Genomic DNA, 43,346 nt, shown 5'->3' with positions numbered 1-43,346 from the left:
GGCACGATCACCCCGCACACCGATTTCGAGGCCGAAGTCTATGTGCTGTCGAAGGACGAGGGTGGCCGTCATACGCCGTTCTTCAAGGGTTACCGTCCGCAGTTCTACTTCCGCACGACCGACGTGACCGGCGCTTGCCAGTTGCCGGACGGCGTGGAGATGGTGATGCCGGGCGACAACGTGAAGATGGTGGTGAGCCTGATTCACCCGATCGCGATGGACGAAGGCCTGCGTTTCGCCATTCGCGAAGGTGGCCGCACTGTCGGTGCCGGTGTGGTGGCCAAGGTCATCAAGTAAGACGCTGTACTTGCACGGGGCCGCCCATGGCGACCCCGTGCTGCCAAGTTTCATGTCCGCCTGCGTGTGAGTTGTCCATTGCTTGATTTTTCATGGGACCACTTCACTAAGCTGGCTTTTGCAGGTATACTTGGCAGCTTGCTTGTCGACCGAGACTTGTTCTGGGTCGACCTACCGCGAAATGAGGCACAGGAAGTGCTTCGAGTTCGCTGGCCCGGATGGCCCTCGCAATTCAATGTAATCACGGGGTGCGCCCTGTCGGTCATGTTATTTGCGCGACTGCAGTTTCTGTCCAGGCGAGCCGCTTAGTGCTCGCCTGGACTTTTAGAATTCGGGCTGTGCGGTTCGTGCGCGGCTATCGATGTGGTGCTAAAGGGTTGTGCGAGGCGGTGAGAAGCCGTTTCGTTTCACATTACGTTCTTTCGACAACAGGACACGGTTATGGCGAACCAGAAGATTCGGATTCGGCTGAAGGCATACGATCATCGTTTGATCGACCGCTCGGCCAGTGAGATCGTCGAGACGGCCAAGCGCACTGGCGCAACGGTACTCGGCCCGATCCCGCTCCCGACGAAAATCGAGCGTTACACCATCCTGACGTCGCCGCACGTCGACAAGGATGCACGCGACCAGTACGAGACCCGTACGCACAAGCGTGTGCTCGACATCATCGACCCGAACGACAAAACCGTGGACGCGCTCATGAAGCTTGATCTCGCCGCTGGCGTCGATGTTCAGATCAAGCTCGGTTGAGCGACAGACAGGATACGAAGATGAGTATCGGATTGGTTGGCCGCAAATGCGGTATGAGCCGACTCTTCACTGAAGATGGCCGCTCGATTCCGGTGACGCTGATTGAAGCGACACCGAATCGTGTGACCCAGTTGAAGACGGACGATAACGATGGTTACAGCGCTGTCCAGGTTTCGGCGGGCACCAAGCGCGCGAACCTGCTGACGCAGCCGCTGAAAGGTCATTACGCGAAGGCCAAGGTTGAGCCGGGCCGTGGCCTGTGGGAGTTCCGCGTGTCTGCCGACGATCTCGGCAAGTACACCGTGGGTAGCGAGATCAAGGCAGACGACGTGTTCACCGTCGGCCAGATCGTCGACGTTGCCGGCGTGTCGAAAGGCAAGGGCTTCCAGGGCACGATCAAGCGCTGGAACTTCAAGATGGGTGACGCTACCCACGGTAACTCGCTGTCGCATCGTGCGCCGGGTTCCATTGGTCAGCGCCAGACCCCGGGTCGCGTGTTTCCGGGCAAGAAGATGTCCGGTCACATGGGTGCCGTGCGCCGTTCGGCGCAGGGACTGGAAGTGGTCAAGGTCGACGCCGAGCGTCATCTGATCGCGGTGAAGGGCGCGGTACCGGGTGCAACCGGTGGCGACGTCATCATCCGTCCGACGACCAAGGGTTGAGGAGAGTCGCCATGGAATTGAATGTCATTGGCGCCAAGCCGCTCAGCGTATCGGACGAAGTGTTCGGCGGTGAGTACAAGAAGGCCCTGGTCCATCAGGTTGTTGTCGCCTACCAGGCGGCCGGTCGTGCCGGAACCCAGTCGCAGCTGTCGCGCGGCGAGATGTCCGGTACTACCAAGAAATTCAAGAAGCAGAAGGGCGGTGGTGCCCGTCACGGTGATTACCGTGCACCGATCTTTGTCGGTGGTGGCCGCACCTTCGCGGCGAAGCCGCGCAGCTACGAGCAGAAGGTCAACCGCAAGGCTTATCGCGTTGCGATTCGCTCGATCTTCTCCGAACTGATTCGTCAGGATCGCCTGAAGGTTGTCGAGAGTTTCGACATCGAGACGCCGAAGACCTCCGCGATGGTGGCCAAGCTGGCCGAGCTGGAAGTATCCGGTCGCGTGCTGCTGGTGTCGGAAGACGCCAACGAGTCCGTGTTCCTGGCCGCACGCAACATTCCTTATATCCACGTACTGGATGTAATGGGCCTGAACCCGGTCAGCCTGGTCGGTTCCGACCATGTGGTGGTCACGGTTGACGCGGTGAAGAAGATCGAGGAGTGGCTGGCATGAACAACGAACGCATTCTCGATACGCTGCGCGCGCCGCACATCTCCGAGAAATCGGCGCGTCTGGCCGAACACAACCAGTATGTATTCGTCGTCGCCCCCGCGGCGACCAAGGCCGATGTCCGTGCTGCCGTGGAAAAGCTGTTTGACGTGAAAGTCGAACAGGTCAACCTCGTCAACACCAAGGGCAAGGTCAAAGCCTTCCGTCAACGCGCTGGCAGCCGCCAGGGCAAGCGTAAGGCCTACGTGCGTCTTGCCGATGGCCAGACCATCGACGTTTCCGCCAAGGCCTGAGCCAGGAGTTCTGTGAGATGGCATTAATCAACCACAAGCCGACCTCGCCGGGTCGTCGTGACGCAGTCAGCGTCAAGACGGAAGGTCTGTACAAGGGCGCGCCGTACGCGGCGTTGACCGAGTCGCAGTCCCGTACAGGCGGTCGCAATCATCATGGCCGTATCACCGTGCGTCATCGCGGCGGCGGTCACAAGCAGCATTACCGCATCATCGATTTCAAGCGTGACAAGGAAGGCATCGCTGCCCGCGTCGAGCGCATCGAATACGATCCGAACCGCACCGCACATATCGCGTTGCTGTGCTATGCCGATGGCGAGCGTCGTTACATCATCGCGCCGAAGGGTGTACAGGTGGACGATCGCCTGGTGTCCGGCCGTGATGCGCCGATCAAGGCCGGCAACTGCCTGCAGCTGCGCAACATTCCGATGGGCAGCACGATCCATTGCATCGAGCTGCGTCCGGGCAAGGGTGCGCAGATCGCCCGCAGCGCCGGTGCCTCGGTGCAGCTGGTGGCGCGCGAGTCCGGTTACGCCACGCTGCGTCTGCGCTCCGGCGAGATGCGTCGCGTCTCGGTTGACTGCCGCGCCACAATCGGTGAAGTCGGCAACGGCGAGCACAGCTTGAAGAAGCTGGGCAAGGCCGGCGCCAAGCGCTGGCTGGGTATCCGCCCGACCGTTCGCGGTGTGGTGATGAATCCGGTCGACCATCCGCACGGTGGTGGTGAAGGCAAGACTTCAGGTGGTCGTCATCCGGTCAGCCCGTGGGGCACGCCGGCCAAGGGCTACAAGACCCGTAACAACAAGCGCACGCAGCAGTTCATCGTGCGTCGTCGTACCAAGTAACAGGAAGCCGACATGCCGCGTTCTCTGAAGAAAGGTCCGTTCGTTGACCTTCACCTCGTAAAGAAGGTGGAAGCTGCGGTTTCCGCCAACAACAAGCGCCCGATCAAAACTTGGTCGCGTCGCTCGATGATCCTGCCGGAAATGGTCGGCTTGACCATCGCCATCCATAACGGCCGTCAGCACGTGCCCGTTCTGATCAACGAGAACATGGTCGGGCACAAGCTCGGCGAGTTCGCGGTGACCCGTACGTTCAAGGGCCATGTCGGCGACAAGAAGGGCAAGTGATGAGCACTGAAGCCAAAGCGATCCTGCGTGGCGCCCGCATTTCGGCGCAAAAGGCACGCCTGGTGGCTGACCTCGTCCGCGGGCTTCCCGTCGGACGGGCCAGCGACGTGCTCACCTTCACCAACAAGAAAGCCGCGCTCCTTGTCCGCAAGGTGCTGCTGTCGGCCGTCGCCAATGCCGAGAACAATCTCGGTGCCGACGTCGATGAGCTGAAGGTGGCCAGCATTTTCGTCGACGAAGGTCCGGCGATGAAGCGCATGCACGCCCGTGCCAAAGGCCGCGGTTCGCGCATCCTGAAACGCACCAGCCACATCACTGTGGTCGTCGGCAACTGACTGAGGATATAGACGATGGGTCATAAAGTTCATCCCACCGGTATCCGCCTCGGCATTGCCAAGGACTGGAACTCGAAGTGGTTCGCCAACAAGCGTGATTACGCCACGTACCTCGTGGCTGACATCAAAGTTCGCGACATGCTGAAGAAGAAGCTGGCTGCCGCCGGTATCTCCCGCATCCAGATCGAGCGTCCGGCGAAAACCGCACGCGTGACGATCCACACCGCCCGTCCGGGCGTGGTGATCGGCAAGAAGGGCGAGGATATCGAGAAGCTGCGCAAGGAAGTCAGCGACATGATGGGCGTTCCCACGCACATCAACGTCAGCGAAGTGCGCAAGCCCGAGCTCGACGCTCAGTTGGTGGCCGAGTCGATCGCGCAGCAGCTGGAACGTCGCATCATGTTCCGTCGCGCGATGAAACGTTCGGTTGGCAACGCAATGCGCCTCGGCGCACTGGGTATCAAGATCAACGTGTCCGGTCGTCTGAACGGTGCCGAGATCGCCCGCTCCGAGTGGAGTCGCGAAGGTCGCGTGCCGCTGCATACGCTGCGTGCCGACATCGATTACGGCTTTGCCGAGGCGAAAACCACCTACGGCATCATCGGCATCAAGGTCTGGGTTTACAAGGGCGAGATCTTCGATCTGGCTGCAGCCAGCCAGGAGTCGAAGGACGAGCCGTCGCAGCCGCGCCGCGAAGGTGGCGAAGGTCGTCGTAATGATTCGCGTCGCGAGGCCGGTGACGGCCGTCGCGAGCGGTCTGCGAAGTAAGGAGAGTTGCCATGTTGCAACCTAAGCGAACCAAATACCGCAAGCAGTTCAAAGGCCGCAACGACGGCTTGGCCCAGTGTTCCAACCTCGTCAGCTTTGGCGAGTTCGGGCTGAAGGCCATCACGCATGGCTCGCTCACCGCGCGCCAGATCGAGGCAGCTCGTCGTTGCATTACGCGTTACGTCAAACGCGGCGGCAAGTTGTGGATCCGCGTGTTCCCGGACAAGCCGATCACCAAGAAGCCGATCGAAGTCCGCATGGGTGCCGGCAAGGGCAGTGTGGAGTTCTGGGTTGCCCAGATCCAGCCCGGCCGCATGCTTTACGAGATCGAAGGCCTTGATGAGGTCACGGCACGTGAGGCGTTCCGTCTGGCGGCAGCGAAGCTGTCGGTGCAGACCCAGTTCGTGACCAGGGCGGTGATGTGATGGCCAGTAAAGATATCAATAACCAGTCGGCCGACGAGTTGAAGCAGCATCTGCTGGATCTGCGCAAGGAGCAGTTCAATCTGCGCATGCAGAAAGGCTCAGGCCAGCTCACTCAGCCGCACCAGCTTCGCCGCGTTCGGCGTGACATCGCCCGCACGAAGTTTGTGCTCGGCGGCAAGAAGTAAGGGACGGCCGACATGAGCGATCAAGCAGAAAAGAAACAGACGCGTACCCTCGAAGGTCGCGTTACCAGCAACAAGATGGACAAGACGGTCACCGTACTGGTCGAGCGTCAGGTTCAGCATTGGCTGCTCGGCAAGATCATCCGCCGTTCGACCAAGCTGCATGCGCAGGACGACCTGGGCGCGAACGAGGGTGACCTCGTGCGTATCGCCGAATGCCGTCCGTTGTCCAAGACCAAACATCACCGCGTGGTTGAAATCATCACGCGCGCCAACGTCTAAGGGAGGGTGCAGCCATGATCCAGATGCAGAGCACGCTTTCCGCAGCGGACAACAGCGGCGCGAAGGAACTGATGTGCATCAAGGTGCTCGGCGGCTCCAAGCGCCGTTACGCCGCGATCGGTGACGTGATCAAGGTCACCGTGAAGGATGCGATCCCCCGCGGCAAGGTAAAGAAGGGTGAGGTGTACAACGCCGTGGTAGTTCGTACCGCCAAGGGTGTGCGCCGTCCCGATGGTTCGCTGATCCGTTTCGACGGCAATGCAGCGGTCCTCCTCAACAATAAGCTCGAGCCGATCGGCACCCGTATTTTCGGGCCGGTTACCCGCGAGCTGCGCAGCGAGAAGTTCATGAAGATCGTCTCGCTTGCGCCCGAAGTGCTCTGAGCGGAGATCACAATATGAACCGTATCCGTAAGGGTGATCAGGTCCTCGTGATCACCGGCAAGAACAAGGGTCAGCGCGGCGATGTGCTGCGTGTTGCAGACGATCGTGTGTTCGTCTCCAACGTGAATCTGATCAAGCGTCACACCAAGCCGAACCCGCAGGCCAATCAGGCTGGCGGTATCGTCGAGCGTGAAGCCTCGATCCATCTCTCCAATGTACAGCTGTTCAACCCCGCCACGAACAAGGGTGAACGCGTCGGCACCAAAACGCTCGAAGATGGGCGCAAGGTCCGCGTGTTCCGTTCGACTGGCGAGGTCGTGGACGCGTAAGGAACACGATCATGACGCGCCTTGAAAATTTTTATAAAGAGCAGGTAGTTGCCAAGCTCACTGAGCAATTCGGCTACCAGAACGTGATGCAGGTTCCCCGCATCACCAAGATCACGCTGAATATGGGCGTGGGCGAAGCTGCGGGCAACAAGAAAGTGCTCGAGAACGCCGTGGCCGATATGGCCAAGATCGCGGGCCAGAAGCCGATCACGACCAAGGCGCGCGTTTCCGTAGCCTCGTTCAAGATCCGCGATGGCTGGCCGATCGGCTGCAAGGTCACCTTGCGCCGGGCGCAGATGTTCGAGTTCCTCGATCGCCTGATCAACATCTCGCTGCCGCGCGTGCGCGACTTCCGCGGTGTGTCGGCGAAGGCGTTCGATGGTCGTGGCAACTACAACTTCGGCATCAAGGAACAGATCATCTTTCCGGAGATCGATTTCGACCAGGTCGATGCGCTGCGTGGCATGGATATCTCCATCACCACCACCGCCAAGACCGATGAAGAAGCGAAAGCCCTGCTGGCAGCGTTCAGCTTCCCGTTCCGCAACTGATAGGCGCGTAATCCATGGCCAAGACATCAATGGTGAACCGCGATATCAAGCGGACCAAACTCGTCAAGAAGTACGCCGCCAAGCGCGGTGAACTGAAAGCGATCGTGCTGAGCTCCACCGCCTCCTACGAGGAGAAGATGGAAGCGCAGACCAAGCTGCAGAAGCTGCCGCGCGATGCCAGCCCGGTGCGTCAGCGCACCCGTTGTGCATTGACCGGTCGCCCACGTGCCGTCTACGCAAAGTTCGGCCTTGGCCGCAACAAGCTGCGTGAAGCGACCATGCGCGGTGACGTGCCGGGTCTGCGCAAGGCCAGCTGGTAATACAAGAACCGGAGTCGTTTGCGGCGCGCAAGCGCCACGAACGGTTCACAAGGCTGTTCAACAACAGCCGCTGATGCGACTACCGCATCGACATTCGCTAAAACCTGAAAATGCTGATATAGTCGGCGGTCTGCGCAAGGCAGGCCGGCATATATGTCGGCTCACAATCTGATTGATTTCCGGTTTTATCGGATATCGGTGCACTCTGAAGGATGTTTTCATGAGCATGACTGATCCCATCGCCGATCTGTTCACGCGCGTCCGCAATGCCCAGGCCATGGGCAAGCCGACCGTGCGTATGCCGTCGTCGAAACTGAAGTTGGCGATCGCCAATCTTCTCAAGAACGAGGGCTACATCCTCGACGCCAAGACTTCCGCCGAGGAAGGCAAGCCGGTGCTCGAGCTCAAGCTCAAGTATTTCGAGGGCCAGCCGGCCATCGAGACCATCTCCCGTGTCAGCCGCTCCGGCCTGCGTGTATATCGCGGCAAGGACGAGTTGCCGAAGGTTCTCGGCGGACTGGGTATCTCGATCATCTCGACTTCCGCTGGTCTGCTGACCGATGCGCAGGCCCGTGCCAAGGGTCTGGGCGGCGAAGTCATCGGCCAAGTGGCATAAGGAGTCTTTCGATGTCACGTGTTGCCAAACAACCAATTTCCCTGCCGAAGGGTGTCGAGCTGACTGTCGGTAGCGACAACATCTCTGTCAAAGGCCCCAAGGGTACGCTGACCGTGCATCATCTGCCGGGCGTCACCGTCGCCGTCGACAATGGCGTAGCGAGCATCAGCCTTGCCGAGGGCACCGACGACAAGTTCGGCGGTACCGCTCGTGCGCTGCTGGCCAACATGGTCACGGGTGTTTCCCAGGGTTATGAGCGCAAGCTTGAGCTGGTCGGCGTGGGTTACCGCGTTGCCATGCAGGGCAAATCGCTGAACCTGAGCCTGGGCTTTTCCCACCCCGTGGTTTTCGAGGCGCCGGAAGGAATCAGCATCGAAACCCCGACGCAGACCGAGGTCCTGATCAAGGGCACGGACAAGCAGGTTGTGGGTCAGGTAGCGGCCAAGATTCGCGGCTTCCGTCCGCCGGAGCCCTACAAGGGCAAGGGTGTGCGCTATGCCGGTGAGAAGATCACGCTGAAGGAAGCCAAGAAGGCGTAATGCGGGTCCTTTCGCGAAAGTCTGGCCTTTCATGGCCAGGCTTTCCACAAGAACCCAAACACAAGCCGATCCGCTTTCGAGGAACTAATGATGAACAAGAACGAAAATCGCCTGCGTCGCGCCAAGTCCACGCGTTGCCATATCCGCAAGCTGGCTGTGGCGCGCCTGTCGGTGCATCGCACGGGGCAGCATCTGTATGCGCAAGTGTTCGATGCTTCCGGGCTGAACGTGGTGGCCTCGGCCTCCACTGTGCAGAAGTCGGTCGCAGAAGGCCTCAAGGGCACCAAGAACTTGGCCGCTGCCGCGGCTGTGGGCAAGGCAGTTGCCGAGCGCGCGATGGCTGCGGGTATCGAGTCCGTGGCGTTTGACCGCTCCGGCTTCCGTTACCACGGTCGTATCAAGGCATTGGCCGATGCGGCTCGCGAAGCGGGTCTGAAGTTCTAAGTATTTGCTCTACCCGGATCAAGGCATGCTTTCGGGCTGTCTTGATTTCCACAGCGTCACCTACAACTCCAAGCGGCTCAGCCGCAAGCAAAGTCCCGGATTGCCGGGCACATGGAAAAGAACATGTCTTCTAACGATCGCGAAAATTCGGACGGCTTGCTCGAAAAGCTTATTGCCGTCAACCGCGTGGCCAAGACCGTGAAGGGTGGCCGCCAGATGAGCTTCACCGCGCTGACCGTGGTCGGCGATGGCGAGGGCAAGGTCGGCTTCGGTTATGGCAAGGCGCGTGAAGTGCCGGTCGCCATCTCCAAGGCGATGGAGCGTGCTCGCCGCCAGATGGTGAGCATCGAACTGAACAACGGAACCTTGTGGTATGCCATCAAGGCCAACCACGGTGCGGCGCGCGTCTATATGCAGCCGGCTTCCGAAGGTACTGGCGTTATCGCCGGTGGCGCCATGCGTGCTGTGCTGGAAGTGGTCGGCGTCAAGAACGTGCTGGCCAAGGCCGTCGGTTCGCGCAACCCGATCAACCTCGTGCGCGCCACCATCAAGGGTCTGCAGGCTGTTGCCTCGCCCAAGAAGATCGCCGCCAAGCGTGGCAAGACCCTGGATGAGGTGCTCGGCAATGGCTAAGTCTCAACAAACCGCCGACAAGACCGTGCGCGTGCGCCTGGTCAAGGGCCTGCGTGGCGTGCAGGCGCGTCATCGCCTCAGCGTCAAGGCGCTGGGTCTGGGCAAGATCAACGATGTCCGCGACCTGAAGGACAGCCCGCAGGTTCGCGGTCTGATCAACACGGTCTATTACCTGGTCCGGGTCGAGGAGTAAGCATCATGCGTCTGAATACACTTAAGCCGAACGATGGCTCGCACAAGACGCGTCTGCGCGTTGGTCGCGGTATCGGTTCGGGCATGGGCAAGACGGCGGGCCGCGGACACAAGGGCCAGCACGCTCGCGCCGGTGGTACCCACAAGTTCGGCTTCGAGGGCGGCCAGATGCCGCTGAATCGTCGGATGCCGAAAGTCGGTTTCCGTTCGAAGAAGAAGGTCGAGAGCCAGGAAGTGTTCCTGTATCAGCTGGCCAACCTCAAGGTTGACGTGATCGACGTCGTCGCGCTGCATCAGGCTGGCCTGATCAACAGCCGCGCGAAGAAGGTCAAGGTGGTTCTGAAGGGTGAAATCGGTCGTGCGGTGAAGTTGTCGGGTCTGCTGGCTACCGCCGGCGCCAAGGCAGCCATCGAGGCGGCCGGCGGCAGCGTGGAGTAATCAGGTGGCAGCAGCCAAGGGCAATGCACTCGGCAAACTCGGCAAGTTGACCGAGCTTCGGCAGCGCATCTTCTTCGTGATCGGCGCGTTGGTGGTGTTCCGGCTTGGTTCGTTCATTCCGGTACCTGGTGTCAATCCGGAGGCGATGACCAGCCTGGTCAACGGCAACGGCCTGATGGACATGTTCAACATGTTCTCGGGTGGCGCACTGGCGCGGTTCTCGGTGTTCGCGCTTGGCGTGATCCCGTATATCTCGGCGTCGATCGTGTTCCAGATGATGGGCTCGGTGATACCGAGTCTGCAGGGCCTGCGCAAGGAAGGTGAGGCCGGCAAGCGCAAGATGACGATGTATACGCGCTACGCCACGGTGGCCTTGGCTGCGTTCCAGTCGTTCGGTATTGCGGTGGCATTGCAGGGACAGGTTGCAGCTGGTGGTGCGCCGGTGGTCTATACGCCAGGTTTTGGTTTTGTCATGTCATCCGTGGTCGGGCTTACTGCCGGCACGATGTTCCTGATGTGGCTGGGCGAGCAGATGACCGAGCGCGGTATCGGCAACGGTATTTCACTGCTGATCTTCGCTGGCATCGTGGCTGGTTTGCCGGGTGCGGTGGTACACACCCTGGGCATGGCCAGCAACGGTGAGTTGACGTTGATCATGCTGCTGATGGTGTTTGGTCTTGCACTCGCAGTGACCGCGTTCGTGGTGTTCATGGAGCGCGCCCAGCGGCGCATCACCGTGAACTACGCAAGGCGGTCCGGCGGGCAGAAGGCCTACATGAACCAAAGCTCGAATCTGCCGTTGAAGATCAATATGGCGGGTGTGATCCCACCGATCTTCGCGTCGAGCTTGCTGATGTTCCCGGCCACCGCGATCAGCTGGTTCAGCACCGGACAACAGTCCCGCTGGCTGCAGGATCTGACGCAGTCGCTGAGTCCCGGCAACCCGTTATATGAAATTGTGTTTTCGGTACTGGTAATCGGTTTCGCGTTCTTCTACACAGCGATCGTGTTCAACGCCGACGAAACTGCCGACAACCTCAAGCGGTCGGGTGCGTTGATTCCGGGCATCCGTCCGGGCAAGGCCACGTCCAGCTACATTGATGCGGTGATGACTCGTCTGACCGGTGTCGGTGCGTTGTATCTGGTGCTGGTGTGTCTGGTGCCATCGTTCATGCAGCAGGCTTGGCATGTGCCGTTTTATTTCGGTGGCACGTCGCTGCTGATCGTGGTGGTGGTGGTGATGGATTTTACGGCTCAGGTGCAAGCGCATCTGGTCAGTCACCAGTACGAAAGTCTGCTCAAGAAGGCCAATCTTCGCCGGAGCTGATGCTGCGGAGGAGTGGTCAAAGTCGGAGAGTGGCGGCATCGCGGTGTCGCAGGGCTTTCCAGTTAGGGTAATTCAGGTTAAAATTGCGCGTTTACCGCGCACGAAACGCATCGGAGAAAGTACATCATGGCGCGCATCGCGGGTGTCAATTTGCCGGTCCAGAAGCATGTCTGGGTTGGTCTGCAGAGCATTTATGGTATCGGCCGCAGCCGAGCCAGGAAGGTCTGCGTGGATGCGGGTGTGGTTTCGACCACCCCGATCAAGTCCCTCAGTGAAGGCGAGGTGGAGAAGATCCGCCACGAAATCGGCAAGTACATCGTCGAAGGCGATCTGCGCCGTGAGGTGGGTATGGCCATCAAGCGTTTGATGGATCTGGGTTGCTACCGTGGTCTGCGCCACCGTCGTGGCCTGCCGGTGCGCGGCCAGCGCACGCGTACCAACGCACGTACCCGCAAGGGTCCCCGTCGCGCGATCAAGAAGTAACGGATTCCGAATATGGCTAAGCCGGTCAAGACCAAGAAGAAGATCAAGCGCGTTGTCACGGATGCCGTGGCGCACGTGCAGGCCTCCTTCAACAACACCATCGTCACCATCACCGATCGCCAGGGCAATGCCTTGTCGTGGGCTACTGCCGGCGGCGCCGGTTTCCGTGGCTCACGCAAGTCGACCCCGTTCGCTGCCCAGGTCGCCGCCGAAAAGGCTGGCCGCGCTGCAGGCGACTACGGCGTGAAGACTGTCGAAGTGCGCATCAAGGGTCCAGGCCCGGGTCGCGAGTCGGCGGTGCGTTCGCTGAACGCGTTGGGCTACAAGGTACTCAACATCATCGATGTCACGCCGATTCCGCACAACGGCTGCCGTCCCCCCAAGAAGCGTCGAGTCTAAGGAGCATACCCATGGCCCGTTATCGTGGAGCTACCTGCAAACTCGCCCGTCGTGAGGGTGCAGATCTCAGCCTGAAGAGCCCGGCGCGTGCGCTGGACTCCAAGTGCAAACTGGAAAACAAACCCGGCCAGCACGGCGCGAACAAGCGCATGCGCATGTCCGACTATGCCGTGCAGCTGCGTGAGAAACAGAAGGTCAAGCGCATCTATGGTGTGCTCGAGCGTCAGTTTGCCAACTATTACTCCAAGGCGGCGACCTCCAAGGGCAACACCGGTGAAAACCTGTTGCGCCTGCTTGAGAGCCGCCTGGACAACGTCGTCTATCGCATGGGCTTCGCGGTTACCCGCGCCCAGGCCCGCCAGCTGGTTGCCCACAAGGCGATCCTGGTCAATGGCAAGAAGGTCAACATTCCTTCCTACCAAGTCCGTCCGGGCGACGCGATCGCGCTGACCGAAAAGGCACGCACGCAGTTGCGCGTGCAGGAAGCTGCGACCGTGTTCGACACCATGGACCTGCGTCCGATCTGGGTCGAAGTCGACGCCAAGAAATTCGAAGGTACGTTCAAGTCGGTGCCGGATCGCGGTGATCTGCCGTCCGACATCAATGAAGCACTGATCGTCGAGCTTTACTCGAAGTAATCACCGGAGCTCTGCATGGCAGTTTCGTCAACTAGTGTGCTGCGGCCTCGGGGCCTCAGCGTCGAACAGCTCGGAGCCAACCGCGCCAAAGTGGTGGTCGAGCCGCTCGAGCGTGGCTTCGGCCATACCCTGGGCAACGCGCTGCGTCGCGTACTGCTCTCCTCGATTCCTGGCAGTGCCATCGTCGAGGTCGAAATCGATGGCGTGCTGCATGAATACACCACCCTGGAAGGCCTGCAGGAGGACGTCATTGAAGTCCTGCTCAACCTCAAGGACGTGGCGATCCGTCAGCATACGGGTGATGAAGTCACCCTGACCTTGTCCAAGAAGGGCAAGGGCGTGGTTACGGCCGGCGACATCGTCGTCGACCACTCGGTGGAAATCATCAACCCCGAGCATGTGATCTGCCATCTGACCAAGGACATCGCGCTCAACATGCGTTTGAAGGTGCGTCGCGGCGTCGGCTACCAGCCGGCCAGCACGCGTCAGCATCCGGATGACGAGGCACGTCCGATCGGTCGTCTGCAGCTGGATGCGTCGTTCGCGCCGGTATTGCGCGTGGCTTACGAAGTGGACGCCGCTCGTGTCGAGCAGCGCACCAACCTCGACAAGCTGGTGCTGGATATCGAGACCAACGGCACGATCGGTGCGGAAGACGCGGTTCGCAAGGCCGCCGAGATCATCAACGACCAGCTGTCGGTGTTCGGTGACTTCTCGCGTCGCGAGAGCGCCACCGACAAGGCGGAGAAGAGCGGTTTCGATCCGCTGCTGCTGCGCCCAATCGACGATCTCGAGCTCACCGTGCGTTCGGCGAACTGCCTGAAGGCCGAGAGCATCTACTACATCGGCGATCTGGTACAGAAGACCGAAGTCGAGCTGCTGAAGACGCCGAACCTGGGCAAGAAGTCGCTGACCGAAATCAAGGATGTGCTGGGCGGCCGTGGTCTCGCACTCGGCATGAAACTTGAGAACTGGCCGCCGCCGGGTCTGTCCCACGGCATGCAGTTGGGCTGATGGGTTAATTTTGCGATCGCCAGTGATCGCAGTGCTACCGGTGAACTGGCGAGTTTGAGCTTAGCTCTCTCGCCAGGCACCAGAAGCGGCCATTCATGGCCGCACTTCTCATAGGAGCTCGTTCCTAGAGAGCTCATAATAGCGGGTAACCGCGGGAAGCCGGACCTGAGTGCCGGCTTTTCATAACAACAGATAGAGACAACGCCATGCGCCACCAAAAATCCGGACGCAAACTCAACCGTACCAGCTCGCACCGCGAAGCCATGTTCAAGAACATGGCGTCTTCGCTGATCAAGCATGAGCTGATCCGTACCACCTTGCCCAAGGCGAAGGAACTTCGCCGCGTGGCCGAGCCGCTGATCACGCTTGCCAAGGTCGACGGTGTTGCCAACCGCCGCCTTGCCTTTGCGCGTATGCGCGACAAGGAAGCGGTCGGCAAGCTGTTTGTCGAGCTGGGTCCGCGTTACAAGGAGCGTCCCGGCGGCTACCTGCGTATCCTCAAGTGCGGCTTCCGTCCGGGCGACAATGCGCCGATGGCGTATGTCGAACTGGTCGGTCGCCCGCAGGTCGAGGCGGTCGACGCCGAATAGGCTGCTCGGACACGCCCGATTGGACGAGCGTTCAGACGTCCATATACAGAAACCCGGCCGGGCAACCTGCCGGGTTTCTGTTTTGTGCGTACGGGCAGGGTGGAAAGTTGCCGCGGAATGTCGCTGCCCTGCTGACAGCACGCCGGCGAAGAGGTAATGTCGTCGTTCCGCAACGCAGCATTTCGCCATGAATCCTTTTCGCTGGTCGTATCGTGTCAGTTTTCTCGCCGGTTTCCTGGTCTGCGCCGGGCTGCTCGGCTTCGCGCTGTTTGCGGAGAAGTACTGGCACTTGTTTCCCTGTCCGCTGTGCATCTTCCAGCGGATCGGCTTCATCCTGATGGGCGTGTTCTTCCTGCTGGGCGCGCTGCACGCACCGCGCGGCGGTATACGCTGGGTGTATACCGGCGGCGCGCTGCTGAGCGCGCTGTTTGGCATCGCGGTGGCAGGTCGGCATTTGTGGATCCAGTCCCTGCCGGCGGACCAGATTCCCTCCTGCGGCCCACCGCTGGACTACATGTTCAGTGCGTTTCCGTTTTCCCGTGTGCTGCAACTGGTGTTCACCGGGTCCGGTGAATGCGCCAAGGTGGAACCGATCCTTGGCCTGCCGATGCCGGCCTGGACACTGCTGTGGTTCATTGCACTGGCCGCGCTGGCGGTCGTGGCCACGCGCCGCCGGTCACTGCAGGAATGAGTGCTCCCACCATGATCAAGGCCGTACCGATGAATGCCGGATTGTCCGACGCCTCCGCCCCCAGTCGTTGGGCCCCAGACTCCTGGCAGCAGCGTGTGGCGCTGCAGCAGCCGCGGTACGACGATGCCGCCGAACTGGCCGAGGCCAGCGCGCATCTCGCACAATTGCCGCCGCTGGTGACCTCGTGGGAAGTGCTGGCACTCAAGCAATCGCTGGCCGAGGCACAGGAAGGCCAGCGGTTCCTGTTGCAGGGTGGCGATTGCGCGGAGAGTTTTGCCGATTGCACCAGCCCGGTGATTTCCAATCGCCTCAAGGTGTTGCTGCAGATGAGCCTGGTGTTGGTGCACGGCTTGAAGAAGCCGGTGCTGCGCGTAGGCCGTTTCGCCGGCCAGTACGCGAAGCCGCGCTCGACCGATACCGAGACGCGCGATGGCGTGACGCTGCCCAGCTTCCGTGGCGACGTGGTCAACAGCCCGGCGTTCACCGCCGAGGCGCGCCGTCCCGATCCGCAACGGTTGATCCAGGCGCATGCACATTCGGCGCTGACCATGAACTTCGTGCGCGCGCTGATTGATGGCGGCTTCGCCGATTTGCATCATCCGGAATACTGGGATCTGGCCTGGGTCGAGCATTCGCCGCTGGCCGCCGAATACCGGCAGATGGTCGCGGGCATCGGCGACTCGCTGCGTTTCATTGAAACGCTGGCCGGCCCGATCGCGGGTTTCTCCAAGGTGGACTTCTTCACTTCGCATGAAGCGCTGCTGCTGCATTACGAGCAATCGCTGACCCGCCAGGTGCCGCGTCATCCGGGCTGGTTCAATCTGTCCACCCACTTCCCATGGATCGGCATGCGCACAGCCGCGCTGGACGGTGCGCACGTGGAGTACTTCCGTGGCATCCGCAATCCGGTGGCGGTCAAGGTAGGACCCTCGGTGACGCCAGAGCAGCTGCTGCCGCTGATCGATGCGCTGAACCCGCACGACGAGCCGGGCCGATTGACGTTGATCCATCGCATGGGCAACGCGAAGATCGCCGCCGCGCTGCCGCCGCTACTGGAGGCGGTGAAGCGGCAGGGCCGTCGCGTGTTGTGGGTGGCCGATCCGATGCACGGCAATACCGAGAGCACCTCGAACGGCTACAAGACCCGCCGCTTCGACAACATCCGTGGTGAGCTCGACCAGGCTTTCGACATCCACGCGGCGGCCGGCACCCGGCTGGGTGGCGTGCATCTGGAGCTGACCGGCGAGGACGTTACCGAATGCATGGGCGGTGCGCGCGACCTGTCCGAAACCGACCTTGATCGCGCCTACAAGTCGATGGTCGATCCGCGCCTCAACTACGAACAGTCGCTGGAGCTGGCGATGCTGATCGTGCGCAAGTCGGTCGGGGGCAGCGCCGGCATCTGAGTGGGCGGCCATGACAGATGTCATGGCCGCGGACTGGCACGGTGCACTGGAGTGCGTGTGCGGGATGCGTGACGATGGGTCCCTCTGACGGGGAGCATCGAACGGTGACCGAAAGGAATTTTGCGACGCCGCGCGTCGATCTTTGGACCCTGATAGGGCTGGCGCTGCTGCTGTTGCCCTTGCTGACCATGGCGCATGAGCTGATGGGGCATGCGCTTACCTGCGTCGCCAGTGGCCACCGGCCCAGCGAGCTCGGCGCGTATTACGTCGAATGCCCCGCTACGGGGAGCTGGAGCAGGCGCATCGTCGCGATGGCCGGTACGGGCGTGGACGTGATCCTGGCAATGCTGGCCTATCTCGCCTGGGGCCGGGTGAAACGGCCGCTGCCGCGGCTGGTGCTGTGGATCGTGTTCACCGTGAAAGGCATGGTGGCCGCGGGTTACTGGATGTTTTCCGGTGTCTCCAATCTCGGCGACTGGGGGCCGGATGTGGGTGGTGGCATCGGGCCGTTGCCGTGGCCATGGTTGTGGCGCGGCGCTATGTTCGCTGTGGGCTTGTACGTCTATATCGCGGTGGTTCGTCAGGCCATTGGCATGATGATCGTGATGCTCGGCGGTGGCGAGCAGGCCCGCTGCACCCAGCGGAAGATCGCTATGACGATCTACCTGGTCGGTGGTGTGTCCGCCTTGCTGGTCAGCCTGTTCAATCCGTTGGGTATCGCCATCACCCTGATGTCGGCAATCGCTTCATCATTTGGCGGTACGGCGGGACTGTTCAACGTGGCCTATTTCCGCCGCTGCGATCAGCCGCCGCGTGATTTCGCGATCGACCGCCACTACACCATCGTTGTCGCCGGGATGTTGATGACGCTGGCGTTTGCGCTGGTGCTGGGGCCGACGGTCTACCTGCACTAGCGTTGCTGCATGACTGCCACGGGCTTGCCGCCGACCGTGTCAAGAAACTGCGGCGGCTGCCATGCCTTGGCATGTTGCTCGAAGCCATAGGCGATCGAGATCAGCGTCGGCTCGCTCCACTTCGCGCCGAACAGCACGATGCCCACCGGCAGGCCGTGTGCGAAGCCGGCGGGCACGGTGATCGACGGATAGCCTGCCACGGCCGCCGGCTGCGAGGCGCCGCCGACGGTGGGATCGCCGCTGACGATGTGGTCGCCGAGCACCGGATCGGTGACAAAGGCCGGCCCCCACGACGGCGCCAGCAGGGCATCGAGATGCTGCGCCTTCAAGGCCGCGTCGATGCCCTGCGGGCCGGACAGCTGCTTCGCTTTGGCGAGCGCGTCGATATAGGCCTTGTCGCTGAGCGGCCCCTTCTTCTGTGCCTGCTCGAACAATTCCTGGCCGAACCAGGCCATCTCGGTATCGGCGTGCGTATGGTTGAACGCGATCAAGTCGGCCAGCGTCTTGACCGCGAGGTCCGTGCGGCTGGCCAGGTAGGTGTTGATGTCGTGCTTGAAGTCATACAACAGCACGGTCAGTTCCGGTCCGCCGAGTTCGGTCAGATGCGGCACGGTGACCGGGTCGACGATGATCGCGCCCTGCGCCTTCATCAGGGCGATTGACTGCTCGAGCACACGATCGGCGTTCGGTTCGGCGCCGGCCAGCTGACGCACCACGCCGATGCGCTTGCCTTTCAGTCCGTTCGGATCGAGGAAACGACTGTAGTCGGTGGCGTGATGGTCGGCTTCGGCTGTGGCCGGATCACGCGGATCGCCGCCGGCGATCACCGTGAGCAACGCGGCAGCGTCGGCGACGTCGCGCGCCATCGGGCCGGCGGTGTCCTGGCTGTGGCTGATCGGCACGATGCCGCTGCGGCTGACCAGTCCCAGCGTGGGCTTGATCCCGACGATGCCGTTCATTGCGGCGGGGCAGATGATCGAGCCATCGGTCTCGCTGCCGATTGCCACGCTGGTCAGTCCCGCCGCCACGGCTGCCGCGGAGCCGGCACTGGAACCGCAGGGATTGCGATCGAGCACATAGGGATTTCGGGTCTGCCCGCCACGCCCGCTCCAGCCGCTGCTGGCGTGGTTCGAGCGGAAGTTGGCCCATTCGCTGAGGTTGGTCTTGCCGAGGATCAACGCACCGGCCTTGCGCAACCGCTCGACCAGGCCGGCATCGCGCGACGCCGGCGCTTCGGCCAGCGCCAGCGAGCCGGCGGTGGTGAGCATGCGGTCGCCGGTGTCGATATTGTCCTTGAGCAATACCGGGATACCGTACAGCGGGCTGCGCGCCTTTGTGCCATTGCGTGCGTCGTCGAGCGCGCCGGCCAGCTTCAGCGCATCGGGGTTCGTCTCGATCACCGCACGCAATGCAGGGCCGGACCGATCGATCCGCTGGATGCGTTCGAGGAGTTGCTGGGTCAGCTGTCGGCTGTCGAGCGTGCCGGCGTCCATGCGTTGCTGCAGCTGCGCGATCGATGCATAGGCGGGCGGTGGCGATACATCGGCGGCGAGGGCCGGAGCCGCAAGCAGCGCGGTAACGAGTGCGGCGAGACAGACGGTTGAACGGCTCACGGTGACCCCCGGTTCGATGAATGCGGCATGTTGTCGCGATGCGCCAGCTTAGCGCCATGTCTGGCCAATCGCCGCTGTTGCGCGCGCGTACAATTGTGCGATGACCACGAACGCCAGCCTGTGTCCCGCCAAGCCGTTCGCTGCGGCCCTGTTTGTCGTCGCCATGCTGTTCGGCGCCACCAGCCGCGCCGCCGATGCACCGCCGATTCCCGACACCCTGCAACAGCGCATCGCCGCCTGCACCACTTGCCACGGCGTGCATGGCGAGGGCACGCCGGGCAGTGGCTATTTTCCGCGCCTGGCCGGCAAGCCGGCGGCCTATCTGGCCCGGCAGATGCAGGATTTCCGGAACGGCCTGCGCAAGTACGCACCGATGGAATATACGGTGCGCCAGCTGAGCCCCGTGTACATGCGGGAGATCGCCGAATACTTCGCTGCACAACAGGTGCCTTACAGCCGTTCGCCGTTGCCACCGGTTTCCGCGGCCACGCTGCAGCGTGGCGAGCAACTGGTCAGCAAGGGTGATCCGGCACGCGAGATTCCCGCCTGTGCCAGCTGCCATGGCAGCCAGCTCACCGGGGTGGAGCCGTCGACGCCCGGCCTGATCGGCCTGCCGTACGACTACATCAGCGCCCAGCTGGGCTCGTGGCGCACGCATACCCGCGGCACGGTGGCGCCCGATTGCATGGCAGTGGTGGCCAATCGGCTGAGTGACTCGGACATCTCCGCGGTGGCGGCCTCGCTGGCCAGTCGCCAGTTGCCGGCCGACACGCATGCGCAGGCGGCCGGTTCGGTGACGCCGCCGCTGCGCTGTGGCGTACTGGGCGCCACCGGAGACACGCCATGAGAACGTTGCGCTGGTGGTTGCTGCTGATCGTCGTCTTGGTCGCGTTGCTGGTGGGCTGGATAGTGCTGGGCGGCCGCGGCAGTGCGCCGACATCCCCCGCCGACAGCAAGGTCACGGTCACGACGCTGCGGGACCCGGGCCTGATCGCCAAGGGCGAGTACCTGACCCTCGTCGGCGACTGCGCCGGTTGCCATACCAGCCAGGGTGGCGCGCGCTTCGCTGGCGGGCGCTCGTTGACCACGCCGTTCGGCAACATCCCCGTACCCAACATCACCCCTGATCGCGAAACCGGCCTGGGCGACTGGAGCTTCGAGGACTTCTGGCAGGCACTGCATGCCGGCAAGGGGCGGCATGGCGAGCTGCTGTATCCGGCGTTCTCGTATACCTCCTATACCAAGGTGAATCACGACGACGCGCTGGCCATCTTTGCCTACCTGCAATCGTTGCCGCCGATCCATCAACCCGCCACCGCGCCGTCGCTGGAGTTTCCGTACAGCGTGCGCAAGAGCCTGGCGGCGTGGCGCGCGCTGTATTTCAGGGAGGGAGAGTTCAAGCCCGAGCCGGCGCAGTCGCCGCAGTGGAACCGCGGTGCCTATCTGGTGCAGGGCCTCGGCCACTGCAATGAATGCCACGCGGCGCGCGATTCGCTCGGCGGCACGGCGGGTGACCAGCATCTGACCGGCGGCCAGATTCCGATGCAGAACTGGTATGCGCCGGACCTGAGCACGCAGCAGAACGGCGGGCTGCAAGGCTGGAGCCAGCAGGACATCGTCGACCTGCTGAAAACCGGCCAGTCGGCCAAGGGTGTGGCGTTCGGCCCGATGGCGGGCGTTATTTCGACCAGCACCCAGTACATGACGGACGATGACCTGCATGCAGTCGCCACCTATCTGCACTCACTGCCGCCGCGTGCGCCGACGGTGCTGGACACGCAGCTGTTCAATGCGAAAGCCATCGCGCAGCAGGGCGAGAAGGTCTACACCCGGCATTGCGCGGACTGTCATGGCAAGAACGGTGACGGTGTCGCCGGGGTGTATCCGCCACTGGACGGCAACTCTTCAGTGACCGAGCCCAGCGGCATCAACGCCACCCGCATGATCCTGCTCGGTGGGTTCGCCCCGGTCACCGCGGCGAACCCGCGACCATATTCGATGCCGCCGTTTGCCCAGCAGCTGAGCGACAGCGAGGTGTCGGCGGTGGCCAGCTACATCCGCCGCGCATGGACCAACCACGCGTCGGTGGTGCGGCCGGAAGACGTGAGCCGGTATCGGCATACGCCGATCGACTGAGTCGCAGTCAAGAAGCTGCCGAAGTCTCGCTGACGGAGTGGTACAGCTGGCCCAGCGCCAGCCATGGCCCGGCGGTCCAATGGCCGCGCGCCTGCCCCGACGGCGAAGGCAGCACGAACAGCCGCGTGCCGCCGATGGTTTCATCCTGCAGGCCGTAGACGGTCGCATGACCGAGCGCAGCGCGTGCTGCATTTTTGCTGGTGAACGCGAGCAGGCGTGGTTGGTGGCGTTCGATCTTGGCGATCAGGGCCGGCACGTCGAACGCATCGCGCGGCAGCTCGTTGTCGTTGCCGCTGTGGCGTTTGGCCAGGTCGGTGAGGCCGATGCCGTAGTCGGGCAGTTGCGGGAATTCCGCCGGTGCCAGTTGACGCGGAGTCAGTCCGGCTTCGAACAGTGCACGCCAGAACAGATTGCCGGGATGGGCGTAGTAGGCGCGTTCGGCGGCCGAGCGTTTGCCGGCGGCGGTGCCGCAGAATACCAGCGCGAGTCCGGGCTGCAGCACATCGGGCAGGATGTGGCGGTCAACTTTTCGCGGCATGTTCGTCCAGCAGGAAATCGGTGAACTGGAAACGCCCGTCGCGCAGCACCGATTCGCCGCGCCGCAGCTTGAGCGGTTGGCGAAACAGCGGGCCAGCAAAACTCAGCGTGTGGAATTCGCCGCGCTCGCCGCAGGGATCGACGCCGGCCGGCAGCGTGTCGAGCAGCGCGGCATCGTAGGCGCGGCCACAATACTCGGCGTCGAGCTGCTGGGTGTCGACGCAGCACAGCATCGCGCGATGGCCTTCGCCGACAAAGCGTCGCGATAGCTCGGCCGTGTCCTCGCCCCACAACGGAAACACCGCGCGCCAGTTCTCGCGGCCGAGCTGGCGCACGCGGTAGTCGCGCACGTCTTCCAGAAACAGGTCGCCGAACGCGCAATGGCGAATGCCCGGCCAGCGCATCCGCGCCTCGACCAGTGCCTGCGCATGGGCTTGCTCATACGCCTCGTTGCTGCCGGGCCAGTCCAGCATCACCTCGACCAGCGGCAGCCCGAGCGCGGCGGTCTGCGCCAGCAGCACGTCGCGCTGCACGCCGTGCATGGCTATGCGCTGGTAATTGCGGTTGACCGTGGTGAGCAGGCCGACCACCTGCCATTGCGGGTCGGCCTGCAGGCGCTGCAGCGCCATCAGGCAGTCCTTGCCGCCGCTCCAGGCCAATAGAATCTCGGTGGTCATGCTCCGGCTCCTGTGTCGTCCGCGGCGTTCAAGATACCGCGGGGCGCCATCGAACTGGGCGCGTCCGGGGCTGCAGGGTGCGGGACTTTGTGATCCGGGGCAGGGATTGCGGGTTTTCCAAAATGGTTCATCGACAGGTTGCGCCCGCAGCCGCTATAAAGATGGTCAATCTGGGGAGTATGCGGTGAGTGAAGAAATCCTGATCAACGTGACCCCGCGTGAAACGCGGGTCGGGGTGGTCGAGAACGGCATGTTGCAGGAGGTGCACGTCGAGCGGGCCTCCCGGCGGGGCTATGTCGGCAATGTCTACAAGGGCCGGGTGCAGCGGGTGATGCCGGGCATGCAGGCGGTGTTCGTGGAGATCGGTCTGGAGCGTGCGGCGTTCCTGCACGCCTCCGACATCGTGCGTCCGCCGGCCGTCGAAGGTGCCGAGTCGAACGGCAACGGCCACATCCCCTCGATCAGCGAACTGGTGCACGAAGGCCAGGAGATCGTGGTGCAGGTGGTGAAGGACCCGATCAGCACCAAGGGCGCGCGCCTGTCCGCGCACCTGTCGATCCCTTCGCGCTACCTGGTGCTGCTGCCGTATGCCCGTACGCTGGGCATTTCCGCGCGGATCGAGGACGAAGCCGAACGCCAGCGCCTGAAAGACGTGCTGAACCCACTGATCGGCGACACCCCGCTGGGCTACATCGTGCGCACCAATGCCGAGGGCCAGAGCGCCGAATCGCTGGCGTTCGACGTGGCCTATCTCACCAAGGTATGGCGGGTGGTGCAGGAGAACATCGCCAAGGCGAAGATGGGCGAGCGCGTCTACGAGGAATTGTCGCTGCCACTGCGCAGCCTGCGCGACATGCTCAATGACGACATCGAGAAAGTGCGGGTCGACTCGCGCGACACGTTCGAGAAAGTGACCAAGTTCGTGCACAAGTTCATGCCGCAGCTGGACGACCGTATCGAGCACTACGACGGCGAGCGGCCGATCTTCGACCTGTACGGCGTCGAGGACGAAATGCAGCGTGCACTGAAAAAGGAAGTGCCGCTGAAGTCCGGCGGCTACCTGATAGTCGACCAGACCGAGGCGATGACCACGATCGACGTCAACACCGGCGCCTATCTCGGCTCGCGCAATCTGGAGGAAACCGTCTACCGCACCAACCTGGAGGCGGCGCAGGCGGCGGCGCGTCAGCTGCGGCTGCGCAACCTGGGCGGCATCATCATCATCGACTTCATCGACATGAACGATGAGGAACACAAGCGCCAGGTGCTGCGCATGCTGAACAAGGGGCTGGCGCGCGACCACGCCAAGACCACGGTGTATCCGATGTCGGCGCTGGGGCTGGTCGAGATGACCCGCAAGCGCACCACCGAAAGCCTGGCCCGCCAGCTGTGCGAACCCTGCGCCACCTGCAATGGCCGCGGCGTGCTGAAGACGGCCGAAACGGTGACCTACGAGATCTTTCGCGAGATCACCCGCGCGGTGCGCCAGTTCAACGCGCAGAAGCTGCTGGTGATGGCGAACCCCGCCGTGGTCAACCGGATCCTGGAAGAAGAGTCCAGCGCGGTGGCCGAACTGGAAGAGTTCATCTCCAAAAGCATACGCTTTCAGGCTGAAGAGCATTATTCGCAGGAACAGTTTGATGTCGTGTTGCTGTAAATCCGGTTGCGGTAAATTCGACTGGGACCGCCGCGCGTGAACGCGTTGTGGCAGCGACGGCTGCATCGTTGCGCCCGCGCTTCGGGCTGGATCGCCGGGGTCACGTTGATCCTGCTCGCCGTGCTGGCGGCGTTGTCCCAGTTGCTGTTGCCGCTGCTGGCGCAGCATCCGGCTTGGGTGGCGGCGCAGCTCAGCCAGCGGTTGCAGCGGCCGGTAAGCCTCGCCTCGATCGAGGGGCGCCGCACGGCATCCGGTCCCTTGTTCGTGATGCACGGGGTGACGATCGGCGCGGCGGTCGGCACGAGTGGCACCCCGCTGCGCATTCCCGAGGCCCAGCTGAAGCTCGACTTCGGCGGCTGGCTGCTGCCATCGCGACACCTGCTCAACCTGCACATGCGCGGCCTGCAACTGGATCTGCTGCACGACGCCGGTGGCTGGCACGTCAACGGCATCGGCGTGGCTGGCGGCGCGGGCCGGCAGCCGCTATCGCTGGGGCCGGTATCGCTGGGCCTGTGGCTGGAAGACCTGCGCGTGGTGGTCGTCGATGCCACGCTGGGCAAGCACTACACCTTGTTGTCCAGGCAATTGCGGCTGAGCCGCCAGGGTGACCAGATCCGCTTTGGCGGACTGCTGCAGCGTGAGGGTGTGACCACGGCCGTGCGCACCGCCGGACGTTTCAATCAGGACGGCAGCGCCGGCCAGGTATGGATCGGCATCGACGGCGCCGAGCTGAAGCCGTTGCTCGACGGCATCGATATGGACGGCTATACGGCTGATCACGGCAGCGGCAAGCTGAACGCCTGGCTCGACTGGCGCCACGGCAAGCTGAGTCGCAGCCTGATCCGGCTGGACCTGGACACGCTGGCGGTGACCGCGCCCACCGGCGGCACCGCCAGCGTGGCCGCGCTGCATGGACTGGCCGGCGTGCGCCAGGCCGGCGACGGCTACGACATACGCTGGGCCGGCGACGATGGCAGCGCGCTGGCGCTGATCCTGCACCGGCCCGACAGCCCGCAGGCCAGCATGAATGTAGCAGCGCGCCAGCTGCAACTGGCGCCGCTGCTGCCATGGCTGGCGCTGAAGCCGGCGCTGGCACCGGCGCTGGCGCAGTGGCTGGGCAGTGGGCATCCGCACGGTGAGCTGAGCCGGGTCGCGCTGCGCTGGGATCGTGCCGCCGGGCTGCAGACGGTGGATGTGGCTTTTGCCGACCTGGGCATCGACCCGGTCGGCAAACTGCCGGGTGTGAGCGGCGTGAGTGGCGAGCTGCGCGGCGACGCCGAGGCATTGTCGCTGGAGCTGCCGGCACAGGCCCTCACGCTGCAGTTTCCGCACGCGTTTCGCCAGCCCTTTGTGCTGTCGAAGCTGACCGGCTCGCTGGCGTTCTGGCCCGAGGACGGCGACTGGCACATCGGCGTCGATACGCTGGATTTCGTCGGCACCGGCTACGCCGGCCAGGCGCGCGGCGAAGTGATCCTGCCAGCGCAGGGCGGTGCTCCGTTCATGGACATGTATGCCACGCTGGACCACGCCGACGTGCCCGCAGCCAAGTTGTTCTGGCCGCTCGGCTCGATGTCGCCCGGCACCATCGCGTGGCTGGATCGGGCACTGGTGACGGGCAATCTCGACCAGGCCCAGGTGCTGGTGCGCGGCGACATGGCCGACTGGCCATTCCGCCACAACGAAGGGCGCTTCGAGGCGCGTGCCGTGCTCAGCGGCCTGACCCTCGACTATGGCAAGGACTGGCCGCGTGCCGTGGATATCAACGCGGTGGCCAGCTTCGTCAACAACGGCATGCTGGTCGAAGCCAGCGGTGGCCAGTCGCTCGGTGTGACGGTGGGCAAGGCGGTGGCACTGATTCCGGATTTCGGCGACGGCCTGCTCGACCTCAACGTGCAAGGCAGCGGCAGCGGCAGCAGCCTGATGGAGTTTTCGCGCAAGAGCCCGATCGCCGCGCACGAGGCCGACACCCTGGCCAAACTGAAGCTCGGCGGCAACGGCACCTTCAACTTTCATCTGGCCTTGCCGCTGAAGGATTCGGCGGGCCTGCAGCTGGATGGCACCGCGCAGCTGCAGGACGCCGACCTTGCCGCGCCGGACTGGAACCTCAAGCTCGACAAGCTCAACGGCCCGCTGCGCTTCGATGCGCATGGTCTGCAGGTCGGCCCACTCGACGCCGGCTTTCGCGGCCAGCCGTCACGTTTGCAGATGGCGATTGCAGCGGCCAACAGCGACCCGGCCACCGTGTTGTCGGCGCAGCTGCGGGGCAGTTACCGCATGGCCGAACTGGTGCAGGACTACCCGTCGCTGAACTGGCTGGGCCAGCTCGCCGACGGGCGCAGCGATTTCGATATCGGATTCACGATTGCGCACGTGTCCGGCAGCGACGCACTGGCGCAAACCCTCAGCATCGATTCGCCATTGAGCGGGATCGCGCTGGATCTGCCGGCGCCGCTGAACAAGCCGGCGGCCACCAACCTGCCCTTGCACTTGACGATGAGTCTGCCGGTCGGCGGCAGCGACCTGCATGTGGCGCTGGGCGAGGTGATGCGTGGACGCCTGCGCCTTTCCGACGGGCCGCAGCGACCGCTGGCCGCCACGCTGGCATTCGGCAACCAGATGCCGGACACGCTGCCGGCACGCGACCTGCGCATCCGTGGCCACGCCAGCCAGCTCGATGTCACCGGCTGGGTGCAGCGCGCCGTAGCCGGCAGTGGCGGCGATGGCCCCGGACTGGAAAGCATCGACGTCGGCACCGATCAGGCCGGCTGGTTCGGCCGGCCGATGGGGCCGCTGAACCTGCGTGCCAAACCGCAGCCCGATGTACTGAGCGTGGACGTGGAGGGCGCCGCGATGGCCGGCAACTTCAGCGTGCCGACCGTGGACCTGGACAAGCGCGGCGTCACCGCACGGCTGCAGCGACTGCACTGGCCGAAGGATCCGGCACCGCCTGCCAGCAGTCATCCGGGCAAGGCCGCGGCTGACACTGGTGCCACCGCAGCCGTCCCGGCCGTCGATCCCGCCAATACCGGCATCAATCCGGCGGCGCTGCCGCCGTTCCATCTGTGGGTGGGCGACTTGCGCCTGGGCGATGCCAGGCTCGGCGATGCGCGCCTGGAAACCTGGCCCACCGCAAACGGCCTGCACATCGAGCAGTTGCGCGCGCTGTCCAGTCGCGTGCAGATCAATGCCAGCGGCGACTGGAACGGCAGCGCCAGCAACAGCCGCACCCACATGAAGATCAGTTTCGCCGCCGAGGATCTCGGCGCGATGATGGGGGCGTTCGGCTTCGACGGACTGGTCAACGGCGGCAAGACGCATGACCAGCTCGATGCCAGCTGGCCCGGCGGGCCCAGCGCGCTGTCGCTGGCCACCATGGACGGCACCCTCAGCATCCACGTCAGCGACGGCCGCATCCCCGAGGCGACCTCGCCCGGTGTCGGGCGGCTGCTCGGGCTGGTCTCGCTGGCCGAACTGCCGCGTCGGCTCACCCTGGATTTCGGCGACGTGTTCGGCAAGGGGCTGGCGTTCGATTCGATCGCCGGCGACTTCCATCTGGCCGATGGCAATGCCACCACCGACAACCTGCTGATTGCCGGCTCCTCGGCCAACATCAGCATCACCGGGCGCACCGGCCTGCGCGCCCACGATTACGACCAGGAGATGCGGGTGGTGCCGCACGTCGGCAACAGCCTGCCGTTGGTAGGCGCGGTGGTCGGCGGCCCGATCGGCGCCGCGGCCGGCTTCGCGGTGCAGGGCCTGCTCGGTCGGGGCCTGAACAAGGCCGCCAGTGCGCGCTACCGGGTAACCGGGACCTGGGACAAGCCGGTGATGACTCTGGTCGAGAAACACGACGTCACCGTCGCGCCACTGCTCGACCGCTCCGTCGGCCTGCCGGCCGCTGCCGGCAGTGCCGCGTTGCCGCCGGCTGGCCTGCTGCCCGCACCTTCCGCCAGCGCAAGCCCGCCGGCGCCGGCCAGCTCGGCCCGGCAGTAGCGGTGCTGCGGTTCACCGGTGTCCGGTTGCCGAAACCGAAACGGCTGCCGCCTGGCGGCAACGTCGTCATCTGATCGCCGACCACGCCGCCGCGTGCCGGAACCTTCTGCGTTCACTTCATCGCGATGCCGTGCGGGTAGCCCGGCGCGCCGTATCTGCGCTTTAAAGCCGGCAGCGGCAACCCCATGTGGGATAGTTCCAGAACGACCGCAGACCCACGAAGGCCCATGGATTCCCTGATCGCGCTAGCCGAAAGCAAATTGTTGTCCCCCGGCGGCATCGCCACTGGCGACCTCGACCGTGTATTCACCCAGCTGATGGGACCGTCGATCGACGCCGCCGACCTGTACTTCCAGCATTCGCGCAGCGAGTCGTGGTTGCTGGAAGAAGGCATCGTCAAGGACGGCAGCCATTCGATCGAGCAGGGTGTGGGCGTGCGTGCGATCAGTGGCGAGAAGACCGGCTTCGCCTATTCCGACGAGATCGTGCTGCCGCAGTTGCTGGAAGCCTCGAAAGCCGCCCGCGCGATAGCGCACGATGGCAACGGTGCCGGTAAGCCGCTGGCCCTGAACGGTGCGCGCCAGCTGTATCCGGCGATCGACCCGGTCGAGAGCCTGCCCAACCCCGACAAGATCGCGCTGCTGCGCGAGGTCGATGCATACGCACGCTCGCGCGATCCGCGCGTCAAGCAGGTCATCGTCAGCCTCGCCGCCACCATCGACACCATCCTCATCGCCGCCTCCGACGGCACGCTCGCCGCCGACGTGCGCCCACTGGTTCGGCTCAGCGTGCAGGTGATCGCCGAACAGAACGGCCGGCGCGAGCAGGGTAACTCCGGTGGCGGTGGCCGTTACGGCTATCGCGAACTGATGGAAAACGGCCGCGCGCTGGCGTTCGCCGACGAAGCGGTGCGTCAGGCCTTGGTGAATCTGGATGCGGTCGACGCACCGGCCGGCAACATGACCGTGGTGCTCGGCCCCGGCTGGCCCGGCGTGCTGCTGCACGAGGCGATCGGCCACGGCCTCGAAGGCGACTTCAACCGCAAGGGCAGCTCCGCATTTTCCGGCCGCATCGGCCAGCGCGTGGCCGCGAAGGGCGTCACCATTGTCGACGATGGCACCTTGGTCGGTCGCCGCGGTTCGCTCAGCATCGATGACGAAGGCACCCCGACCGAATGCACCACCCTGATCGAGGATGGCATTCTGAAAGGCTATATGCAGGACAAGCTCAACGCGCGTCTGATGGGCATGGCGCCGACCGGCAACGGCCGCCGCGAATCGTTCACCAGCCTGCCGATGCCGCGCATGACCAACACCTACATGCTGGCCGGCTCGCACGATCCGGCCGAGATCATCCGCTCGGTCAAGAAGGGTCTGTACGCGCCGAACTTCGGTGGCGGCCAGGTCGACATCACCAACGGCAAGTTCACCTTCTCCGCCAGCGAGGCGTATCTGATCGAGGATGGCAAGATCACGCGTCCGGTGAAGGGTGCCACGTTGATCGGCTCAGGCCCGGACGTGCTCAATCGCGTGTCGATGATCGGCAACGATCTGGCGCTGGATGAAGGTGTGGGCGTGTGCGGCAAGGATGGGCAGAGCGTGCCCGTTGGGGTGGGTCAGCCGACGTTGAAGATTGATTCGATGACGGTGGGTGGCACTGCGTCGTAAGACGCCGGCGGTTCAGGCGCCGTCGGTTTGCATCGAAAAGATTCGAAAGTATTTGCGGATCAGTGGCTGACCGGCATGTAGACGTCCAGAAGAGCAGGGCGACGCCGGCTGCTTGATCGAAATCAATATGCAGTGCACCCATCGGCTCAGGCTGGCCACATTCCTGGCAACCATGGAGCGCACGCACATGATCGGTTACGGCAAGAGCCCTGTTGCGGTCCGTTTCACCTTCAAGCGTCTGCTACAGCGGTGGCTGCTACTGATGCTGGTGCCCTTGCTGGGCGCCATGCCTACGCTGGCACTGGCAGTGCCCTCGTATGCACGGCAAACCCAGCTCGCCTGCGTGGCATGTCACGTCGGTGCCTTCGGCCCGGAGCTCACCACGTTCGGGCGACAGTTCAAGCTGATGGGCTACACCATGAAGGTCGGCGACGCGAAGGAGTTGCCGCTGTCGGCGATGCTGGTGGAGTCGTTCACGCATACGCAGAAAGCCCAGACCGATGTTCCCGCCAAGGGCTTCGGCACCAACGACAACACCGAACTGCAGCAGGCCTCGGTGTTCCTAGCCGGGCGGCTGAGCGAGCACATCGGCGTCTTCGCCCAGGCCACCTATTCCGAAAACGGCGGGCTGCTTGGCTGGGACAACGTGGATCTGCGTTACGCGCGCATGTTCAGCCGCGGCAGCCACACCGGCATCTGGGGCATCACCGTCAACAACAACCCCACCGTCAGCGATGTGTTCAACACCGCGCCGGCGTGGATGTACCCGTACATGTCGGCGGACCTGGCGCCCGGTGCTCCGGCCCAGCCGATGCTGTTCGGTGGCCTGGGTGGTCAGGTGATCGGCGCCAGTGCCTACGTGCAACTGGACGGCGCCTGGTACCTGGAGGCCGGTGGCTATCGCTCGCTGTCGCCGGCATTCCTGCGCCGCGTCAATGCGGACTACAACGGTCGCCTGAGCGGGATCACGCCATACGCGCGCGCGGCCTACACCTGGAACTTGCCCAAGGGCGACTTCACCGTCGGTGGCTTCGTGCTGAGCATGCGCCGCGGCCTGGCCGGCACCAACCTCGCCGGCGATGCGGTACCCGTGGCCGGGCCAACGGACCGCTTCCGCGATGTCGGGCTGGACTCCAGCTACCAGTACGTCAATGCCGACCACAGCTTCACCGCGGGAGCGCTGTACGTGCGCGAGCAGCAACGCCTGGACGCCACCTACGCCGACGGCGGCGCCGATCATCTGCACAACAGCCTGCAGGCGTTCAACCTCAAGGGCAGTTACTGGTATCGCCAGACCTATGGCGTGACCCTGGCGTCGTTCATCGATAACGGCAGCAACGATGTCACCCTGTATGGCAACAACGGCTCGCCGGATACCCGTGGTGAATCCATCGAGCTCAACTACGCCCCGTTCGGTCAGCCCACTTCGTGGCGGCAGCCCTGGGCCAATATGCGGCTGGGCTTGCAGTACACGTACTTCACGCGCTTCAGCGGGCTGGTGCACAACATCGACGGGGCAGGGCGCAACGCCAGCGCCAACAACACGCTCTACTTCTATGTGTGGCTGGCGATCTGAGCACGACCCGCTGTCGATGAAAAATAACTGGACGTTGATGTAGCGAGAGTGGACGTCCATGAAAATTTACCGGACGTCTATGTAGTCGTCATGGACGTCCATGAAAAATTACTCGACAGCGGTTTTGGCCTGCGGGTGATGGCGTTCTTCCGGAGCGCGCAGTCGACGGTCGAAATGTCGACTTCCCGTAATCTTGATCCGCGCATAACCAGAGGTCTCCGGGCAAACTGGCCCCGAGGAGACCTGCGATGCGCGAGAGCAAGTTCACCGCTAACCCCGACTCGGCTTACCGCAGGATGTCGCACCTGCCCCCTTCAGCGCGCGATGACTCAAACCCTGCAGCTCCGCCACCGGATGACATATCCCCTGATATGCTTGCTTGCATACAGTCTTGACGGTTTCAGACAACTCGACTCGACCCTCCGCTGAAAACATCATTCCATGGGATCCTCGTTGTCGTGTGGTATCGGTTCGCCAAGTCCGGTCCGGCTCGATCATGGCCGGTCAGGCCTTGAACGGTGCCTCAAGGCGGCATTGCGTAGCGTCGCGGCTGGCGCAGCCTTCTTCTGCAGTCATGCATGGTCCAATGGTTTCAACGAGCAAAAGGCCAATCTCATTCGAGAAGGTGTAACTCCCACCTTGCTCTACGATGGAAGCGTTGCTGCAGATACTGCAGGAGGTACACGGACAGGCACCGCATACGTCGGCAATCTTCGGTTGCAGCTTGTTTTGGATGGCAAGCAACTGTTCCGAGCGCCCGGTTGGACAGGCTTTTTCCAGGTACTGTCGATACACGGCGGTCAGCCGAGTAACTTCATTGGGGACGCTCAGGGCGTAAATAGCTACTCAGCGAAGTCGTCGTTACGACTGTATGAAGCGTGGGGTCAATACAGTTCACCAAACGGACGATGGTCGTTTCTGGCCGGTCGATACGATCTCAGTTCGGAGTTCTATCGCCTCGCGTCCAGCGGCGTCTTTTTGAACAGTTCTTTCGGCACCGGGCCCGAGTTTTCGCAGAGCGGCATCGGCGGCCCATCCATCTTTCCCGATACCTCCATCGGAGCCAGGGTCACATACAAGCCTACGCCGAGCATTCTGATCCGCACGGCGATCATGGACGGCGCACCGGTCAATCGAACCGATGACGAGACACGATTTCCTGGACAAGATAAGGGACTGCTGCTTGTATCCGAAATCGCTTTCCTGACTCGCTCAGAGTCAGAGGATGCGCGTGGTATCGCCAAGTATCGAGTGGGTCGAGGCGCGAACTTTCCGGCCTACGAAGACAAGGTCGCACTGGGGGCCTGGCACTACACTGGCACTTTTCGCGATCTCAATCTCGTTGGCACCAACGGGACTCCCATTCAGCACGAAGGTAGCAGTGGCGCTTATGTGCTGGTGGACCGAACGCTATTCAGGGCAGCCGCGAATCCCGGGTCACGGGTATCCGGCTTCCTGCAATACGGCATCGGCGATGGACGCGTCAATCGGATCGGCTCGTACATGGCCGCCGGCCTTGTCACCTCTGGATTATTTTCGAACAGACCGGACGATGAGTTTGGTATTGCCATCAACTCTGCACGGAACGGATCGCGCTACATAAACTCTCAAGTCGCGATGATGGTCCCAGTGACACGTACCGAAACTGCCATTGAGGCCACATATCTTGCGCAAGTGAATTCGTGGTTGGCGGTGCAGCCCGATATCCAGTACGTGGTTCATCCGGGCACGACCGCGGCAAGGGCAAATGCGACCGTTCTCCAGATACATTTTCAACTGATGCTGTAGCGGTGCCACATAATTTCGACGCCTCTCGTCATGCGGGTAGTCATTTCTGTTTGATTGCGCGCCCATGCCGAATGTCCACTCTGGGTGGCGGCCTCCGCCTGTCGCAGCTTGCATAGCCGTCATCGAGCCTGCAAGGGCTGACAACGGCCAACAACGACCGGTCGGCTATCTCAAATGCATGCCACGAGGCGGCCGTTCAAAATCGCTGAGCATCGCCGGAAGTTCGTTGGGCTGGCGGCATTGCCGCATCACCCGATCATGCTCTTCAATCACGGCCAGCACGCTGTTAGTGGAGTCCTCGCTAAAAAGGATAGATCCCATCCGCTATCGACCGGATAAAATTGCAGTCAACAGCAGACATATCCAAATCAACGCAATCGCTATCGCCGTTCACTCTGTGCGAATCGCGACCACGGGCGGCACCTTGGCGGCATATCGTGCCGGTCCCCATACGGCCAGTTGACCGAGCAGCCACAGCAGCAGCGCACCCAGCAGTGGCACGTAGAGCGGCATGTGGGGCAACGGGAAGAAGACTTTCATCAGGCCGAGATTCACCAGGATCGCAAGCAAGATCCCGAGTGTAATGCCGCCGCTGACGATCAGGAAATTCTCGGCATGAAAGTAGCGCAGGATGTCGCCGGTAGTGGCGCCGAGCGAACGTCGGATGCCGATCTGTCTGCGTCGCTGGCTGACCCAGAAACTGCTCAAACCCACGATGCCGCCTGCCGTCGCCAACAGCAGCAATCCGCTGATGATGCCCATCAGCATGGCCAGGCTATGGTCGGTGGCATAAGCGCGCTCACGGGCTTGAACCATGGTCACGACGCCAGTTTTGGGGTCGATGATGCGCAGGTCGCCACGCGCTTGCAGCGTCTTCAGTGCGGCAGCGATCACCGGCTTCATGTCGGTGGCGTCGGCACGCAGCAGATACCAGACGCCGTCGGGGTCGACGTAGTGCGCGGGGACCAGCACGCTATCGCCATCGGAGGATCGGGTTATGTTGATGGGCCCCTGCAGGTTGGCGAGAATACCCATGATGCGGGTAGGCCCGCCCGGGAAGTAAACCGTCTTGCTCAGGGCTGATTCACCGGGGAACAGCTTGTCGGCCAGGCTGCGCGTGATGATGATGCCGGGCGGGGAGATCTTGTCGTTGGGGCCGAAGGTGGTGATTTCATCCGGTCGAAAATTGCGTCCCGCCACCAGCGATGTGCCCAGCGTATTGATCGTGTGCTCGTCGGCCGCATAGATCATGGCGAAAGGCCCGCGTGCCTTCTGGTCCGGCTTGAGCTTCGGCCTTACGGATATGTAGCTGCCATCGCCTGCCAGTGGATACCCGTAACTGGAAAATGCATCCTGCACGCCCGGCACGCGCCGCAGGGTATCGAGATCAGTACGGATGTTCGCGTCGATCTGGGTGGCATTCTGACCGATCGTCCAGCCGTTGCGGATAACGAAAATATGGGCTTCGTCCGTCCCGGTGGGGCGAGACAGGTGGACGATGCGCATCGCCACGATAAAGAGTGCGTTGGATGCCACTGCCAGCGTCAGCGCCACCTGCAGGACGATGAGCAGGGTGGCCACCTTGTGTCGGCCCAGTGCAGCGACGATCGGGCGCAACTGCATGAATGTCCTGGTGAGTGCCATGACCGAAACCTCAATTGATCTTGATTTGCCAGGCGGGCTGGGTTTGCGCTGCTCGCCATGTGGGATACAGGGCGGAAACCACCGTGGCAGCCACCGCCAGCAGCACGGTCAGTGCGATCAGTGAGGCATCGGCATGCACCAGGCGTGCAATCTTTGGCTCGAAAAGTCCTCCCGCGCCCCACAGGCTAAGCAGTGTCAGTGCCACACCGACCAGGCCACCGGCGAAGCCCATGGTGGCCCCTTCTATCAGGAACTGCCGGTAGATGGCTGCTCGCGATGCCCCAAGTGCGCGGCGAATGCCGATCTCCGGTGCTCGCCGCATGAACCGGGCCAGCATGAGCCCGACGACGTTGACCAGGACAATCAGCAGAAAGCTGGCAGAGACCAGCATGGACAAGTTCGATGCCCGGGGAGTGACCTCCAGGTACGCCATCCAATCCATCAGATTGCGCAGGCGAACGTTGGGCGCCCATGAGAAACGTCCTAGGTGCTGCTGTTGCCCGGCATAGTTGCGCAGGAACTCGCGGTAGCGAGTCACGTCGGCAGGCGTTGCAAGCTCAACCCAGGCGTCGACCCAAGCGCATTCACTGGTCAGGCGGGCATCCCAGCGGGAGGTATCGTAAACCCCCGACTCCGTAGGGCAGCCGTTATAGGTTGTGCTGTCCTTCCGCATGGCGATCCCGCGGGTGAACGGGATATAGATATCCCCCGCGTCATCGAACCCAGTGTTGTCAGAAGTGCCGAGATCAAAGAAGCGTGGCTTGGGGTTCCAGTCCTCCAGCACACCGGCGATCCTGAAGATATGGCCATCCAGACGAATTGTCTGGCCGACACTGTTTTGTTCGCCAAACAGCTTGTCGTTCAAGCGCCGACTGATGACCACCACGGTGGCGCGCTGCACATCATCATTCGCGGTCCATCCGCTACCAAAGCGAAAAGGCACATCGAACATGGCGAAGAAATCGGCGGTGACCGCATCGCCATTCATCGACATGGCGGGAGTCAATCCATCATCCGAATCCACCTGCCATGCTGCGGGATAGAGCACCGTTTGCCGGCTGGCTTTGTGTGCTTTCCACAGCGCCATCGCATCGGTGTAACTCAGCGTAGGAGGTGGTTCGTTCTGCCAGATGTGGGACGGACCAAAGTTGTCGACCTGCGGCACGTAAAGCCGGGAAGACTTGGCGGGGAGTGGGTCGCTCGTGGTCGCACGGAACACGGCATAGGACACCATGCACGCCGACACCCCGAAACCCAGCAGCACGATCACCAGCGCGGTCAAAGCCTTGCTTCGCGCGCTGCTTCGCAACGCCAGCGCAACGTAATATCCCCACATAAGTTCCCCTGTGACGTCATCCGACAGTTGGCAGATACCTGGTCTGTCGATCCAGAGAATATCGGATGGTCAAGATCATTGCGTCGCTGTTGTTCCATGTCCGAGTTGGGTGGCGCCCTCAATCGGTCAATTCAATCCTGCAGGTCCAGCGGTTCCGATGACCCACCGGCTGCTGCCATGGGTCGAAAGCAGACACTTCAGATCCTGTCGCTGGTCTTTCCAGGCGATTGATGCAGCAGGCCATGCCGCTATCTTGGGGAGCGCGGGTCGGTGCTATCGCACTCGCCATAGCCCCGGTAAATCGGAGCGAAGAGCTTTCGGCTGCCGAAGGAGGACGAAAGCTCTTCGCTCAAACGCTTTTGTGGCTCAAGCGAAACAACAAGCAACGGCATCGCGACTGAAGTCGCTCCCACAAGCGCGTGTCGCGGATCACTCAGCCCTCGGCCGAATCGTCCGCCTTGGCCAGATCCTTCAACAACTGAAAAATCTCCCGATACGCTCTCGGCGGTTTGTTCGGGACTTCCTTCTCGATGCGCGCCTGCCGCACCAGCGACCGCAGATGCTGACGATCGACCTGCGGATGCTCGGCGATCAATTCGGACAACGCGCCCTCGTCCTCGGCGATCAAGCGATCGCGCATTGCTTCGAGGCGATGCATTGCGGCGTTTTCCTGACGCTGCTTCTCGCGGTTCTCGCCGAGTTCGGCACGCACAGCGGCGAAGTCATCGTCACCGTAGCGACGCATGACCTTGGCGAGGAAGGCGAGTTGGCGTTTCTTCGCGCCGTGAGAAGGGGTGCGACGGGTGACGTCGATTTCGTGGCGCACGTCGTCCGGCAGCGCAAGCTTGGCCAGCCGGCTCGGTTGCAGGTCGACCAGCTGTTGCGCCAGTACCAGCACGGCGAGTGCCTCGCGGCGCTGCTGGGTGCGGCTGGGACCGTAATCCTCTTCGTCGAGTTCGTGCTGATTGCGGCTGCGGCTCGGGCTCACGGTTTCAATTCCAATAAGGGGATGTGGATCAGCTGTGCGTGTCGTCGTCGCTGGTTGCTTCGGCCTGCTCCAGAGCGAAGCGGGCGATCGGTTCGCCATCAAGCTCGATGGTTTCGCAGAACATCGCGGCGGGGCGCACCCACAGCCCATGTTCACCGTAGAGCGCTTGGTAGACCACCAGCGGCTCCAGCGTTTCGCTGTGATGTGCGGTGCCCAGCACGCGGTAGCGCTGACCCTTGTAGTGACGATAGATGCCGGCGGTGGGTTGCATGGGCGTTCTCCGCAGCTCTTTTCATTTCGTCGCCGCGACCCCATTTCGGAGAACCAGCGGTCGCGAACCGCTTATTCTACCCGTTCTGTACGTCAAACCCCCAGGAAAGCCCAACGTGAGCGAAGTTGCCATCAGCCAGAACCGCGGCATGCCGGATCGTAGCGAGCAGGAACTCGACCGACTGGCGGAGCTGGCCGAGGATGTGATCCGTCGCGCCCGCGCCGCCGGTGCCAGCCAGGCCGAGGTGGCCGCCAGCATCGACACCGGGCTCAGCGTGAACGTGCGCCTGGGCGAGGTGGAGACGGTCGAGCACACGCGCGACCGCGGTTTCGGGCTCACCGTGTATTTCGGCCAGCGCAAGGGCTCGGCCAGCACCGCCGACCTGCACCCGGATTCGATCCAGGCCACGCTGGACCAGGCCTGCGCGATCGCGCGATTTACCGAGGCCGATCCGGCGGCGGGCCTGGCCGATGCGGCGCGCATGGCCACGTCGTTTCCCGACCTCGACCTGTGGCATCCGTGGGATATCGACACCACCCGCGCGATCGAGCTGGGCATCGAGATCGAGGACGCCGGGCGCGCGCATGCGGGCATCAGCAATTCCGACGGCGCCAGCGTGCAGGCCGGGCGGGGGCTGTCGGTGTATGCGAACTCGCACGGCTTCATCGGGCGCGAGCGCGGCACGCGCCATTCGTTGTCGCTGGCGCTGATCGCTGGCGACGAAGACGGCATGCAGCGCGATTACTGGTACGACAGCGTGCGTGCCGCGGGCGATTTCATGAGCGCGAAGGCGCTCGGCGACAAGGCTGCCGAGCGCACGCTGGCGCGGATGGGCGCACGCAGCCTGTCGACGCGGCAATGCCCGGTGCTGTTCGTGCCGGAGCTGGCGCGCGGGCTGATCGGTCATCTGCTCGGTGCGGTGAGTGGCGGTGCACTGTATCGCCAGGCCAGCTTCCTGCTCGATCACATCGGCAAGCCGGTGATGCCGCCGTGGCTCAACATCAACGAACGTCCGCATCTGGCACGTGGCCAGGGCTCGGGCAACTTCGATGCCGAAGGCGTGGCTACGCGCGACAGCGCCCTGATCGAGGGCGGCGTGCTGGCGCGCTACGTGCTGGGCAGCTATTCGGCGCGCAAGCTGGGGCTGGAATCCACCGGCAACGCCGGCGGCATCCACAATCTGATCGTGGAGCCGGGCAGCGCCGGGCACGCGCTGGACGACTTCAACGGCCTGCTGAAACGCATGGGCACCGGCCTGCTGGTGACCGAGGTGATGGGGCAGGGCGTGTCCACTATCACCGGCGATTATTCGCGCGGTGCGGCCGGGTTCTGGGTCGAGAACGGTCAGATCGCCTACCCGGTGGAAGGCATCACCATCGCGGCCAACCTGCGCGACATGTTTGCCGGCATTGTGGCGGTGGGTACCGATGTGGACACGCGCTCGCACATCCTGTGCGGCTCGATCCTGCTGGAGCGGCTGACGGTGGCAGGCGAGTAGCCGGCGCAAGTTTTCACCCCTGTCGCAAGTTCACTCGGCAAAGCCGCTCAAGGCTTGCTAGCATCCACCCACCGGTCATGGGCCGGCCGTCCATCGGCGATCTGTCGACGCAAGTTTTTGACTTCAAGGAGATGCGCATGAGCGTTCCACCCGAGTCCGTCATTCCGCCCCCGCCGAGCGAGCCGCTGGTCGGGGCCCCTTCCGCCGAAGAGCGCCAGTGGGCGATGTTTGCGCATCTGTCGGCACTGGCCGGCGTGATCATTCCGCTGGGCAGCATCATCGGGCCGCTGGTGATCTGGCTGATCAAGAAAGACACCATGCCGTTCGTCAACGACCAGGGCAGGGAAGCGCTGAACTTCAACATCACCGTGGCCATCGCCGCGATCATCTGCTGGATTCTGATCTTCGTGCTGATCGGGTTCGTGCTGTTGGCGGCGCTGGCGATTGCGTGGCTGGTGTTCGTGATCATCGGCACGATCAAGGCCAATGAGGGTACTGCCTACCGCTATCCGTTCACGCTGCGACTGGTCAGCTGAGTCTGGCGCGATGTGTCAACAAACAAGGGCGGCGCAAGCCGCCCTTTTTCGTGGCCTGCGATCCACTCAATACTTGCGATGGGCGGCGTAGTACGCCAGCTCGCGCAGCAGCTCGGTGCGTTCGCCCAGCGGCGCGACGGCTGCAAGAGCGCTGTCGGTCAGTTCCACCAGCCGTGCGCGCGAGGCGTCGAGGCCGATGATCGAGGGAAAGGTGGGCTTGTCGGCGGCAGCGTCCTTGCCGGCGGTCTTGCCGATCACCACCGATTCGCCTTCCACGTCGAGGATGTCGTCACGCACCTGGAACGCCAGGCCGACGGCGTGGGCGTAACTGTCCAGCGCCTGCAGTGTGGCGGTGTCGGCACCAGCGGCGAGGGCGCCCAGTTGCACCGATGCGCGGATCAGCGCGCCGGTCTTGCACGCGTGCATGTGTTCCAGTTCGGCCAGCGTGAGCAGGTGGCCGACCGCGGCCAGGTCGAGTGCCTGGCCACCGGCCATGCCCTCGGCACCGCAGGCGCGGCCGAGGGCGCGCAGCATGGTCATGCTGGTAGCCGGATCCGTGCGACACACCAGGTCGTCGGCCAGGATCTCGAACGCCAGCGCCTGCAGCGCATCGCCGGCGAGGATCGCCATCGCCTCGCCGAACACGATGTGGCAGGTCGGTCGGCCGCGGCGCAGTGCGTCGTCGTCCATCGCAGGCAGGTCGTCGTGCACCAGCGAATAAGCGTGGATCAGTTCCACCGCACAGGCTGCCGTGTCCAGCTGCGGGCCATCCTCGCCGAGGGCGTGCGCGGCGGCATAGACCAGCAGCGGGCGCAGCCGCTTGCCACCGCCGAGCACGGCGTAGCGCATCGCGCGGTGCAGTTCGGCGGGGGAGTGTTCGGCCGGCGGCAGGCTGCGATCGAGTGCCTGCTCGGCACGGCGGATCAATGCCTGCAATACGGGGCCGAGCTCAGAGTTCGGGTTCAAACGGTTGGGCGCTGTCGGGGGCATCGGGATCAAGCAGCAGGCGCACGCGCAGTTCGGCCTGCTCCAGCGACTGCTGGCAATGACGAAACAGGCCGATGCCGCGCTCGAACGAGGCCAGTGATTCGTCGAGGCTCAGCTCGCCACCTTCCATCTTTGCGACCAGTTGTTCCAGTTCGTCGAGGGAGTGTTCGAAGTCGACGATGGGCGGGGTCTTGCTGGTAGCGGGAGCGGTCTTGGCCATGGCCCGCAACGCTAACGCAGCGGCCGCCGGGAATCAATCTGCGCGAGGCGGAAAAGCGATTTGCGTGATCCGGATCAGCGCGCCGGTTGCCAGCTGGGGCGGGCGCCGGCCTGCTCGAAAAACGCCATGCCACGCTCGGTGATCCAGCGATCGGCCACCGCGACCAACTCGTCGCCTGCGTACAGCAGGGGGCAGGCCGCGCGCCGCCATGGTGGCAGCAGCGCATGCTGAAACAGGTCGCGAAGTTCGCGCGTATGTGCATCGCCGGCCGGCTTGAGGCGCTCGCCACCGCGGCGCAGGCGCACGCTCAGCGGCGTGGCAAGATGGGCGCCGACATCGGCCAGCGCCAACGTGCCGCCATCGGGCAGCACCAGCGGCTCACCCTGCCACGACCGCGCCCAATCCGGGTCGATGACGCGTTCGGGCGGCAGCGCCCACAGGCGGCCCTTCCAGATATGCAGTTCGGCACCGGCCCAGCGGATGCACGGCAACCGGCCGGCGCGGGCGCTGCACTGAAACTCGATCTGGCGTCGCTGGGCGGTGGTGGGTGCGGGTAGACCGCGGGCATGCAACCAATGGTCGAGCAACGGCTCGCGCAGTGCGGGGTTCAACGCGAGCCAGCCGGCTGCATCCAGGCTGCCGGTAGTCGGGTTGTGCAAGGCATCCAGTGCGGCCATCCACGGCACCCGCAATGCTTCGGCCGCGGCGCGGCTGAGTGCAGCGCTGTGCAGGATCGAATCCACCGCCTGCGGCCAGTGCTGCAATAGCCGCGGCAGGATCTCGCGACGCAGATGGTTGCGCGCCAGCCGGGTATCGGCGTTGGACGGATCGTCGATGACGTCCAGCTGATGCGCATGGACATAGTCACGCAGCTGCTGTCGCGAACATCCCAGTACGGGCCGCCACAGCTGGCCGTTGCCGAACGGACGCAGCGCATGCATGCCGCCCAGCGCGTCGGGCCCGGCGCCGCGTAACAGTTTCAGCAGCACGGTCTCGGCCTGGTCGTCACGGTGATGGCCGAGCAGCAGGCATTCGCCGTCATGCAGTTGCGAAGCCAGCGCAGCGTAACGTGCCTCGCGCGCAGCGGCTTCCAGCCCGGTGCCCTTGCTGGAGTCGACCTGCACGCGCAGCACATCGCAGGGCAGCGCCAGTGCGGCGCAGAAGCGCTGGCAGTGTTCGGCCCACTGTGTGCTGGCGGGGTGCAGCGCGTGATCGACATGCAGCGCACGCAAACCCCGCGCGCGCGCCTGTGGCAGTTGCGCCAGCACGTGCAGCAGGGCGCTGGAGTCGGGCCCGCCGCTGAAGGCCACGCACAGCGCGGCCGGTGCTGCCACCGCCAGGGCGGCGAGCAGATGCTGTTGCAGCGGATCGCTCATTTCGAATCGCTCATTTCTTTGGGACGCGGGGCCGCACGTAGATGTGCTTGCCGTTGCCGATGTGACGTTCCTCGGTATCGAACAGGCCGATGCCCTTGATCAGCCCGCTGAGCTTGGCGTAGCCGTAGTTGCGCGAGTCGAAGTCGGGCGACTGCTTGTTGATGATGCTGCCGATCGCGCCCAGCCCGGCCCAGCCGGTGTCGTCCGAAGCGGCTTCGATCGCGCCGCGCAGGAGATTCATCAGGTGGGTGTCGCCGCGCAGCTCCTTCGCCGAGCGTTGCTTCGGCGCGGCCTCGGTGGCGGTCTCCGTCGAACCGGCGAGCACCTCGGTATAGATGAACTTGTCGCAGGCGGTGCGGAACGGCTCGGGCGTCTTGCGCTCGCCGAAGCCGTAGACGATGCGCCCCGATTCGCGGATGCGCGAGGCGAGCCGGGTGAAGTCGCTATCGCTGGAGACGATGCAGAAACCGTCGAAGCGCTCGGCGTAGAGCAGATCCATCGCGTCGATGATCATGGCCGAGTCGGTGGCGTTCTTGCCGACGGTGTAGCGGAACTGCTGGATCGGCTGGATCGAATGACGCAGCAGCACTTCCTTCCAGCCATTGAGGTCGGGCTTGGTCCAGTCGCCGTAGATGCGCTTGACGTGCGCCGTGCCGTATTTGGCGATCTCGGCAAGCAGGCCTTCGACGATCGCAGGCCGCGCGTTGTCGGCGTCGATCAGTACGGCGAGCTTGGTGGTGTCGTGGGCCATGGCGATGATCCGTCGATGAGGATGGATCGATGGTAGCGCTGAGCGAAAGCCGGTTGGGGCTCCTACAGAACCAGGCCGTTATTCCTGATACGCGCCGTAGCTGCGCAGGCGCTTGTAGCGCTGCTCGAGCAGGTCAGGCAGCGGCATGGCTTCGAGTTCGTCGAGCTGCTTCAACAGCACGGCTTTCAGGCGCACCGCCATCGAGCGTGGGTTGCGGTGGGCGCCGCCGAGCGGCTCGCGCACCAGCTTGTCGATCAGGCCCAGTTCCAGCAGGCGTGGGGCGGTCATGCCGAGTGCTTCTGCGGCATCCTTCACCTTGTCCGGGCTCTTCCACAGGATCGAGGCGCAGCCTTCCGGCGAGATCACCGAATAGGTCGAGTACTGCAGCATCAGCGTGCGGTCGCCGACGCCGATCGCCAGCGCGCCGCCGGAGCCGCCTTCGCCGATCACGGT

General features: G+C 63.4%; 51 protein-coding genes and 1 pseudogene (1 of these 52 only partly in view). 40 read left to right on the top strand and 12 right to left on the bottom strand.

Translation table 11 applies throughout. From position 1 onward, the window contains the following. From tuf to EAH75_RS08030, 31 genes and pseudogenes are all read left to right on the top strand, one after another. Positions 1-297, top strand: a pseudogene (tuf, locus tag EAH75_RS08180) (elongation factor Tu); the annotation flags it as partial. Between the two features lie 441 nt (positions 298-738). Continuing rightward, positions 739-1,050 (top strand): 30S ribosomal protein S10, encoded by a 312-nt coding sequence (gene rpsJ, locus EAH75_RS08175; RefSeq protein ID WP_068095401.1) that lies wholly within the window; start codon positions 739-741, stop codon positions 1,048-1,050. 20 nt (positions 1,051-1,070) lie between these two features. Further along, positions 1,071-1,712, top strand: coding sequence for a 50S ribosomal protein L3 (gene rplC / locus EAH75_RS08170; protein WP_140649712.1), 642 nt, complete (start codon positions 1,071-1,073; stop codon positions 1,710-1,712). Positions 1,713-1,723: 11 nt separating this feature from the next. Further along, entirely contained in the window at positions 1,724-2,326 is a 603-nt protein-coding gene (gene rplD, locus EAH75_RS08165) for a 50S ribosomal protein L4 (RefSeq protein WP_140649714.1), read from the top strand. Then, positions 2,323-2,616: a 50S ribosomal protein L23 gene (gene rplW / locus EAH75_RS08160; protein ID WP_056386840.1), complete on the top strand. Its 294-nt coding sequence runs from the start codon at positions 2,323-2,325 to the stop codon at positions 2,614-2,616. Before rplD ends, rplW begins: the two co-directional genes overlap by 4 nt. A 17-nt stretch (positions 2,617-2,633) precedes the next feature. Then, the gene (gene rplB, locus EAH75_RS08155; RefSeq protein ID WP_007808200.1) at positions 2,634-3,458 is read left to right on the top strand and encodes a 50S ribosomal protein L2; all 825 of its coding nucleotides are present in this window, start codon (positions 2,634-2,636) and stop codon (positions 3,456-3,458) included. Between the two features lie 12 nt (positions 3,459-3,470). Next, entirely contained in the window at positions 3,471-3,743 is a 273-nt protein-coding gene (rpsS, locus tag EAH75_RS08150; RefSeq protein WP_007082178.1) for a 30S ribosomal protein S19, read from the top strand. Then, positions 3,743-4,078: a 50S ribosomal protein L22 gene (rplV, locus tag EAH75_RS08145; protein WP_072757742.1), complete on the top strand. Its 336-nt coding sequence runs from the start codon at positions 3,743-3,745 to the stop codon at positions 4,076-4,078. The genes rpsS and rplV overlap by 1 nt, the downstream gene beginning before the upstream one ends. A gap of 15 nt (positions 4,079-4,093) precedes the next feature. Further along, positions 4,094-4,846, top strand: a complete 753-nt coding sequence (rpsC, locus tag EAH75_RS08140) for a 30S ribosomal protein S3 (RefSeq protein WP_140649716.1) — start codon at positions 4,094-4,096, stop codon at positions 4,844-4,846. Between the two features lie 11 nt (positions 4,847-4,857). Continuing rightward, the gene (gene rplP / locus EAH75_RS08135) at positions 4,858-5,271 is read left to right on the top strand and encodes a 50S ribosomal protein L16 (RefSeq protein ID WP_072757738.1); all 414 of its coding nucleotides are present in this window, start codon (positions 4,858-4,860) and stop codon (positions 5,269-5,271) included. Further along, a complete protein-coding gene (rpmC, locus tag EAH75_RS08130) occupies positions 5,271-5,456 on the top strand; it encodes a 50S ribosomal protein L29 (protein WP_007082182.1) in 186 nt (61 codons plus the stop codon). The genes rplP and rpmC overlap by 1 nt, the downstream gene beginning before the upstream one ends. Before the next feature lie 12 nt (positions 5,457-5,468). Then, positions 5,469-5,735: a 30S ribosomal protein S17 gene (rpsQ, locus tag EAH75_RS08125; RefSeq protein WP_140649718.1), complete on the top strand. Its 267-nt coding sequence runs from the start codon at positions 5,469-5,471 to the stop codon at positions 5,733-5,735. Positions 5,736-5,749: 14 nt separating this feature from the next. After that, positions 5,750-6,118 carry a 50S ribosomal protein L14 gene (gene rplN, locus EAH75_RS08120; protein WP_007513359.1) on the top strand — a complete coding sequence of 123 codons (369 nt, stop codon included), beginning with the start codon at positions 5,750-5,752 and terminating at the stop codon, positions 6,116-6,118. A gap of 14 nt (positions 6,119-6,132) precedes the next feature. Continuing rightward, on the top strand, positions 6,133-6,447 hold the full coding sequence (gene rplX, locus EAH75_RS08115) for a 50S ribosomal protein L24 (protein ID WP_077516239.1): 315 nt from the start codon (positions 6,133-6,135) through the stop codon (positions 6,445-6,447). Between the two features lie 8 nt (positions 6,448-6,455). Continuing rightward, complete coding sequence (gene rplE, locus EAH75_RS08110) at positions 6,456-6,998, top strand: 50S ribosomal protein L5 (RefSeq protein WP_193557788.1); 543 nt, start codon at positions 6,456-6,458, stop codon at positions 6,996-6,998. 14 nt (positions 6,999-7,012) lie between these two features. Then, complete coding sequence (gene rpsN / locus EAH75_RS08105; RefSeq protein ID WP_140649722.1) at positions 7,013-7,318, top strand: 30S ribosomal protein S14; 306 nt, start codon at positions 7,013-7,015, stop codon at positions 7,316-7,318. Positions 7,319-7,538: 220 nt separating this feature from the next. Next, the gene (gene rpsH / locus EAH75_RS08100) at positions 7,539-7,934 is read left to right on the top strand and encodes a 30S ribosomal protein S8 (RefSeq protein ID WP_072757730.1); all 396 of its coding nucleotides are present in this window, start codon (positions 7,539-7,541) and stop codon (positions 7,932-7,934) included. Positions 7,935-7,945: 11 nt separating this feature from the next. After that, positions 7,946-8,473: a 50S ribosomal protein L6 gene (gene rplF, locus EAH75_RS08095; protein WP_140649724.1), complete on the top strand. Its 528-nt coding sequence runs from the start codon at positions 7,946-7,948 to the stop codon at positions 8,471-8,473. 90 nt (positions 8,474-8,563) lie between these two features. Beyond that, positions 8,564-8,917 (top strand): 50S ribosomal protein L18, encoded by a 354-nt coding sequence (gene rplR / locus EAH75_RS08090; protein ID WP_140649726.1) that lies wholly within the window; start codon positions 8,564-8,566, stop codon positions 8,915-8,917. Between the two features lie 123 nt (positions 8,918-9,040). Next, positions 9,041-9,550 (top strand): 30S ribosomal protein S5, encoded by a 510-nt coding sequence (gene rpsE / locus EAH75_RS08085; RefSeq protein WP_140649728.1) that lies wholly within the window; start codon positions 9,041-9,043, stop codon positions 9,548-9,550. After that, positions 9,543-9,743 carry a 50S ribosomal protein L30 gene (gene rpmD, locus EAH75_RS08080; protein ID WP_077516247.1) on the top strand — a complete coding sequence of 67 codons (201 nt, stop codon included), beginning with the start codon at positions 9,543-9,545 and terminating at the stop codon, positions 9,741-9,743. Before rpsE ends, rpmD begins: the two co-directional genes overlap by 8 nt. 5 nt (positions 9,744-9,748) lie before the next feature. Further along, positions 9,749-10,180, top strand: coding sequence for a 50S ribosomal protein L15 (gene rplO, locus EAH75_RS08075; protein WP_140649731.1), 432 nt, complete (start codon positions 9,749-9,751; stop codon positions 10,178-10,180). Positions 10,181-10,184: 4 nt separating this feature from the next. Further along, entirely contained in the window at positions 10,185-11,507 is a 1,323-nt protein-coding gene (secY, locus tag EAH75_RS08070; RefSeq protein WP_140649733.1) for a preprotein translocase subunit SecY, read from the top strand. A 126-nt stretch (positions 11,508-11,633) separates the two neighbouring features. Next, on the top strand, positions 11,634-11,990 hold the full coding sequence (rpsM, locus tag EAH75_RS08065; protein WP_140649736.1) for a 30S ribosomal protein S13: 357 nt from the start codon (positions 11,634-11,636) through the stop codon (positions 11,988-11,990). Positions 11,991-12,002: 12 nt separating this feature from the next. Then, positions 12,003-12,389, top strand: a complete 387-nt coding sequence (rpsK, locus tag EAH75_RS08060) for a 30S ribosomal protein S11 (protein ID WP_007513384.1) — start codon at positions 12,003-12,005, stop codon at positions 12,387-12,389. An 11-nt stretch (positions 12,390-12,400) separates the two neighbouring features. Further along, on the top strand, positions 12,401-13,027 hold the full coding sequence (gene rpsD, locus EAH75_RS08055) for a 30S ribosomal protein S4 (protein WP_113723939.1): 627 nt from the start codon (positions 12,401-12,403) through the stop codon (positions 13,025-13,027). 15 nt (positions 13,028-13,042) lie between these two features. Continuing rightward, on the top strand, positions 13,043-14,041 hold the full coding sequence (locus tag EAH75_RS08050; RefSeq protein WP_056714883.1) for a DNA-directed RNA polymerase subunit alpha: 999 nt from the start codon (positions 13,043-13,045) through the stop codon (positions 14,039-14,041). Between the two features lie 206 nt (positions 14,042-14,247). Next, positions 14,248-14,631, top strand: a complete 384-nt coding sequence (gene rplQ, locus EAH75_RS08045; RefSeq protein ID WP_140649738.1) for a 50S ribosomal protein L17 — start codon at positions 14,248-14,250, stop codon at positions 14,629-14,631. Positions 14,632-14,818: 187 nt separating this feature from the next. Next, a complete protein-coding gene (locus EAH75_RS08040; RefSeq protein ID WP_140649741.1) occupies positions 14,819-15,322 on the top strand; it encodes a disulfide bond formation protein B in 504 nt (167 codons plus the stop codon). 11 nt (positions 15,323-15,333) lie between these two features. Next, positions 15,334-16,728 (top strand): class II 3-deoxy-7-phosphoheptulonate synthase, encoded by a 1,395-nt coding sequence (locus EAH75_RS08035; protein ID WP_428993495.1) that lies wholly within the window; start codon positions 15,334-15,336, stop codon positions 16,726-16,728. 104 nt (positions 16,729-16,832) lie between these two features. After that, on the top strand, positions 16,833-17,642 hold the full coding sequence (locus EAH75_RS08030) for a hypothetical protein (protein WP_140649744.1): 810 nt from the start codon (positions 16,833-16,835) through the stop codon (positions 17,640-17,642). Here the strand turns inward: EAH75_RS08030 and EAH75_RS08025 are convergent. Then, positions 17,639-19,255 (bottom strand): amidase, encoded by a 1,617-nt coding sequence (locus tag EAH75_RS08025; protein ID WP_140649746.1) that lies wholly within the window; start codon positions 19,253-19,255, stop codon positions 17,639-17,641. The two genes, EAH75_RS08030 and EAH75_RS08025, sit on opposite strands and share 4 nt — an antisense overlap. Positions 19,256-19,355: 100 nt before the next feature. On the opposite strand from EAH75_RS08025, the gene EAH75_RS08020 reads away from it, so the two are divergent. Beyond that, positions 19,356-20,102: a c-type cytochrome gene (locus tag EAH75_RS08020; protein WP_140649748.1), complete on the top strand. Its 747-nt coding sequence runs from the start codon at positions 19,356-19,358 to the stop codon at positions 20,100-20,102. Further along, on the top strand, positions 20,099-21,391 hold the full coding sequence (locus EAH75_RS08015) for a cytochrome c (protein WP_140649750.1): 1,293 nt from the start codon (positions 20,099-20,101) through the stop codon (positions 21,389-21,391). The genes EAH75_RS08020 and EAH75_RS08015 overlap by 4 nt, the downstream gene beginning before the upstream one ends. A gap of 7 nt (positions 21,392-21,398) precedes the next feature. Here the strand turns inward: EAH75_RS08015 and EAH75_RS08010 are convergent, their stop codons facing one another. Together EAH75_RS08010 and EAH75_RS08005 are read right to left on the bottom strand one after the other, a co-directional pair. Then, positions 21,399-21,929, bottom strand: coding sequence for a mismatch-specific DNA-glycosylase (locus EAH75_RS08010; RefSeq protein WP_140649752.1), 531 nt, complete (start codon positions 21,927-21,929; stop codon positions 21,399-21,401). Beyond that, positions 21,913-22,605, bottom strand: coding sequence for an ATP-binding protein (locus EAH75_RS08005; protein WP_140649754.1), 693 nt, complete (start codon positions 22,603-22,605; stop codon positions 21,913-21,915). The genes EAH75_RS08010 and EAH75_RS08005 overlap by 17 nt, the downstream gene beginning before the upstream one ends. 184 nt (positions 22,606-22,789) lie before the next feature. Between EAH75_RS08005 and rng the strand changes: the two genes are divergently transcribed. From rng to EAH75_RS07980, 5 genes are all read left to right on the top strand, one after another. Continuing rightward, positions 22,790-24,262 carry a ribonuclease G gene (rng, locus tag EAH75_RS08000; RefSeq protein ID WP_140649756.1) on the top strand — a complete coding sequence of 491 codons (1,473 nt, stop codon included), beginning with the start codon at positions 22,790-22,792 and terminating at the stop codon, positions 24,260-24,262. A 36-nt stretch (positions 24,263-24,298) separates the two neighbouring features. Further along, complete coding sequence (locus EAH75_RS07995) at positions 24,299-28,255, top strand: YhdP family protein (RefSeq protein WP_140649758.1); 3,957 nt, start codon at positions 24,299-24,301, stop codon at positions 28,253-28,255. A 227-nt stretch (positions 28,256-28,482) separates the two neighbouring features. Further along, a complete protein-coding gene (gene tldD / locus EAH75_RS07990) occupies positions 28,483-29,922 on the top strand; it encodes a metalloprotease TldD (protein ID WP_140649760.1) in 1,440 nt (479 codons plus the stop codon). 127 nt (positions 29,923-30,049) lie between these two features. Continuing rightward, the gene (locus tag EAH75_RS07985) at positions 30,050-31,498 is read left to right on the top strand and encodes a cytochrome C (RefSeq protein WP_240046157.1); all 1,449 of its coding nucleotides are present in this window, start codon (positions 30,050-30,052) and stop codon (positions 31,496-31,498) included. 441 nt (positions 31,499-31,939) lie between these two features. Further along, positions 31,940-33,286 (top strand): carbohydrate porin, encoded by a 1,347-nt coding sequence (locus tag EAH75_RS07980; RefSeq protein ID WP_140649763.1) that lies wholly within the window; start codon positions 31,940-31,942, stop codon positions 33,284-33,286. Positions 33,287-33,676: 390 nt separating this feature from the next. Here the strand turns inward: EAH75_RS07980 and EAH75_RS07975 are convergent, their stop codons facing one another. From EAH75_RS07975 to EAH75_RS07960, 4 genes are all read right to left on the bottom strand, one after another. Further along, entirely contained in the window at positions 33,677-34,930 is a 1,254-nt protein-coding gene (locus EAH75_RS07975) for an ABC transporter permease (protein WP_241668906.1), read from the bottom strand. A 10-nt stretch (positions 34,931-34,940) separates the two neighbouring features. Further along, positions 34,941-36,266, bottom strand: coding sequence for an ABC transporter permease (locus EAH75_RS07970; RefSeq protein WP_140804935.1), 1,326 nt, complete (start codon positions 36,264-36,266; stop codon positions 34,941-34,943). 433 nt (positions 36,267-36,699) lie between these two features. After that, positions 36,700-37,254, bottom strand: a complete 555-nt coding sequence (yjgA, locus tag EAH75_RS07965) for a ribosome biogenesis factor YjgA (RefSeq protein ID WP_140649767.1) — start codon at positions 37,252-37,254, stop codon at positions 36,700-36,702. A gap of 28 nt (positions 37,255-37,282) precedes the next feature. Continuing rightward, positions 37,283-37,525: a DUF1653 domain-containing protein gene (locus EAH75_RS07960; RefSeq protein ID WP_140649769.1), complete on the bottom strand. Its 243-nt coding sequence runs from the start codon at positions 37,523-37,525 to the stop codon at positions 37,283-37,285. Between the two features lie 148 nt (positions 37,526-37,673). Between EAH75_RS07960 and pmbA the strand changes: the two genes are divergently transcribed. Both pmbA and EAH75_RS07950 read left to right on the top strand, forming a co-directional pair. Then, on the top strand, positions 37,674-39,023 hold the full coding sequence (gene pmbA / locus EAH75_RS07955) for a metalloprotease PmbA (protein ID WP_369333822.1): 1,350 nt from the start codon (positions 37,674-37,676) through the stop codon (positions 39,021-39,023). Positions 39,024-39,160: 137 nt separating this feature from the next. After that, positions 39,161-39,559 carry a DUF4870 domain-containing protein gene (locus tag EAH75_RS07950; protein ID WP_140649772.1) on the top strand — a complete coding sequence of 133 codons (399 nt, stop codon included), beginning with the start codon at positions 39,161-39,163 and terminating at the stop codon, positions 39,557-39,559. A 66-nt stretch (positions 39,560-39,625) separates the two neighbouring features. Here the strand turns inward: EAH75_RS07950 and EAH75_RS07945 are convergent, their stop codons facing one another. The 5 genes from EAH75_RS07945 to EAH75_RS07925 form a co-directional block, all read right to left on the bottom strand. After that, entirely contained in the window at positions 39,626-40,525 is a 900-nt protein-coding gene (locus EAH75_RS07945) for a polyprenyl synthetase family protein (RefSeq protein ID WP_140649773.1), read from the bottom strand. Continuing rightward, complete coding sequence (locus tag EAH75_RS07940) at positions 40,509-40,766, bottom strand: exodeoxyribonuclease VII small subunit (protein WP_140649774.1); 258 nt, start codon at positions 40,764-40,766, stop codon at positions 40,509-40,511. The genes EAH75_RS07945 and EAH75_RS07940 overlap by 17 nt, the downstream gene beginning before the upstream one ends. 74 nt (positions 40,767-40,840) lie before the next feature. Continuing rightward, positions 40,841-42,142 carry a tRNA lysidine(34) synthetase TilS gene (gene tilS / locus EAH75_RS07935; RefSeq protein WP_140649775.1) on the bottom strand — a complete coding sequence of 434 codons (1,302 nt, stop codon included), beginning with the start codon at positions 42,140-42,142 and terminating at the stop codon, positions 40,841-40,843. Between the two features lie 10 nt (positions 42,143-42,152). Further along, the gene (locus EAH75_RS07930; protein ID WP_140649776.1) at positions 42,153-42,893 is read right to left on the bottom strand and encodes an NYN domain-containing protein; all 741 of its coding nucleotides are present in this window, start codon (positions 42,891-42,893) and stop codon (positions 42,153-42,155) included. Positions 42,894-42,971: 78 nt separating this feature from the next. Then, positions 42,972-43,346 carry the 3' portion of an acetyl-CoA carboxylase carboxyltransferase subunit alpha gene (locus tag EAH75_RS07925; RefSeq protein WP_140649777.1) on the bottom strand. It continues 582 nt past the right edge of the window, so only the last 375 of its 957 coding nucleotides appear in the window; the start codon falls outside the window, past its right edge — the gene reads right to left on this strand; its stop codon occupies positions 42,972-42,974.

Origin of the sequence: Rhodanobacter glycinis (genome assembly GCF_006438785.1) — a bacterium.
In the GTDB taxonomy this organism is placed as follows: domain Bacteria; phylum Pseudomonadota; class Gammaproteobacteria; order Xanthomonadales; family Rhodanobacteraceae; genus Rhodanobacter; species Rhodanobacter glycinis_A.
This window is presented reverse-complemented; position numbering and strand designations above follow the sequence as displayed.

Bases quoted from the DNA above. Each gene is read 5' to 3' on its own strand.
- rpsJ (WP_068095401.1), top strand. From the start codon at position 739: ATGGCGAACCAGAAGATTCGGATTCGGCTGAAGGCATACGATCATCGT.
- EAH75_RS07970 (WP_140804935.1), bottom strand. From the start codon at position 36,266: ATGTGGGGATATTACGTTGCGCTGGCGTTGCGAAGCAGCGCGCGAAGC.
- rplO (WP_140649731.1), top strand. From the start codon at position 9,749: ATGCGTCTGAATACACTTAAGCCGAACGATGGCTCGCACAAGACGCGT.
- EAH75_RS07930 (WP_140649776.1), bottom strand. From the start codon at position 42,893: ATGGCCCACGACACCACCAAGCTCGCCGTACTGATCGACGCCGACAAC.
- rpsH (WP_072757730.1), top strand. From the start codon at position 7,539: ATGAGCATGACTGATCCCATCGCCGATCTGTTCACGCGCGTCCGCAAT.
- rplQ (WP_140649738.1), top strand. From the start codon at position 14,248: ATGCGCCACCAAAAATCCGGACGCAAACTCAACCGTACCAGCTCGCAC.
- rplF (WP_140649724.1), top strand. From the start codon at position 7,946: ATGTCACGTGTTGCCAAACAACCAATTTCCCTGCCGAAGGGTGTCGAG.
- rpsK (WP_007513384.1), top strand. From the start codon at position 12,003: ATGGCTAAGCCGGTCAAGACCAAGAAGAAGATCAAGCGCGTTGTCACG.
- rpsE (WP_140649728.1), top strand. From the start codon at position 9,041: ATGTCTTCTAACGATCGCGAAAATTCGGACGGCTTGCTCGAAAAGCTT.
- EAH75_RS07985 (WP_240046157.1), top strand. From the start codon at position 30,050: ATGCAGTGCACCCATCGGCTCAGGCTGGCCACATTCCTGGCAACCATG.
- rpsM (WP_140649736.1), top strand. From the start codon at position 11,634: ATGGCGCGCATCGCGGGTGTCAATTTGCCGGTCCAGAAGCATGTCTGG.
- rplW (WP_056386840.1), top strand. From the start codon at position 2,323: ATGAACAACGAACGCATTCTCGATACGCTGCGCGCGCCGCACATCTCC.
- EAH75_RS07950 (WP_140649772.1), top strand. From the start codon at position 39,161: ATGAGCGTTCCACCCGAGTCCGTCATTCCGCCCCCGCCGAGCGAGCCG.
- tldD (WP_140649760.1), top strand. From the start codon at position 28,483: ATGGATTCCCTGATCGCGCTAGCCGAAAGCAAATTGTTGTCCCCCGGC.
- EAH75_RS08035 (WP_428993495.1), top strand. From the start codon at position 15,334: ATGATCAAGGCCGTACCGATGAATGCCGGATTGTCCGACGCCTCCGCC.
- rplN (WP_007513359.1), top strand. From the start codon at position 5,750: ATGATCCAGATGCAGAGCACGCTTTCCGCAGCGGACAACAGCGGCGCG.
- EAH75_RS08020 (WP_140649748.1), top strand. From the start codon at position 19,356: ATGACCACGAACGCCAGCCTGTGTCCCGCCAAGCCGTTCGCTGCGGCC.
- rplD (WP_140649714.1), top strand. From the start codon at position 1,724: ATGGAATTGAATGTCATTGGCGCCAAGCCGCTCAGCGTATCGGACGAA.
- EAH75_RS08010 (WP_140649752.1), bottom strand. From the start codon at position 21,929: ATGCCGCGAAAAGTTGACCGCCACATCCTGCCCGATGTGCTGCAGCCC.
- rpmC (WP_007082182.1), top strand. From the start codon at position 5,271: ATGGCCAGTAAAGATATCAATAACCAGTCGGCCGACGAGTTGAAGCAG.
- rplV (WP_072757742.1), top strand. From the start codon at position 3,743: ATGAGCACTGAAGCCAAAGCGATCCTGCGTGGCGCCCGCATTTCGGCG.
- rplR (WP_140649726.1), top strand. From the start codon at position 8,564: ATGAACAAGAACGAAAATCGCCTGCGTCGCGCCAAGTCCACGCGTTGC.
- rpmD (WP_077516247.1), top strand. From the start codon at position 9,543: ATGGCTAAGTCTCAACAAACCGCCGACAAGACCGTGCGCGTGCGCCTG.
- EAH75_RS08050 (WP_056714883.1), top strand. From the start codon at position 13,043: ATGGCAGTTTCGTCAACTAGTGTGCTGCGGCCTCGGGGCCTCAGCGTC.
- rplX (WP_077516239.1), top strand. From the start codon at position 6,133: ATGAACCGTATCCGTAAGGGTGATCAGGTCCTCGTGATCACCGGCAAG.
- rplP (WP_072757738.1), top strand. From the start codon at position 4,858: ATGTTGCAACCTAAGCGAACCAAATACCGCAAGCAGTTCAAAGGCCGC.
- EAH75_RS07980 (WP_140649763.1), top strand. From the start codon at position 31,940: ATGGGATCCTCGTTGTCGTGTGGTATCGGTTCGCCAAGTCCGGTCCGG.
- pmbA (WP_369333822.1), top strand. From the start codon at position 37,674: ATGCCGGATCGTAGCGAGCAGGAACTCGACCGACTGGCGGAGCTGGCC.
- EAH75_RS08040 (WP_140649741.1), top strand. From the start codon at position 14,819: ATGAATCCTTTTCGCTGGTCGTATCGTGTCAGTTTTCTCGCCGGTTTC.
- EAH75_RS07960 (WP_140649769.1), bottom strand. From the start codon at position 37,525: ATGCAACCCACCGCCGGCATCTATCGTCACTACAAGGGTCAGCGCTAC.
- tilS (WP_140649775.1), bottom strand. From the start codon at position 42,142: ATGAGCGATCCGCTGCAACAGCATCTGCTCGCCGCCCTGGCGGTGGCA.
- EAH75_RS07940 (WP_140649774.1), bottom strand. From the start codon at position 40,766: ATGGCCAAGACCGCTCCCGCTACCAGCAAGACCCCGCCCATCGTCGAC.
- rplB (WP_007808200.1), top strand. From the start codon at position 2,634: ATGGCATTAATCAACCACAAGCCGACCTCGCCGGGTCGTCGTGACGCA.
- rpsD (WP_113723939.1), top strand. From the start codon at position 12,401: ATGGCCCGTTATCGTGGAGCTACCTGCAAACTCGCCCGTCGTGAGGGT.
- rpsQ (WP_140649718.1), top strand. From the start codon at position 5,469: ATGAGCGATCAAGCAGAAAAGAAACAGACGCGTACCCTCGAAGGTCGC.
- rpsC (WP_140649716.1), top strand. From the start codon at position 4,094: ATGGGTCATAAAGTTCATCCCACCGGTATCCGCCTCGGCATTGCCAAG.
- rpsN (WP_140649722.1), top strand. From the start codon at position 7,013: ATGGCCAAGACATCAATGGTGAACCGCGATATCAAGCGGACCAAACTC.
- EAH75_RS08005 (WP_140649754.1), bottom strand. From the start codon at position 22,605: ATGACCACCGAGATTCTATTGGCCTGGAGCGGCGGCAAGGACTGCCTG.
- rplC (WP_140649712.1), top strand. From the start codon at position 1,071: ATGAGTATCGGATTGGTTGGCCGCAAATGCGGTATGAGCCGACTCTTC.
- EAH75_RS08015 (WP_140649750.1), top strand. From the start codon at position 20,099: ATGAGAACGTTGCGCTGGTGGTTGCTGCTGATCGTCGTCTTGGTCGCG.
- EAH75_RS07975 (WP_241668906.1), bottom strand. From the start codon at position 34,930: ATGGCACTCACCAGGACATTCATGCAGTTGCGCCCGATCGTCGCTGCA.
- rpsS (WP_007082178.1), top strand. From the start codon at position 3,471: ATGCCGCGTTCTCTGAAGAAAGGTCCGTTCGTTGACCTTCACCTCGTA.